Origin of the sequence: Halomonas alkalisoli (assembly GCF_021412585.1) — a bacterium.
GTDB lineage: Bacteria > Pseudomonadota > Gammaproteobacteria > Pseudomonadales > Halomonadaceae > Halomonas > Halomonas alkalisoli.
This window is the reverse complement of record NZ_JAKCMI010000031.1, coordinates 1-43,715: the sequence shown is the minus strand read 5'-3', so window position 1 is coordinate 43,715 and position 43,715 is coordinate 1. Positions and strand designations below refer to the sequence as shown.

47 protein-coding genes are annotated in these 43,715 nt (G+C 61.2%); 13 read left to right on the top strand and 34 right to left on the bottom strand.

Annotation, left to right across the window (positions count from 1 at the left end):
- Window positions 1-210: 210 nt before the first annotated feature.
- The 6 genes from LY622_RS15370 to LY622_RS15345 form a co-directional block, all read right to left on the bottom strand.
- On the bottom strand, window positions 211-738 hold the full coding sequence (locus LY622_RS15370) for a hypothetical protein (protein WP_234291712.1): 528 nt from the start codon (window positions 736-738) through the stop codon (window positions 211-213).
- Between the two features lie 202 nt (window positions 739-940).
- Window positions 941-1,798, bottom strand: a complete 858-nt coding sequence (locus tag LY622_RS15365) for a hypothetical protein (RefSeq protein ID WP_234291711.1) — start codon at window positions 1,796-1,798, stop codon at window positions 941-943.
- Between the two features lie 94 nt (window positions 1,799-1,892).
- The gene (locus LY622_RS15360) at window positions 1,893-2,732 is read right to left on the bottom strand and encodes a putative phage abortive infection protein (protein ID WP_234291710.1); all 840 of its coding nucleotides are present in this window, start codon (window positions 2,730-2,732) and stop codon (window positions 1,893-1,895) included.
- Between the two features lie 256 nt (window positions 2,733-2,988).
- On the bottom strand, window positions 2,989-3,603 hold the full coding sequence (locus tag LY622_RS15355; RefSeq protein WP_234291709.1) for a DUF1294 domain-containing protein: 615 nt from the start codon (window positions 3,601-3,603) through the stop codon (window positions 2,989-2,991).
- Between the two features lie 672 nt (window positions 3,604-4,275).
- Entirely contained in the window at window positions 4,276-6,477 is a 2,202-nt protein-coding gene (katG, locus tag LY622_RS15350) for a catalase/peroxidase HPI (protein WP_234291708.1), read from the bottom strand.
- 223 nt (window positions 6,478-6,700) lie between these two features.
- Complete coding sequence (locus LY622_RS15345) at window positions 6,701-7,345, bottom strand: TetR/AcrR family transcriptional regulator (protein WP_234291707.1); 645 nt, start codon at window positions 7,343-7,345, stop codon at window positions 6,701-6,703.
- Between the two features lie 88 nt (window positions 7,346-7,433).
- On the opposite strand from LY622_RS15345, the gene fabF reads away from it, so the two are divergent.
- Window positions 7,434-8,699, top strand: coding sequence for a beta-ketoacyl-ACP synthase II (gene fabF / locus LY622_RS15340; protein WP_234291706.1), 1,266 nt, complete (start codon window positions 7,434-7,436; stop codon window positions 8,697-8,699).
- A 265-nt stretch (window positions 8,700-8,964) separates the two neighbouring features.
- Here fabF and LY622_RS15335 read toward each other — a convergent pair whose 3' ends face one another.
- The 12 genes from LY622_RS15335 to LY622_RS15285 all read right to left on the bottom strand — a co-directional run bounded on the left by LY622_RS15335 (window position 8,965) and on the right by LY622_RS15285 (window position 17,765).
- On the bottom strand, window positions 8,965-9,516 hold the full coding sequence (locus LY622_RS15335) for a YdeI/OmpD-associated family protein (protein WP_234291705.1): 552 nt from the start codon (window positions 9,514-9,516) through the stop codon (window positions 8,965-8,967).
- 71 nt (window positions 9,517-9,587) lie between these two features.
- On the bottom strand, window positions 9,588-10,955 hold the full coding sequence (locus LY622_RS15330) for a diguanylate cyclase domain-containing protein (RefSeq protein WP_234291704.1): 1,368 nt from the start codon (window positions 10,953-10,955) through the stop codon (window positions 9,588-9,590).
- A 309-nt stretch (window positions 10,956-11,264) separates the two neighbouring features.
- Window positions 11,265-11,585, bottom strand: coding sequence for a glutathione binding-like protein (locus LY622_RS15325; RefSeq protein ID WP_234291703.1), 321 nt, complete (start codon window positions 11,583-11,585; stop codon window positions 11,265-11,267).
- Between the two features lie 141 nt (window positions 11,586-11,726).
- Window positions 11,727-12,377 carry a dihydrofolate reductase family protein gene (locus LY622_RS15320; protein WP_234291702.1) on the bottom strand — a complete coding sequence of 217 codons (651 nt, stop codon included), beginning with the start codon at window positions 12,375-12,377 and terminating at the stop codon, window positions 11,727-11,729.
- An 85-nt stretch (window positions 12,378-12,462) separates the two neighbouring features.
- Window positions 12,463-12,591 (bottom strand): hypothetical protein, encoded by a 129-nt coding sequence (locus LY622_RS22495; RefSeq protein ID WP_255762603.1) that lies wholly within the window; start codon window positions 12,589-12,591, stop codon window positions 12,463-12,465.
- Complete coding sequence (locus tag LY622_RS15315) at window positions 12,588-13,070, bottom strand: DUF4188 domain-containing protein (protein WP_234291701.1); 483 nt, start codon at window positions 13,068-13,070, stop codon at window positions 12,588-12,590. Before LY622_RS15315 ends, LY622_RS22495 begins: the two co-directional genes overlap by 4 nt.
- A gap of 174 nt (window positions 13,071-13,244) precedes the next feature.
- The gene (locus LY622_RS15310; protein ID WP_234291700.1) at window positions 13,245-15,437 is read right to left on the bottom strand and encodes an OsmC domain/YcaO domain-containing protein; all 2,193 of its coding nucleotides are present in this window, start codon (window positions 15,435-15,437) and stop codon (window positions 13,245-13,247) included.
- A gap of 133 nt (window positions 15,438-15,570) precedes the next feature.
- Window positions 15,571-16,107, bottom strand: coding sequence for an O-acetyl-ADP-ribose deacetylase (locus LY622_RS15305; RefSeq protein WP_234291699.1), 537 nt, complete (start codon window positions 16,105-16,107; stop codon window positions 15,571-15,573).
- Window positions 16,108-16,201: 94 nt separating this feature from the next.
- A complete protein-coding gene (locus tag LY622_RS15300; protein ID WP_234291698.1) occupies window positions 16,202-16,363 on the bottom strand; it encodes an SDR family NAD(P)-dependent oxidoreductase in 162 nt (53 codons plus the stop codon).
- Between the two features lie 8 nt (window positions 16,364-16,371).
- Complete coding sequence (locus LY622_RS15295; protein ID WP_234291697.1) at window positions 16,372-16,530, bottom strand: DUF3309 family protein; 159 nt, start codon at window positions 16,528-16,530, stop codon at window positions 16,372-16,374.
- Window positions 16,531-16,721: 191 nt separating this feature from the next.
- The gene (locus LY622_RS15290; protein WP_234291696.1) at window positions 16,722-17,090 is read right to left on the bottom strand and encodes a glyoxalase superfamily protein; all 369 of its coding nucleotides are present in this window, start codon (window positions 17,088-17,090) and stop codon (window positions 16,722-16,724) included.
- Window positions 17,091-17,195: 105 nt separating this feature from the next.
- Complete coding sequence (locus LY622_RS15285; protein ID WP_234291695.1) at window positions 17,196-17,765, bottom strand: hypothetical protein; 570 nt, start codon at window positions 17,763-17,765, stop codon at window positions 17,196-17,198.
- 148 nt (window positions 17,766-17,913) lie between these two features.
- Between LY622_RS15285 and LY622_RS15280 the strand changes: the two genes are divergently transcribed.
- Window positions 17,914-18,324, top strand: a complete 411-nt coding sequence (locus LY622_RS15280) for a DCC1-like thiol-disulfide oxidoreductase family protein (protein WP_234291694.1) — start codon at window positions 17,914-17,916, stop codon at window positions 18,322-18,324.
- Here the strand turns inward: LY622_RS15280 and LY622_RS15275 are convergent.
- Window positions 18,299-18,775, bottom strand: coding sequence for an AAC(3)-I family aminoglycoside N-acetyltransferase (locus LY622_RS15275; RefSeq protein ID WP_234291693.1), 477 nt, complete (start codon window positions 18,773-18,775; stop codon window positions 18,299-18,301). The two genes, LY622_RS15280 and LY622_RS15275, sit on opposite strands and share 26 nt — an antisense overlap.
- A 73-nt stretch (window positions 18,776-18,848) precedes the next feature.
- Window positions 18,849-19,241, bottom strand: a complete 393-nt coding sequence (locus tag LY622_RS15270) for a DUF1801 domain-containing protein (protein ID WP_234291692.1) — start codon at window positions 19,239-19,241, stop codon at window positions 18,849-18,851.
- A gap of 322 nt (window positions 19,242-19,563) precedes the next feature.
- On the opposite strand from LY622_RS15270, the gene LY622_RS15265 reads away from it, so the two are divergent.
- A complete protein-coding gene (locus LY622_RS15265; RefSeq protein ID WP_234291691.1) occupies window positions 19,564-20,250 on the top strand; it encodes a type 1 glutamine amidotransferase domain-containing protein in 687 nt (228 codons plus the stop codon).
- Window positions 20,251-20,309: 59 nt separating this feature from the next.
- Here the strand turns inward: LY622_RS15265 and LY622_RS15260 are convergent, their stop codons facing one another.
- Window positions 20,310-20,624: a YkgJ family cysteine cluster protein gene (locus LY622_RS15260; protein WP_255762602.1), complete on the bottom strand. Its 315-nt coding sequence runs from the start codon at window positions 20,622-20,624 to the stop codon at window positions 20,310-20,312.
- A 158-nt stretch (window positions 20,625-20,782) separates the two neighbouring features.
- Between LY622_RS15260 and LY622_RS15255 the strand changes: the two genes are divergently transcribed.
- A complete protein-coding gene (locus LY622_RS15255; protein ID WP_234291689.1) occupies window positions 20,783-21,373 on the top strand; it encodes a LysE family translocator in 591 nt (196 codons plus the stop codon).
- Here LY622_RS15255 and LY622_RS15250 read toward each other — a convergent pair.
- Window positions 21,359-22,210: an AraC family transcriptional regulator gene (locus tag LY622_RS15250; protein ID WP_234291688.1), complete on the bottom strand. Its 852-nt coding sequence runs from the start codon at window positions 22,208-22,210 to the stop codon at window positions 21,359-21,361. The genes LY622_RS15255 and LY622_RS15250 overlap by 15 nt on opposite strands.
- Window positions 22,211-22,436: 226 nt before the next feature.
- Between LY622_RS15250 and LY622_RS15245 the strand changes: the two genes are divergently transcribed.
- Entirely contained in the window at window positions 22,437-23,966 is a 1,530-nt protein-coding gene (locus tag LY622_RS15245; protein WP_234291687.1) for a sensor domain-containing diguanylate cyclase, read from the top strand.
- Between the two features lie 143 nt (window positions 23,967-24,109).
- On the opposite strand, the gene LY622_RS15240 is transcribed toward LY622_RS15245, so the two are convergent.
- Together LY622_RS15240 and LY622_RS15235 are read right to left on the bottom strand one after the other, a co-directional pair.
- On the bottom strand, window positions 24,110-24,913 hold the full coding sequence (locus LY622_RS15240; protein WP_234291686.1) for a class I SAM-dependent methyltransferase: 804 nt from the start codon (window positions 24,911-24,913) through the stop codon (window positions 24,110-24,112).
- 101 nt (window positions 24,914-25,014) lie between these two features.
- A complete protein-coding gene (locus LY622_RS15235) occupies window positions 25,015-26,730 on the bottom strand; it encodes a methyl-accepting chemotaxis protein (protein WP_234291685.1) in 1,716 nt (571 codons plus the stop codon).
- 225 nt (window positions 26,731-26,955) lie between these two features.
- On the opposite strand from LY622_RS15235, the gene LY622_RS15230 reads away from it, so the two are divergent.
- From LY622_RS15230 to LY622_RS15220, 3 genes are all read left to right on the top strand, one after another.
- Complete coding sequence (locus tag LY622_RS15230) at window positions 26,956-27,861, top strand: cation diffusion facilitator family transporter (protein ID WP_234291684.1); 906 nt, start codon at window positions 26,956-26,958, stop codon at window positions 27,859-27,861.
- 105 nt (window positions 27,862-27,966) lie between these two features.
- The gene (locus LY622_RS15225; protein WP_234291683.1) at window positions 27,967-28,599 is read left to right on the top strand and encodes an exopolysaccharide biosynthesis protein; all 633 of its coding nucleotides are present in this window, start codon (window positions 27,967-27,969) and stop codon (window positions 28,597-28,599) included.
- Window positions 28,600-28,761: 162 nt separating this feature from the next.
- Window positions 28,762-29,709 carry a threonine ammonia-lyase gene (locus LY622_RS15220; protein ID WP_234291682.1) on the top strand — a complete coding sequence of 316 codons (948 nt, stop codon included), beginning with the start codon at window positions 28,762-28,764 and terminating at the stop codon, window positions 29,707-29,709.
- Between the two features lie 2 nt (window positions 29,710-29,711).
- Here the strand turns inward: LY622_RS15220 and LY622_RS15215 are convergent, their stop codons facing one another.
- A complete protein-coding gene (locus LY622_RS15215) occupies window positions 29,712-30,314 on the bottom strand; it encodes a LysE family translocator (protein ID WP_234279429.1) in 603 nt (200 codons plus the stop codon).
- Window positions 30,315-30,410: 96 nt separating this feature from the next.
- On the opposite strand from LY622_RS15215, the gene LY622_RS15210 reads away from it, so the two are divergent.
- On the top strand, window positions 30,411-31,805 hold the full coding sequence (locus LY622_RS15210) for an aminotransferase-like domain-containing protein (protein WP_234291681.1): 1,395 nt from the start codon (window positions 30,411-30,413) through the stop codon (window positions 31,803-31,805).
- Between the two features lie 6 nt (window positions 31,806-31,811).
- Here the strand turns inward: LY622_RS15210 and LY622_RS15205 are convergent, their stop codons facing one another.
- From LY622_RS15205 to LY622_RS15185, 5 genes are all read right to left on the bottom strand, one after another.
- On the bottom strand, window positions 31,812-32,612 hold the full coding sequence (locus tag LY622_RS15205) for a DUF2182 domain-containing protein (RefSeq protein ID WP_234291680.1): 801 nt from the start codon (window positions 32,610-32,612) through the stop codon (window positions 31,812-31,814).
- Window positions 32,609-33,238 carry a DUF1326 domain-containing protein gene (locus LY622_RS15200; RefSeq protein ID WP_234291679.1) on the bottom strand — a complete coding sequence of 210 codons (630 nt, stop codon included), beginning with the start codon at window positions 33,236-33,238 and terminating at the stop codon, window positions 32,609-32,611. The genes LY622_RS15205 and LY622_RS15200 overlap by 4 nt, the downstream gene beginning before the upstream one ends.
- A gap of 144 nt (window positions 33,239-33,382) precedes the next feature.
- Window positions 33,383-33,961: a TetR/AcrR family transcriptional regulator gene (locus tag LY622_RS15195; RefSeq protein ID WP_234291678.1), complete on the bottom strand. Its 579-nt coding sequence runs from the start codon at window positions 33,959-33,961 to the stop codon at window positions 33,383-33,385.
- 129 nt (window positions 33,962-34,090) lie between these two features.
- Window positions 34,091-35,305, bottom strand: coding sequence for an acetate/propionate family kinase (locus LY622_RS15190; protein ID WP_234291677.1), 1,215 nt, complete (start codon window positions 35,303-35,305; stop codon window positions 34,091-34,093).
- Window positions 35,305-36,705: a bifunctional enoyl-CoA hydratase/phosphate acetyltransferase gene (locus LY622_RS15185; RefSeq protein WP_234291676.1), complete on the bottom strand. Its 1,401-nt coding sequence runs from the start codon at window positions 36,703-36,705 to the stop codon at window positions 35,305-35,307. The genes LY622_RS15190 and LY622_RS15185 overlap by 1 nt, the downstream gene beginning before the upstream one ends.
- Window positions 36,706-36,879: 174 nt before the next feature.
- On the opposite strand from LY622_RS15185, the gene LY622_RS15180 reads away from it, so the two are divergent.
- From LY622_RS15180 to LY622_RS15165, 4 genes are all read left to right on the top strand, one after another.
- Complete coding sequence (locus tag LY622_RS15180; protein ID WP_234291675.1) at window positions 36,880-37,296, top strand: RidA family protein; 417 nt, start codon at window positions 36,880-36,882, stop codon at window positions 37,294-37,296.
- A gap of 253 nt (window positions 37,297-37,549) precedes the next feature.
- Window positions 37,550-38,626 (top strand): ABC transporter substrate-binding protein, encoded by a 1,077-nt coding sequence (locus LY622_RS15175; protein WP_234291674.1) that lies wholly within the window; start codon window positions 37,550-37,552, stop codon window positions 38,624-38,626.
- Complete coding sequence (locus LY622_RS15170; RefSeq protein WP_234291673.1) at window positions 38,616-39,686, top strand: FecCD family ABC transporter permease; 1,071 nt, start codon at window positions 38,616-38,618, stop codon at window positions 39,684-39,686. The genes LY622_RS15175 and LY622_RS15170 overlap by 11 nt, the downstream gene beginning before the upstream one ends.
- Window positions 39,680-40,429 carry an ABC transporter ATP-binding protein gene (locus LY622_RS15165; protein ID WP_234291672.1) on the top strand — a complete coding sequence of 250 codons (750 nt, stop codon included), beginning with the start codon at window positions 39,680-39,682 and terminating at the stop codon, window positions 40,427-40,429. The genes LY622_RS15170 and LY622_RS15165 overlap by 7 nt, the downstream gene beginning before the upstream one ends.
- 28 nt (window positions 40,430-40,457) lie before the next feature.
- Here LY622_RS15165 and gntR read toward each other — a convergent pair whose 3' ends face one another.
- The 4 genes from gntR to LY622_RS15145 all read right to left on the bottom strand — a co-directional run.
- A complete protein-coding gene (gene gntR / locus LY622_RS15160) occupies window positions 40,458-41,453 on the bottom strand; it encodes a gluconate operon transcriptional repressor GntR (protein ID WP_234291671.1) in 996 nt (331 codons plus the stop codon).
- 98 nt (window positions 41,454-41,551) lie between these two features.
- A complete protein-coding gene (locus LY622_RS15155; RefSeq protein WP_234291670.1) occupies window positions 41,552-42,073 on the bottom strand; it encodes a gluconokinase in 522 nt (173 codons plus the stop codon).
- Between the two features lie 13 nt (window positions 42,074-42,086).
- Window positions 42,087-43,370 (bottom strand): TRAP transporter large permease, encoded by a 1,284-nt coding sequence (locus LY622_RS15150; protein WP_234290517.1) that lies wholly within the window; start codon window positions 43,368-43,370, stop codon window positions 42,087-42,089.
- A gap of 3 nt (window positions 43,371-43,373) precedes the next feature.
- Window positions 43,374-43,715 (bottom strand): TRAP transporter small permease (locus LY622_RS15145; protein ID WP_234291669.1); only part of this gene is annotated, 342 nt, incomplete at its 5' end.

Genomic DNA, 43,715 nt, shown 5'->3' with positions numbered 1-43,715 from the left:
CCGCTTTGACTTTGAACTCGGTGCTATAGCGTTGCGTTTTCTTCCCCGTGATCATCTCGGGCATCGGTTCTCTCCTGCTGGGGAGTTATCGATGCTTGTCCACTGGGGTGGGGGAAGTCCAACGCCGGCTCGATGCAGTTGTTAGGCGGCGGCACGATGCGCTTCATGCTGATCTTCTCCTGTTGCAGTCCGAAGCGGAAGTCGACCGTCTCAGTTGCACTTCCCGAGAAACGTGACTGTAGTACTCAGAGCTGAGAATCGTTGACTATTCTCCTGCCCCGTAACGCTCAACGCGATTTTCCAACCCTCCTCAAGCATAGTTTGGTTAGCGAGATAGACGACCACTACTGCGTTCGACAATCTCTCACCAGTTTCTGCATACGTGCTTGTATACCGGTTAGTATCGACCTCGATCACGTCCGCCTCGTACCGAGTGCGGTACTCGTCAAGTGCATCCGCAAATGTCATCAGAGACTGGCCGCTTGGAGAAAACCACATATCCTTGAGCACTCCATTAGTTTCGCAGAACCGAAACGACAGAAACTCAACATTGCCGCCGCGCCGCCGCGTGACGGAGCATGCATTCGTTACAACGCAGTTCTGAGTATATTCGTACCCAAGCTGATCTAGACGCGAAACCACTTGTGATGCTGACATACCCTGACTGTAGCCAAGGTGCTGCCATCCGCCCTGCGCTTGGGCCGAAGATGTCAGCAACAACAGAATCAACAAAAGCATTAGCCTTCTCATCAGACTATCACTCCTATTGGTTTGTGAAGGCTTCTTCAGTCGGTGACTCCCGCAAGTTCTTCTGGTTCAGCAACCGTCGGATCTGGTCGAAAGCGGCTACTCGGCCCAAAACCTAGCATGAGCCTCCGGTGCCGCCTAACGCCGCAAATAACCGGACGCGAAAAGCGCATAGTGATTTTTAAGGTCCGAGTTAATTTGCATTGTTAGAGGCCATCACTTGTTGAAGTGTATTTCTGTCAGTGAACTCTCTGACAATCACCGCACCTACAGAGTGCGCAAGTGAGTAACCCTCCCAAAGCCTTTGGAAGGTGATATCTTGCTCTTTGTAGCGCTCATGTACTTCCGGAAATACTGATAGAAGTTGCCTTATCCTTTCCCAGTCATCCAGCCCTGATACTTCGATAAACCTGTCTAGCCCTTTATTCAGGTTGTGACCAATAGCCCTTGCCTCACTTTGTGTAAGACCGTTTTTCAACGCAATGTATGTCTTAAAGAATATTTCAAGTGCCATTCTGCAGTTAAGAATTGCACGAGGATCTGGACGATGTTGGGAAAGTATAGATGTGGCAGCTCTTAGTTCTTGATCCGCTGACATGAGAAACTGATAGCCAAACTCATCTAGACCTTGCGTTTTTCGTAGATCATCTATGCCCATTCCGTAATCTAAACAGTCAGCCCAATAGATAGTGTACTCCCAAGCCTCCCTATGATCTGCCATCATCTCTTGCTTGATGACATCTGGCATTTCATGAAGACAATCGAGGGCATTCAACTGCACCGTGCCATACATGATTGGGATTGATACAACCCAAAATTGGCAATCATAGAAATATACGGCTTCATACTGGTTACCGACTTGGTGCACACCTGGTTTTGAATGGTCCTCAAACCATTTAAAAATCGTCTTGGCGACGTCAGAGGAAATATCTACTGCAGTATTGAACTCATCGGAATAACGACGAATTGCCTCCCACGGGCGACGACGTTGATCTATGCCTGCATCGCGGAACTCTTTGTTTAGGTTCGCAATCCAATCTTCAGACACCATTTCTGCTTCTTTTCCCCTCTAACGATCAAGCTGTGCGGCGCAAACGAAACACAGCGTAGTTTGTGTCCAAACGAGCGCCTTGTTAGCCATTTGCCTAGCCCATGAATAGATCAATGTGTTCACCAAATGCTTCAGCCTCGTAGAATTTGAAATCCTCATCCTTTCGCGCAAGCTGTTTTGGCTCGAGGTTTTCGAATAGTGCATACTTTTCCGCGAGAGGTTTTAATTTATCTCCCCTCACGGTAATTCCGTTATAGAATAACAACGCCAGCTCTGGATTGGATAACTGAGCACGAAGAATCCCTGAGTATTCCGATTTTCTTGGGACGTCACTTTCCTCTATAAACTTCAGTATCCGATAAATATTCCTAAAATAGTGACCTAATTCATGCGCGTGCTTTTCATAAAAGTTTGCATATCCAGAAAGAAGGCCATCTTTGTAATTTAAATTATCGCCCCTCAACGCTGGCGCGAATTCTTTTACTAATCTTTCGTAGAAAACTCTTAAGCAGTCTCGGCCAGACGATTTTACTTCGCCTTTAACTCTAAGATCTATTCCATTGACTATTTCGTGGTGCAGAGAAATCATATTGAAAAATCTGTTCTCGAAACTTTGCAACTTAATGGATTTATTCTGCTCTGATAGCGCTTCTGCCGATCTTCGCAATTCTGCAGACGATACTCGCAACTCCCTGCTTTGAATCCATAAGGTTAATAACAAAGCAATAAGACCAAAGAAGGCGAATATAGAACCAACCACACCGCCGACATAATCCCCGAACTCGGCCCACTGCGCGTGCTCTCCCGAGAGTGAGCCGCCGAACTGTTGCCTGTACAAAATTACTGTTATGCCCCCAACTATAAGAGCAATGACGCCAATGCCGAGGAGAACTGCTCCTAAATTCCTCAGGATCGGCGAATCATTTTGTGACATGTCATCATCCATTGGCTAACAGTGGTTGAACTGCATGCACTGATATGGGATGAACGCGCTAGCACTTCCAACAATATTATCTAGCGCCCCATTCTATCTATAATTTATTGATTTTTCTGACTTCTAAATTTAGCTCGGCCACCTTTGCAGAATTCGCACGCATGCGCGTTTTGCCGGAACCAATATACTGTATGCGTATTTACTAACATATTGGGGTGCAGAATAAGGTCATAATGCGCCACAGCCCTGGTTACTGTTAACCGAACCCCAAACTAACCAAAATTCTTGCTTTCTCTCCTTCACCAACAAGCCACCCAAGCACCCCACAATTCACCAGCACCCCACACCAAAAAATGGCCTGAAACGGGTGCTTTCTGGTTTTGTGCCGAAATAGCTGCTGCGCCACCAGTGCGCCTGGCCAGCCGCCGATCAAGCCTGCTAAGAGCAGCGTGGCTTCCGGTGTGCGCCTTCTGCCCTTCCCTGCTGCGGCTTTGTCGATGCCGTACATGGCGAAGGTGATCACGCTCAGCAGCGCATATGCTGCCAGGAGCAGCATTGGCACGTGCCCGGCAGCGCTCAGGGCTGCCAGGAGTGCGAAGAAGGCAGCGGCTAGGCCGCATGCCAGTATCAGCCCTCTGGAGCGCGGGGATGCATGGAGTGCCGCTTTCAGGTAGCCCACCTTCTGTGCCTTCGGTCTGTTCTGGCTATCTCGGGTCAGGAGGTAGCTGATCGGTTCGTTGACTTTTGGCCGGCGCCCACCGCGGGGAAAGGCGCTGATATGGACGAATACGCGCGGGCCGCCTTCGGCTGGCGTGATGAATCCGAAGCCCTTGTCGTCGTTCCACTGTGTGAGCTTGCCGTCATGCCGCATCTGGTTCTCTCAGGTCAAGCAATGGATTAACTGACCGTCTACGCGGCCAAGTCAACTTCCGGTTAAATATATCGCTGGGTTGTAGGTATGACTGGTTTTGTCAGGCGGGGAGATTGGGAATCGGGGCACGCTACCGCCCCTGCTGGCAGAATTGATGATAATTCGCATCATCATTAGTGCGGCAGTCCCTGCGAATTTTTGGTTATCTAAGCCGTCTACTGCAGCTTTTTACCTACCGTAACCAAGCATTACGCTGAGGGCAACGCCAACGAAAGCATGAGTAGAAATAAAAAGTCTCATCGCAGACTGGCGTGAAATGACAAGGGAAGTCATGGCCGCGCTGTCGGAGCATCTTCAGTCCGGTCCGACTCATCGGCGACTGGAGGCTGCAAGCCTCCCGGCGGAGTTGGAAATATTGCGGTTATCGCCGTGACGGCGGCCTCCGCCGAGGCGCCTATCGGCGCCAGTCGCGATGGAAACCAGCGCTCCAACAGCTGCTCTCTCCACCAACGGTGCCACGCCGCTGTCGTCGAGCCCCCTTCCGCAATGCAGCCTATGCAGAGCAGGTCCACGCCAAAATGTGAAGAACCAATAAAAAACCCGGAGACTGATCGCTCAGCCTCCGGGGTTCGTTTTCACGCCAGGTCCGCATTACCGCCGCGGACCTGTCATTCAGCGGTGCAGGTCGAAGCGGTCGTTCTCCATGACCTTGACCCACCCTTTCACGAAGCGGTCGATCATGCGCTCCTCGCCGCCGTTGGCGGCGTACTCCTCGGCAATGGCGCGTAGCTGCGAATTGGAGCCGTAGACGAGGTCGACGCGGGTGGCGGTCCACTTCTTCTCGCCCGTCTTGCGGTGGCGGCCTTCGAAGCGTTCCTCTTCCTCGTCGAGCGGCTCCCAGACGGTGCCCATGTCGACGAGGTTGACGAAGAAGTCGTTCGTCAGCTGACCGGGGCGGTCGGTGAAGATGCCATCATTGCTGTTGTCACCGACGTTGACGCCGATGGCCCGCATGCCGCCGAGCAGCGCCGTCATCTGCGGTACGCTGAGGTTCAGCATGAAGGCGCGGTCGATCATCAGGTGCTCGGCCGGGATGGAGGTCGCCTGGGGCTGCATGTAGTTGCGGAAGGCATCGTGCCTTGGTTCGAGGTAGGCATGTGCATCGATCTCGGTCATCTCCTGGCTCGCGTCGGTGCGGCCCGGGGAGAACGGAACCGTGATGTGGTGCCCGGCCGCCTTCGCCGCCATCTCGACACCCACGTTACCGCCCAGCACGATCATGTCCGCCAGCGAGATGTTAGTGCCGGAGGCATCCTTGATCTGCTGGAGCCGGTCGAGCACCTCGGGCACGCCGGAACGTACGTTGACGTCCCAACCAATCTGCGGCTGGAGACGGATGCGCGCGCCGTTGACGCCGCCGCGGTGGTCGGTCTGGCGATAGGTGCAGGCCGCGGCCCAGGCGGTTCCCACCAGCTGCTTGGCGGTCAGGCCGGAGTCGGCGATCTGCTGCTTGAGCGTGGCGATCTGCTGCTCGTTGACCAGCGGCCCCTGGTGCTTGGGTACCGGGTCCTGCCAGACGAGGTCTTCGTTGGGCACCTGCGGGCCGAGGTAGCGGGCTTGCGGGCCCATGTCACGGTGCAGCAGCTTGTACCAGGCACGGGCGAACTCGTCGGCGAGCACGTCCGGGTTCTGGTGAAACTCCTTGGCGATCTCGAGGTAGGCAGGATCGGTGATCATCGCCATGTCGGCGGTATTCATCACCGGTGGGTTCTTCTTGCCTTCGACGTGGGCATCGGGAACCCAGAACCCCTCCTTCACCTCGACCGGCTCCCACTGATTCGCACCCGCGGGCGACTTCTTGACCTCCCACTGGTGGGCGAAGATGGTGTTGAGGTAGGCGTTGTCCCACTTGGTCGGCGTCGGGGTCCAGGCGCCTTCGAGGCCGGAGGTGACCGTGTACTCACCAAGGCCGGTCTCGTTCTTGTTGGCCCAGCCGATCCCCTGCTGGTGGATCTTCGCGGCCTCTGGCGCGTCGCCGACGGCGTCGGGCGAGCCGTTGCCGTGCATCTTGCCGAAGGTGTGGCCGCCCACGGTCAGCGCGACGGTCTCGCGGTCGTTCATCCCCATGCGGGCGAAGGTTTCGCGTACGTCCTGGGCGGACTTCATCGCGTCCGGCACGCCGTTGGGGCCCTCCGGGTTGACGTAGATCAGCCCCATCTGGACCGCGGCGAGCGGGTTATCCAGGGTGCGGCTGCCGTCTTCCCAGGTGCCGGTGTAGCGATCGTCGTTGGTCGAGAGCCACTCGGTCTCGGGGCCCCAGTAGATGTCGTCCTCCGGTGCCCAGATGTCGGAGCGACCGAAGCCGAAGCCGAAGGTGCGAAAGCCCATCGTCTCCAGCGCACGGTTGCCGGCGAGAACCAGCAGGTCGGCCCAGGAGATCTTCTCGCCGTACTTCTGCTTGATCGGCCACAGCAGCCGGCGTGCCTTGTCCAGGTTGCCGTTGTCGGGCCAGCTGTTGAGCGGTGCGAAGCGCTGGGCGCCGGTGCCGCCGCCACCGCGGCCGTCGACCGCGCGGTAGGTGCCGGCGGCGTGCCACGACATGCGAATGAAGAACGGCCCGTAGTGGCCCCAGTCGGCGGGCCACCACTCCTGCGAGTCGGTCATCAAGGCATCGAGATCGGCGCACAGTTCGTCGACGTCGAGCTGCGAAAACGCCTCGGCATAACTGAAGTCGGCACCGAACGGGCTGGCATCGGGGTGTTTCTGGTGCAATACATTGAGGTTGAGCTGGTCGGGCCACCAGTGCTCGTTGCCCTGCAGACTGGGCGTGGTGCGTGCCCCCCACTCCCGGCGTGTAGACTTTTGTTCAGACACGGTCTTCTCCTCGACTGGATGGTGGCCTACAGGAGATTTGAGCCGACGTCGTCGCATCGCCTCATTTTTTGTAAACACCTACCGGCCCTGTGCCGAAGGCATTGAGAGTTCCTATAAGCCGTCAGTATCAGTGAAGGATTCAGGACCGAAGCCGTCAAGGCGAAGGGAGGCTTTCGCCTCGATAGGGGCAGGCTATGAGAGCGGCTCAGGCCGGAGGCTGCTCCTACCCCGTGGCATCCAGCATGCTTTCCAGCTCGCTCTCGTTGACGCCGAGCATCTGCAGGATGTTGCGCTGGGCGGCGTTGAGGATGTGCTGGCGCTCCTGCTCGCCGGGCAGGCTCTTGGCGATGGCCACGGCGCCCACCAGGGAGGCGAGAATGGCGCGGGACTTGTCGGCGATGACCTCGCGGTCAGGTTCGAAGGGCAGTTTCTTCAGGCGGCTCAGGGCGATGAGCCGGTTTTCCAGCATCTTCTTCACGCTCAGGTAGGAGGCTTCGAACAGGGTGCGGACCTCGGCGTTCTCGTTGCCGATCTCATTGAACAACACCGACTCGGGCCCCGGCTTGTGCTTGCGTTCCAGTTCCTGGAGGTTCCAGCAGTTGGCGACCAGGTCCGTCAGGTGCTTAACCGAGAGCGGTCCCTTGACCAGCCTGGCCGCGCGGCTGCCCTCCAGGGTTTCCCGCACCGAGGCATGGTAGAGCGCTTCCTTCGAGGAGAAGTGCGCGTAGAAGGCGCCATGGGTCATCTTGGCCAGCTTCATGATCTGGCCAATGGAGACCTTCTCGAAGCCTTTGCGGCTGAACAGCTCGATAGCGGATTTAAGGATGCGTTCCCGCGATTTGGCCTTGTGGTTCGTCGAGTAGGGCATGGCAACCTCACACTCCGCTGAATATTACCTTGATCATATCAAGCCCAGTGTTAGCGTGGCACAACCCCCAGCTGTTCAGGACATAACCATGCAATCACCGCTCGTCATCACCGGCATGGGCATGATCAGCCCCCTCGGTTCCGGCGTCAAGGCAGGCTGGGAGCGCCTTCTTGCCGGCCGCTCCGGTATCTCTCCGATCAATCGCTTCGATACCGGCGAGCTGCCGATCAAGGTCGCGGGTTCGGTGCCCGACATCGCCGACGACCCGGAAGCCGGCTTCGATCCGGACCGCGTAGCCGACGCCAAGGAGCGTCGCAAGATCGAGCTGTTCAGCCTCTACGCCATGGCCGCCGCCGAAGAGGCCCTGACCCAGGCCAACTGGTTCCCCTCGAGCGAGGCGGACCAACTGGCCACGGCCACCATCGTGGGCTCCGGCATCGGCGGCTTCCCCACCATCACCCAGGCGCAGAACACCCTGTCGACGCGCGGCCACCGCCGGCTCTCCCCGTTCACCGTGCCGGCCTTCCTGGCCAACCTGGCGGCGGGCAATGTGTCGATTCGCTATGGCTTCCGCGGGCCGCTGGGCTGCCCGGTAACGGCCTGTGCAGCCGGCGTACAGGCCATCGGCGACGGCATGCGCATGATCCGCAGCGGCGAAGCCGACGTGGCCCTGGTGGGCGGTGCCGAGGCCTGTATCGACCCGCTGTCGCTGGCCAGCTTCCACGCCATGAAGGCACTCTCCACCGAGCAGGACGATCCCGCCAGGGCGTCGCGGCCCTTCGACCAGGCCCGCAACGGCTTCGTCATGGGCGAAGGCGCGGGGCTGCTGGTGATCGAAACCCTGGCCCACGCCGAGGCCCGCGGGGCAACACCGCTTGCCATCCTCAGCGGCTATGGCACCAGTGCCGACGCCCACCACATCACCGCCGGCCCGGAAGACGGCGCGGGTGCTGCGGCGGCCATCCGGTCAGCACTGAGAATGGCGGGGCTTTCACCCGAGGCGATCGACCACATCAATGCCCACGCCACCTCGACGCCGGTCGGCGACCGGGCCGAGATCGCATCGCTGCGCAACGCCTTCGGCGACGCCCTCGCCGGCATCCCGATCTCCGCCACCAAGTCGGCCACCGGCCACCTGCTCGGCGCCGCCGGCGGCGTGGAGAGCATCTTTTCCGCCCTGTCTGTCATGCACGACCGCCTGCCCCCGACCCTGAACCTGGAGAACCGCGACGAGGACCTGCAGGACCTGGACATCGTCACGGGCTCGGCACGTGAGCATCGCACGCAGCACGTGCTGTGCAACGGCTTCGGTTTTGGCGGGGTGAATGCGGCGCTGATCGTGAGCAAGGTGTAGAGACTGGCCCGATGACTCGAGAATGTTCGCATCACTAAACAGGTCAGTCATCACTTGATCTCCTTGGCGCGATACCGGCCCCGGCCAGGCTGTCGACCTGGCAACGCAGGTTCCAGTTCAGCGTGCCGTGGCCTGCCTCGAGTGGCGCCGGAGCGATCTGACCTTCCCAAGCGCCCAGATCTCCGGCTGAGGGTGGTGCTGATAACAGCTGGCGCCGTGATCGTTGATCGGCAATATGGACATGAGGAATCCTGGATAGATGGCCCTATTCCGCCGCTTTGGGGGCGCTTAACGCTTTACTGTAATAGCCAGATGGATCGAAACAGCAGACTCGCCGCTTACCAGAAGCCAGCATGTCGCATGCATCACTGATTCGTTTCGCTCGCGTTTTCGCCTGTTTGGCTGACGTGATCCAATGGATCCAGTCCAGACGCGCGATGGTGGTTGTCTCGTCCCAGACGACACGCGCCTGAGGGGCCGCTGCCAGGGCCTCTTCCAGGTCAGAAGGGACCTCAGGCTCTGGCTCCTCCGCCACCGACATGATCTTAAACGTGGCAGTGTCACCGATGTTTGCGTCTATGGCGTCGAGTAGTTCCTGGGTTACCCGCAGCCAATGGCTGAGTTGACCGTCCGGCTCAAGGGTGGCTCGGAAGTCATGATCGTTGATAGTGCCCTCTACCGTCGTTCTTCCTCGCCTTGGAAGCTTTTCGCTCGCGCTTTTGGGCAGAATCACGAAAGCCCATGGTGTATCGCTGGCCGGCTTGGCCGGGCGAAGCAACTCAGCCTTGAACTCTGAGCTTGTATCGTTTGTTGCCATTACGAATCGCCCCAAAAATGTGGGTTAATTGAGGCGAGATGGGAAACATCTTGGCCACTAGGTAGCATAGCTCAGGCCGGACATGTGTCGGCATGATCGGACGGGTTGAAAAAGCACACCCGGTTCGTCTCGGATTTTTTGGCTTTATACATTGCCCGATCCGCAGCTTCCAGCAGAGCGACAGGAGCGGATGCGTCCTGGGGGTAGAACGTTATTCCAATGCTGACGGAAATCTGAACAAGGTGTTGGCCAATGTTGAAGGGCATCGAGATGGCATTAATAATATTCTGAGCCACAATCCCAGCACCATTCCGCTGTCCAGCACCGGTGAGAATGACGGTGAATTCATCGCCACCCAGACGGGCAACCGTATCGGCCTCACGGACACAATCAGTGATACGGTCTGCCACCTCGGACAGCAAGCGATCCCCTACTTCATGACCAAACGAATCGTTGACCGCCTTGAAACCATCAAGATCCATGAACAGTACGGCAAGAGAAAGAGTACTGCGCTTTGCATGCTTGACCTCCTGTTCCAGGCGATCCAGAAAAAGACGTCGATTCGGTAGCCCGGTCAGAAGGTCATGGTGGGCGTTGTACCAGATTTTATCCTCGGCAATCGCTCGTTCAGTAATATCCCGAGATATGCACACAGCCGCTTCGGTTCTTAGATTTTCGTCCAGCACTGGCGCAAGCAGATATTCGAACTGCTCACCCTGTTCAGAAGAAAAAACGTGGGCGAACTTTCCACGAAAAGTCGACTGATCAGAAATTACCTTATCCAGATTTCGCTGAAAGTCCGTGGCGAACGAAAACCCGAGATCAAAGGCTGTTTTTCCGATGATAGTCTCGTATTTCATAGCAAAAAGATCGGCAGTAGCCTTGTTTGCGTAAACAATTCTGCCGTCGAGATCGAGCACGTAAATAGGGTCTGGAGACGCAACCAAAATAGCCCCGAACAGCCGGGTTTCCATTTCTTTTACGGTCGCATACTGTTCCAGCGATTCAGCGACCGCCTGGTCTATTGCTTCATGGAACCTGGTGAGGCTTTCAAGCTGTTTCTCAGCCGTGGTTGGATGGGCTTTGGTCCAATGAGACACCACGCTCGCACGCAGGGCCCGAAACTCGGATACCGTCTCAATGACGCTGAAGCCACTGGTCTGTCGATCGCCACCGTGCACTTCCGCCCAGGACTCCGCACCATCTGTCGGCTCATCCGCCTGCCGACGGCCTTTCGAGCTGGCAGCCAGCTCGGATTCACTTTGGTGTGAATCGAGATCATCGGCAATCTCCAGAAGCATGTCCCTGGCGTGGTTGCGCAGCCCAGCCTTGTCCATATGCCTGGCACTAAATATACCTTTGGCAAATTCCTCCCAGTCCTGAAGAATGTGCTCTATTTCCGCCCGAATAAAATCCGACAATTGCATATCCATCTGCATGACGCTCCTTACAACAAGGGCAGAAATAACCAAAACAGGGATCTATTTTACACGACTTTTGCTCACCACCTCAGTCATAACCTTGTCCCTGGTGTAAATCTTACTTCGGATATTTGAACTTGTTAGCCCCCGAATAATTATTCGGCGTCTGACTTTTCTTATAAACCAAGCATCTTCATATCATCAACATTACTTCACAGTGGGGCACACTACAGTACAAGCCCAGAGAAACCGAAGGCCTTGTCAGAAAAGTATCTGCGCCTGGCCATGCGGCGTCTAACATCAGCCGCCTTGGCTTCATGACTGTTCTCAAGCAGATTGGTCTGCCGCAGCGAAATGCGCAATCTGGTCCGCATGCGCCTTCACGAAACACGGCCGAGCCGTGGCGCGCATGACATAGCCACGACAGGCCGGGTAGCCCGCCAAGCCATCGAGCCGGTCGACAAGGCGCAGCACATCCGCCATGGCGATGTCGGCGATGGAAAAGCTGCCGGCCAGCCATTCTTTTTCCGCCAAGACTGTCTCCATGTGCTGAAGCCGGGATGCCAGGAAACTGTTCAGGCTTTTCCGAGCAGGTGTCTCTTCGGTATCGCCTGTGAACTTGAAGACGGACCAGGGCAGGGTCGCCATCTCGACGGAGTTGAGCGCCGCGAAAAGCCATACGATAGGGTAATCCGGCCTCTTCCATCGCCCAGCTCAGGCGTAAATCGCGGACAAACCCCGTGGCGTTTCGGGAACCCAATCGAAGGTGGTCAGGATCATTTCAGTCATTCAGCTTCCCCTCTTGAGGACGACATGGGTAACCCGATCGCTAGTCACCCTCTCCACACATTGATAGCCGAGGGCGCGCATGTCGATGCCGGTGAACAAGTGCTCCCCAGCACCGAGCAGCACCGGCGTGATGGCAAGATGGAGTTCATCCACCAGCTGCGCTTGAAGGTACTGTTGAATCGTAGCCACGCCGCCGCCGAGGCGCACATCCTTGCCGTTGGCGGCTTCACGGGCGCGCCCCAGGGCCACATGGATGCCTTCCGTGACGAAGTGGAATGTGGTACCGCCTGCCATCTCGATGGGATCGCGAGCATGCTGCGTCAGCACGAAGACAGGCGTGTGAAACGGAGGGTTATCCCCCCACCACCCTTTCCAGCTGTCGTCCCGCCAGGGGCCGCGAACCGGACCGAACATGTTACGGCCCATGACCCACGCCCCGATGTTCTCGAAGCCGCGGGCCACGAAGGCGTCGTCTACACCGGTTTCGCCGCCTCCCTCGCCCAGAACGCTTCGCCGGAACGTCTCGGTCCGGAACATCCAGTCATGGATCTCCAGGCCACCGATGCCAGTCGGGTTCTCCAGGCTCCGCTCAGGGCCGGCGGCAAACCCATCGAGCGACAGGCTGAAGCAGGATACGTGCAGCTGACTCATCGTGACCTCCAGGAAGCGCGCAACACATGATCAGTCGTCGAACGACCCTTGAGGGTTTCGACATATCGGCTACGCCGCTCCCCTGTCAGTCCGCAACGATCTGGTCTCGCCCATTCTGCTTGGCAAGGTAGAGCAGCTGATCCGCCTTCTCGATCAGCCGCTTTCCGATGCAGGCGACATCGTGAGCATAGCGGTTCTGCATCTGGTTTTTCATGCGTCGGCGCGCTTCTCTGTCGTTAAGCGCCCCCGAGCCGTCTCTTGGGCTCCGGTAGCAGGCAAGAGCCTGCCGGCACTGCCTAGGCCAAACAGGGGCATGCCGCTGTAGACGGCCTCGTATTCACCGGCCCTCACCTGATACGTCTCGTGCCAGATTCCTACGTCGCCGCGGCTTTTTCCCACTGAATCATTGAAAGCCTTCCATGCCGGAAGATGCATGCTGTCTTTACTGCGCGCATAGGCTTCAAGATGGTCGAATGATTTCCAATACTGAACCATGAGCTTCGTACCCGAAATATAACCCAGCATCCCGAGCTCTGGATTTTGTTCAAGCTCCTTTATCATTCTTGACATGGCAGAGAATACTGGCCACCACTTATGTATCTTCCATGGCTTGTTTATTTTCATGCCAATCAAGAATACGACGAAATCCCCCTCAATTTTCGCCATCATCCGCTCACTGTATAGCTTGTTCATTCTGGCACTCCACGCAACCTGGTGGATTCGTTTTCTGGAGGGACTTTGTAGATTAGTCTGCCGCAGCGAAATGCGCTATCTGGTGGGCGTGCGCCTAGATAAAGGGTGGAAACGCCCCGAGCCAATGAACTGGCCCGGGGCGTATGCGTATTACCAACGTGGCGCCTATCAGGCTTACAGCGCTACCCCCGCCCTTGCGGCGCGGTGAGCGTGCAGCTTCTTGTAGCTTTCGATCAGGCGCTGGTGCTTCTCCAGGCCTTCCAGCGCCATGCTGGTGGGTGTGAGGCCGTGGAAGCGAACCTCGCCCATCACCGAGCCGACCACGGTCGCCATGGTCTCTTCGCCGAACATACGCTGAAGGTTGTGGAGGAAGTCGCCCAGTTCCAGCTCGTCGTCGAGGAGAATCTCCAGCACCGCATTCACCGCACGGTAGAAGAGCCCGCGCTCCACGGTGTTGTCGTTGTACTGCAGGAACATCTCGACCCGCTCCAGCGCTTCTTCATGCTGCTGCAGGGCCAGGTTGATCAACAGTTTCAGCTCGAGGACGGTGAGCTGCCCCCAGTCGGTGTTCTCGTCGAACTCGATGCCGATCAGGGTGATGATGTCCATGTGGTCGTCGAGCTGGCTCTCTTCCAGCCGTTCCAGCAGGTCGGCCAGCTGCTCGTCCTTCAAGGCGTGGAGGTTGAGGATGTCCTCGCGGTAGTCCAGGGCCATGTTGGTGTTGTCCCAGATCAGGTCGTCCACCGGGTACACCTCGGAGTAGCCCGGCACCAGGATCCGGCACACCGGCGCGCCCAGGTCCTCGTGCACGGCCATGTACACTTCCTTGCCCATCTCTTCCAGGATACCGAACAGGGTGGCCGCTTCCTCCTCGTTGCTGCCGGAGAAGCCCCAATCGCAGAACTCGTACTCCGACCTGGCACTGAAGAAGCGCCAGGAAAGCAGCCCCGAGGAGTCGATGAAGTGCTCGACGAAGTTGTTCGGCTCGGTCACGGCCATGGTATTGAAAGTCGGCGGCATGAAATCGTTCAGGCCCTCGAAGCTACGGCCTTGCAGCAGCTCGGTGAGGCTGCGCTCCAGCGCCACCTCGAAGCTGGGGTGCGCACCGAAGGAGGCGAAGACGCCGCCGGTGCGCGGGTTCATCAGGGTCACGCACATGACAGGGAACTGGCCGCCCAGGGAGGCGTCCTTGACCAGCACCGGGAAGCCCTGTGCCTCCAGTGCCTGGATGCCTTCGAGTATGGCGGGATACCTGGCCAGCACCTGCTGGGGGACGTCGGGCAGGGCGATCTCCTCCTCGATGATCTGCTTCTTCACCGCCCGCTCGAAGATCTCCGAGAGGCACTGCACCTGCGCCTCCTGCAGCGTGTTGCCGGCACTCATGCCGTTGCTGAGGTAGAGATTCTCGATCAGGTTCGAGGGGAAGTAGACCGTCTCGCCATCCGATCGACGCACGAAGGGCAAGGCGACGATGCCGCGCTCTACCTTGCCGGAGTTGGTGTCGATCAGGTTAGAGCCGCCCAGCTCGCCCTCCGGATTGTAGATCGCGAGGCAATAGTCATCGAGGATGCCTTCGGGCAGCTCGTCGTTCGGCCCGGGCTGGAACCACTTCTCGTTCGGGTAGTGAACGAACTCGCTGTTCGCGATCTCTTCACCGAAGAACTGGTCGTTGTAGAAGAAGTTGCAGCTCAGGCGTTCGATGAACTCGCCAAGCGCCGAACAGAGTGCGCTCTCCTTGGTGGCGCCCTTGCCGTTGGTGAAGCACATGGGGGATGCGGCATCGCGGATGTGCAGCGACCACACGTGGGGCACGATGTTGCGCCAGGAGGCGATCTCGATCTTCATGCCCAGGTCCGCCAGCATGGCCGACATGTTGGCGATGGTCTGCTCCAGCGGCAGGTCCTTGCCCTCGATCCAGGTGTAGGCAGCCTCGTCGGGCTTGGCCATCAACAGGGCCTGGGCGTCCTCGTCCAGGTTCTCCACCGTCTCGATCTGGAACTCGGGGCCGGTCTGCACCACCTTCTTGACGGTGCAGCGGTCGATGGAGCGCAGGATGCCTTCGCGGTCCTTCTCGGAGATGTCTTCCGGCAGCTCGACCTGGATCTTGAAGATCTGGTTGTAGCGGTTCTCGGGGTCGACGATGTTGTTCTGCGAGAGCCGGATGTTCTCGGTGGGGATGTCGCGCGCCAGGCAGTAGACCCGAACGAAGTAGGCCGCGCACAGCGCCGAGGACGCCAGGAAGTAATCAAAGGGGCTTGGCGCCGAGCCGTCGCCCTTGTAGCGAATGGGCTGGTCGGTGATGACGGTGAAATCGTCAAACTTGGCTTCAAGCCTGAGATTTTCGAGAAAATTGACTTTGATTTCCATGACTGGCTACCGGTGTGAAAGTGTCGCTGGCGCAGGCCGAGGCGCGCAGTCTACCACACGGGCCCGGCCCTTTCGGCAACCGACCGCGCGTCAAGGTGACACTCCGTTTTGGCCCGAACACGCCATGTCACGGCTACCCCTCCTGCATGACCGATTCAAAGGCCTTGGTATCCTTATCGCTGAAGAAGCACAGGGTCACGTCCAGCTCGTGGCGTGGCAACTCTTCGGCCAGCACGTCGAGCACCACCCGCGCCGCTTCGTCGAACGGATAGCCATAAACGCCGGTGGAAATCGCAGGGAAGGCAATGCTGCGACAGCCGTGCTTGTCGGCCAGCGCCAGGGCGTTACGGTAGCAGTTGGCCAGCAGGTGCGACTTGTCCTTGGTCTTGGCGTAGACCGGGCCCACGGTGTGGATCACGTAGCGTGCCGGCAGATTGAAGCCGTCGGTCAGTGCGACCTCGCCGTCCGGCAGCCCGTCGGGCCAGTCGGTGTCGCGCAGGCGCTGGCAGGCCTGCTTGAGCTCGGGGCCGGCGGCGCGGTGAATGGCGCCGTCTACGCCCCCGCCGCCCATCAGCGAGTGGTTGGCGGCGTTAACGATGGCATCCACCTCAAGCTGGGTGATGTCACCGGTGATCACGCTGACCCGGCGTGCGAACAGGTCCTTGGCCATCGTTCCTCCTGGGCGTTGCCTGAAGAATGCCTGAACTCATCCCTGAGCGTAGCAGCCGCGAAATGGCCGGGACCGGGTCTTTTGACACTCTCGCTTATGGCCCGCCGACACGGGTGATCTCTTCGACCACCGCCATTGCAGCGGCTTCGTTGTGATGATACTTGACGCATACGGCGTAGCCGCTGGCGGCACCCAGGCGCGCGGTGGCCGCACCGATGCCACGGCTGCCGCCGGTAATCACCAGAACCTTTTTCAATGTGCCCCCTATAACCTACCCATCAAAACCAGAATGAGCAGGATTACCAACACCAGCCCGAGCCCCCCGCTGGGGCCGTATCCCCATCCCCTGCTGTGGGGCCAGGCAGGTATCACGCCAATCAGAAGCAGAATCACAATTATCAGTAGAATTGTTCCTATTGACATGTCATCTCTCCCAGCAGTGAGTGGGGACCGTATTTCTTCCGGCATGTTTGGCCGAGTCCTTTATTGACACTAGACCATAGGAAGACGGTCGTCTTTACGCCTGTGCCGTAAATGACCCATGGACCCCAACTTTTGAGATAATTGTCCTTGGCGCGACTGGAAGCGGTGTAGTACTGGGTCTTCATGTGCATTCAGGTACTGATCGCGTTGGTGAAGGTTAGCCGGTTGCCGAACGGATCGGCTATCGTCATGTCCTGGCTCCCCCACGGCATCCCCTGCAGCCTCGGCTTGGCGTACATGTAACCAGCGGCATGCAGTTGGCGATGAAACGCCTCGAGCTCATCGGTCTCGATCCGCAGCGCCGCACCCGGGCAGCAGTCGCCGTGATGCTCGGAGAGATGCAGCATGCAGCCATCCTTGGAGACCTGCATGTACAGGGGCATGCCTTCTGCGAAGCGATGTTCCCAATCCACCTGGAAGCCCAGGAAGCCTATATAGAACTCCCGGGCCTTCGCTTCATCGAAGATCCGCAGTATCGGTGTTGTCTTGCCGAAGCCCATCTTAGTGATTCCTATTCAACGACAATGCCGCCATCATTCAACTTTAGATCAGCCTGAGGCTGGCTACCTCCTCAGGTTTCGCATGGGGGCTGCTGGACGCCTTGATTAGAACCAATTCACCACCATCAGGATGAAGACGGCCGGATACCCCACGATGGCGGGCATCATGGTCAGGACCATGCCAAGCGCACGACCCTCGGCACCCCGCCGATAGCCGCGCAGGAACAGTACGCGTCCGACCACGAAGAATGCCACGCTGACGGGAATCAGCGAGAGCCACGCCCCCGCAACCAGAGTGGCGAAGGCAAAGTAGAACCCAACGGCCAATACCGCTTGCTCCAGGGTGTTCTGGAGGAAGGCCACGTAAATGGCGAGCCTTTCGCTCGGTGGGCCAGCGGCAGAACCACCGATATCCTCCGGTGAGAACCGGCGGAAGGAAGACACCATACCGACGGCAACGAGCACGCAGAACAGCACCACGGCGCTGGCACGGGCGGCAAAGGCCAGGCGCTCGGCAAGATCGACGGGAAAGCCAATGAACGCAGGTAACGACAGGTAGGCCACGCCCGCCGCTGCAACAAAAAGCACAAAGCCGAGCGTTCCCGCAAAGCGGATCTTGCGCTCGGCTCGCTGCATATCGACCTGATCCGGTGGTGTCTTGTAGCCTTGGGTCATCCTTGGTCTCCCATGACACGGGTCTCGTGGCAATGTGGCCATCCACCAGGAAATGGTAACTCTGCCTGGCCACGGCCCCCTGCAGTCGTCATGCTGGCATTGACTGTTGCCAGAGAACACGCCACACGCACTCAGGGAATGCGACGACATGCCCAATGACACGGCCTCCTCAGGCCGCCAGCTTCGCCTGGTCTATGACGGCGAATGCCCGATGTGCCGCCATTACGTGCGCAGGCAACGCATTCGCCAGGAAGTCGGCGAACTCGAGCTGATCGATGCCAGGCAGGACAAAGAAGCACGCCAGGAACTCAGCGCCATGGGCATCGACCTGGATCAGGGCTTCGCCCTCCAGATCGGCGAGCGCTGGTACCACGGCAGCGAAGCCCTGCATCGCCTTACCCTGCTCGGCACCCGTAGCGGCGTGTTCAACCGGCTGACGTACCGGCTGTTTGCCAGCCAAAGGCGCACGGCAAGGCTCTATCCGCTTCTGAAAGCGTGCCGGAATAGGATGCTGAGGGCGCTGGGGAAAACGCCTATCGGAAACCACTATCAGGATTAACCGGTATGTCAAAGTGCAGGACATCTTCGCGCGTGCCTAGCTTGGTGTATAAGGCAATTGCCGGCTCATCCTCAACGTTCGTGTCAGCCTGAACGAATATCGTATAGGCGCCACGTTGAGCGGCTATCTCTTTCAACTTCCCGATCAATGCTGTAGCGATGCCTTCTCGACGATGCCCGGAACGAACAGCGAGATCGTATATATAAATCTCGCTGCGCTCTTGCTCAAATTTTTTCAGCTCGTAGGCGGCGAGCCCCCCGACGACATCGCCATTTTTCAATGCAGCTAGCGCAATAAAAGTATCGCCGGACAATAGATCCTGCAAGTATGCCGCACCAGGTCGATTCCCGGTGTAGGTCTCCGGCTCATCGAAAACTTCCCCAAACATTGTCAACAGGGCATCGAGAAGCGGAATATCATCTGGGGCAAGGTGGTGAATATTTCCATGCATCTTTCACTTCCTCCCTACTTCATCCTATAGCATGCCATATCATCAATCCGGCTTCCGCGGACGAGCCATCGGCTTATCTCAGCCTCTCCAACCGGCCTTTACGCCGAGTTATATTCTTGTAGTCCCACTGAATTTCCTTTGCCTTTTCCAGCCACCGCTGCAGCTCAGCCTTGTTGATCTCTGAGACGTCATTATAGAAAACGGATGCATCCTTGAATTTCTTTCCTACTACATTCAGCCCGGGCTCCTCAAAATCTGCCCCACTCCAGAACATCAATCGTATGCCTGGTTTTTGCTTGCTATATCCGACCGTGGGGTTGCCTTCCAAAAACCAGACTGGATGGGCATGCCATATCTTGTTTTCAGCGTCAGGCAGGCATCGGTCGATTTCCTGGGCAAGCATATCGCAAACTTCCTTGTGACGATGCTCTTGCTGCGCATTGTACTTCAGCGTCTCGGGATTCATAGTCTGTCTCCGGCTGCCTAACCACTCTGTCACGAAAGCCATACTCAGCTTGCAACAGCGCCGCTTGCAACCCGTGTCAGTCATCCTGCGCCTTGTCCAGCGAGCACCTTGCTCTTGCCGTCGGCGAGCTGTGCCGGCATTCCCTGTGGTTGCGATGGGCGGGTTCTGCACCGTGCTTACCGCCGCCGAGGCGCTACGCTTCTCATAGAGCAGATGACAAGAACGTATCGAGAATCACTGGTTCTCAAATACTAGTCGCTCCACTAGGCTGATGACCAACGCCATTCACTCCCTGCCACAGGCAGCGACACAGGAGAGCTCCATGAGCCAACGTATTCTAATGGTCCTTACCTCCCACGACCGCCTCGGCGATACCGGCGAGCCCACCGGCTTCTGGCTGGAAGAGCTGGCGGCACCCTACTATGCCTGTCTGGACGCCGGCGCCGAGGTGGTGCTTGCCTCCCCCAAGGGCGGCCAACCGCCGCTGGACCCCAAGAGCGATGCCGAGGAGAGCCAGACCGACGCAACCCTTCGTTTCAAGAAGGATACAAAGGCGCAGCAAGCACTGGCCAACACCCACCGCTTGAGCGAGGTCAGTGCCGATGATTTCGACGCCATCTTCTACCCCGGCGGCCATGGCCCGCTATGGGATCTGGTTGACGATGCGGACTCCATCCGCCTGATCGAAACCTTCTGGGCGCAGAAGAAGCCGGTGGCTGCCGTTTGCCACGCCCCTATCGTGCTCATCCATGCCCGCGACACCGAGGGGCAACCGATCATTCGCGGCCGCCAGGTCACCGGCTTCACCAACGAAGAAGAGGACGCAGTGGGCCTCACAGAGGTCGTGCCGCATCTGGTGGAGAACGCGCTCAAGGAAGGTGGAGCCCACTACTCTAAGGCCGACGTCTTCACTCCGTACACCCGTCGAGACGGCCAGTTGATCACCGGCCAGAACCCACCCTCCTCCGAGCCGGTCGCAAAGGTACTGCTGGAGGCACTCGGCCAGTAGGTGTCAGCGATCTACGAACTAAAGGACTACCGGCCTCCAGCAGGCCGGTAGTGAGAGTCTCACCCGAGAGAGTTGTTCTGGTATTTATCCAGTTCTTGTCTTTCTACAAGACACTCATACGAGCCCACTTCGAACTCTCGGCAAATCCAGGGACGTTGTTCGTAAATCGTGCACATGAAGGTCTCGCGATCCAGGGCCGAGCACCAGCCATCCTCCAGGCGTCGCATGGTTTCACCGCCCCACTCATCGTAGGCAATATGCTTTTCGGGCACCCCCGTATCTGTAATTATCATGACTTCCAACCGACAGCAGCAAGCCTGACAATTTGAGCAACTGACCTCTGGTGCGGATGTTTCTTTAAAAAATACAGTCATCTATCGGCACTACCCGCTAAATTTCGCAACGATACCCCAATTCGACAAGCCCGGCCACGGTACCGACAACTGCTACGCACACGCCACATCAATTTCATTCAATACCGCCTCCATGTCTCCGCGGCACACTTCGGCCATTGCCAGCCAGGAGAATGACGATGAGCCTAGCCATGATTCTGCCGATGTCGGCGTTTGCCCTTGCGGCGTCCATTTCACCGGGGCCGGTGAATCTGGTATGCCTGAGCAGCGGCACGCGCTACCCCCTCTCTCAGGGCCTGGTGTTCGTGACCGGGGCGACGCTGGGGTTTATCGTGCTGTTCATCGCCGTGGGGCTGGGGCTCTATTCGCTGCTGGCGGTGGTGCCGGGCTTGACCGAGGCGCTACGCTGGGCCGGTGTGGGGTTTCTACTCTACCTGAGCTGGCGGCTGTTTCGTGACGATGGCCGCCTGCCGGATGGGGATGCCCACCGGGCGCCGGGCTTCATGGCAGGAGCGCTGATGCAATGGCTCAACCCCAAGGCGTGGCTGGCATCCGCGTCGGGCATCGGCGCCTATACCAGCGGCGACCTTCACCAGGTGATGCTCTTCGCCGCGCTCTACTTGCCGATCTGCTGGCTATCGCTGGGCAGTTGGGTCTATGCCGGGGCCTTCCTGCGCCGCCACGTTCACCGGCCGGCCGTGCTGGTGGCGGTGAACCGCACGCTGGCGATGCTGCTGGCCGGCAGTTGCCTGTTCCTACTTTTCGAGTGAGAGCTGCTTTTCGAGTGAGGGTTGCCGGTACTGGTTGGGCGTGGCGGCCACCAGACGCTTGAAGGTGCGCTGGAAGTGCGGTTGGTCGGAGAAGCCGGCGTTCAGGGCCGCTTCGGCAATCGGTGTACCGCTCTTCAGTTCGCGCTGGCCCAGTTGGATACGGCGATTGATCAGATAGGCATGGGGCGTGAAGCCGAAGTGCTGCTTGAAGGCGCGAATCAGATGGCCGGCGCTGTAACCGCTACGCTCGCACAGATCGTCCAGCGATATTTCCTCGGCCGCGTGCTCGTCCAGGTAGGTTGCCAACGTCCTGAGAGTGGCCGGCGCCTGGGCAGCCGTCTGAGTGGGCTGGCCGTCAAGTTCGTGCATCAAGGCGGAGAGGTATTCGACCACGACCGTCTGCTTGTCGAGCAGGTCGCGGTTCGGGTCCAGCAGGCAAGCCGCCATTTGACAGTAGCCGGCATACCACTGGTGCTCGCGAATTACGGCGGTGGCAATATCCTGCCAGCGCCGTGCCTCCAATAGCCCCGCCTGATGGCGCAGATCGCTCAGCCAAGCGGTATCCACGTACAGCATCAGGTAGCCCCAGGGCCGGTCATCGATGGCGCTGCAGGCATGCACCCAGTTGGGGTTCATCATCACCAGGGTGCCGGCACTCACGTGATAGCGCTCCTCCCGATAGCGAAAGGTGCTCTCCCCCACGGTTATGGCGCCCAGCGACCAATGAACGTGACTGTGCGGTGCGTAGCAGACCTTGCGCCCGTCATCGACCTTGCGCAGCTCCACGTGGGGCATGCGCGCATCGCGCCAGAACAGGGGCTTGGTATGAGACGTCATGGTCGATTCGCTCCGAGAAAGGCAGTCGCTGCGATCAGCAGATGGACTAGGCTTGGTGTAATGATGGCAGCATCAGCCTGATTTTACATGGCAATGGCTCACTGCTACGCCAAGGCAAGGGAGTGTATTTTTCCTCGATAGGCGAAACGCGTAAGCTGACCCGACTAATGACCGAGAACCAACGTAGCCTTGCCTGCATAGGCATAGACAGGAGATTCTGGCAGGCATGCTAGAGACCAAGTCACCTCCACCTCGGGCGCAGCCTTCCCTGAAGCGCCCTCACCGTCTCGCCCTGGCGACGCTGGCCCCGCGCACCTTCGCCTTCTGTCATACCTTCGGGCTCACTGTATGGATCGCTCTAGCTGAGGGCAGCGGCTGGTCGCTGATGCTGCCGGGCCTGATCCTGCTCTTGTGGCCGGCGGTGGCGTACGGCCATGCTTCTTTGGCGCAGGACTCGAAGCGCGCCGAGTTCAGGAACCTCTATTTCGACAGCCTGCTGTTTGGCGTCTGGTGCGGCGTGCTGGATTATTACCTCTGGGCCACGCTGTTCATCGCCCTTGCCTGCTTCATGAATAACATGGTCGTTGGCGGCCCACGCCGGATGGCCATCTCGGCTGCCCTGTTCACCGCCGGCGCCCTGGGCTGGGGTGCTTTGACGGGATTTCATTTTCGGCCGTATGTCAGCATCGGACTGGACATCTACCAGGTTGCCGGTGCCGTGGTCTACTTCCTCGCGATTGCCCACGTGATGTATGGCCAGAACCGCAAGATCGGACGCAGCATCATTGAAATCAAATACAAGAACCGGGTCTTTCACGCCCTGCTCGACCTCGGTGTCGTCGCCAACCGCGCCTCCAACATCAATACCCTGCTGGATGACTCCTTGAAGCATCTGCATGCCGATTTCCCGGAATATGGCTTTGCCGTATTCCTCCAGGAGCGGCAGCGCCCCGAGGTGACACGCTATGCGGCGGTTGCCGGGCTTCGTCTTGGACCCGAGGATGAACGCCGCTTGGGCAGCCTGCTGGGCGCGGTGCATGAGCATCATGAAGGCGCCATCAGGCTCAGCGAAACATCCGATGTGGAGCAGTTGTACGCCACTTCCATGGCGGGGCGCCTCAGCCTTTACGACGGCTGGCTGGTGGTACGTGCGCCCAAGCTGGACGGTGCCCTGGAACGAATGCTGACCCTGTTCGTCGACCAGCTGGCGGCTGCCACTGAAAACAAGCTGCTTCACCTGGCACTGCAGAAAACGGCGGAGCGAGACGGGCTGACCGGGCTTTACAACCGCGGCTTCTTCGAGTCGGCACTGCAGCAAAGTATCCAGGGCAAGGCACAGCCACCGGGCCTGGATTTTGCCGTGCTGATGATGGATGTCGACGGACTCAAGGAAGTGAACGACCGGCACGGGCACGTGGTGGGCGACCAGCTCATCTTCACGGTCGCCGAGCGCCTGATGATGCAGTGCCGGGAAGACGACATCCTTGCGCGCTATGGCGGTGACGAATTCGTCATTCTCTTTCCTTCCGCCGACCTGTCGGCACCGACACGCATGGCCGAACTGATAAGGACACATCTGGAAGGACAGCGCTGCGCTCTCACTTCCGCCCACGGCGAGCGAGTGGAGGTGACGCTTCGCTTGAGCCTGGGATGCGCCAGCTCGAGCGAAACGCCCGCCCAGGAGGTGCTGACCCTGGCGGATAACCGCATGTACGACGACAAGACTCAGCGCCGCAAGAGCAGGGTTCCTGGCTGAGACGATGGCGTCGGGTACCTTTTACCTAGACGATCAGCGCCCAGGCATTCGCCGCAAGACTCTTCAAACGCGTGATATGTGGGTTTGGCGTGCGTGAGCCGGCAATGCCGAAAGCTCTGGAAATTGCAGAAGCCGCGCAGCCCTCAGGCGCGCACGCCAACGGTCAGGTAGTAGGTATTCTCGACAATGGCCGTGCCGTCGGAAGCGCGGTTGTAGCGCTCGAATACCTGGTTCAGGTCCTGCCGCAGGGCCTCCTTGTCGCTCTTCTCGGAAGCACGAATAGCCGGGCCGAAATAGGCCAGGAACAGGCCCACGGCATGGTCCACGGAGCGGTAGTACTGCCAGGCTGTACGCTTCTCACTCTGGATTGAGCGCGTGTCTTGCCCGAGCAATTCCTCCAGCCCATTATCGGTCCCCCAGCGCAACGGCGGATTGAGCCCCGGGGGCGGTGGCATGTGCTTGGCGTTGGTGGCAAAAAAATCGCCGCTCCAGCCTTCTGGGATGGGCGTCGCCAGACCGATCCTGCCGCCCGGCCGCAACACGCGCAGCATCTCCTGTGCCGCCCTCTCCTGGTCGGGTGCGAACTGCACGCCGTAGATCGAAAGCACCACGTCGAAGCTATCATCGGGGTACGGCAGGGCCTGTGCATCCCCCACGTCGAACTCGACCTCGAGATCGTCGGCCTTGGCACGCTGTCTGGCGCGTTCGATCAACTCAGGTACGTAGTCGATCCCGGTCACCTCGCAGTATCGCCGCGCGGCCACCAGCGCCGCCGTGCCGCTACCGCAAGCGATGTCCAGCACCCGTTCGCCAGGGTGAGGGTCCACGACGTCGCAAAGGGCTTCGGCCATGCAGACGTTCTGTCGGGCGATCTGGTGAAAATCGCCAGTCGCCCACGTGCCCTGCTGTACCGCGGTTATGGTCTCGTAATCAATCGAGTCGCTCATCTCGCTCCACCCCGGGGGCCTTCACCCTGTGCCTTTAATGCCGGTGCCCCCTAGTCTAGCAGTCAGTGTTGGCGTCGGCTTTCCGGGGGTTGTGGAGAGCGTCAGAACTCGCTCCATTCCTCTTCCACCGTTGATTGCTGGCGGGAACCCGACGGCTTGGGGTCAGCCAGCCGAGCGAGCTGAGGTTGGCCAGGTTTTTCCTTCGCCTTGCCGCCTTGCTGTTCCCCCAGGGCGTTGGCCTGGTGTGCGAACCGCGCCGCTGTTGGAGCGGCTTTCTCGTCAACGCGGAAGGTGGCAATCAGGCCGGTCAGCCTCTTGGCCTGCTCTTCAAGAGAGGCGGCGGCGGCACTGGTCTGCTGCACCAGGGAGGCATTCTGCTGAGTCACCGAGTCCATCTCGGTCAGTGCGCTATTGATCTGTTCGATGCCGCTGTTCTGTTCCTGCGTGGCGGTGGAGATTTCGCCCATCAAGGTGGTGACCTGGCGTATGGAGTCAACGGTCTCGTTGATCGTCTGGCCACTGCGCTCGGCCTGCTCGGCGCCGCTGGCGATCCGCGTCGTGGTCTCCTCGATCAAGGCGCGGATCTCCTTGGCCGATTCCGCACTGCGGCTGGCCAGCGAGCGAACTTCGCTGGCCACCACGGCGAAGCCGCGGCCCTGCTCTCCTGCCCGGGCCGCCTCGACCGAGGCGTTGAGTGCCAGGATGTTGGTCTGGAAGGCGATGGAATCGATGACCCCGATGATGTCGTCGATGCGCCGCGCACTCTCGGCGATCTCGCGCATCAGTGTCACGGTGCGCTCCACCTCCTGGCCCCCGGCCTCGGCCGTCTTGGAGGCCGTGGCGGAAAGTCGGTCGGCCTCGAGGGAGGTCTCGGTGTTCTTGCTGACGGTGGCGGCCATCTCCTCCATGCTGGAGGCGGTTTCCTGCAGCGCCGCGGCCTGCTCTTCGGTCCGCGACGAGAGATCCTGGCTGCCCGAGGCGATTTCGCCTGCGCCGATGAACACGCTGTCGCTGCTGCTGCGCAGAGAGAACACCAGCGTCTTGAGCTTCTCCTGCATGCGCCCCAGGGCACTGTAGAGCTGACCGATTTCATTGCGGCCGCGATCCTCGATACGCGCGGTCAGATCGCCGTCGGCAATCCGTTCGAAGTGGTCGATGGCTTTCCGCAGTGGCGTCACCACCACACGCATCATCGCGAAACGAATGAGGATCGCCGCGCCGAGTGCCAGCACCAGCAGGCCAATGGCAATCATCATCACGCTCTGGTCCAGTCTTTCGACACGGGCGATGGCGGCATCGCCACGCTGCTCGCTGTAGGCGATGAAGCGTTCCATGGCGGCATCGAGCTCCGCCCCCAGTTCGGCCAGGTCGTCCTGCCGACGCTGCACCAGGAAGGGTGCGGCGTCCAGCAAGGGGACCAGACCTTCGGTGACGAACGCTTCGTAGGCTTCGGTGATGGCCTCGACATAGGGTGCCCGGGGATCTGCCGCGTGGATCGGCACCTGCTGGAACTCGGCAAAGCGCTGCTGTGCATCTCCCACGGCTACCACCGCCATCTCCTGGTTTTCACGCCCCTTGTCGGGGTTGCCCTGGGCGCTGTGGCTGGCAAAGCGATCAAGAAAGGTCTGCGCTCGCAGCACGTTCACCTGGGTGCGGTTGGCCAGGTTCGAGAGCTTGACGTTGGTCTCCGCCAGGTCATGCAGCGCCGCTTCGCTCGTGGCGTTGGAGTAGAACCCCAGGCCGCTGATCAGGCCGATCATCAGTACCAGTGCCGCCAGTGCTGCCGTCAGGCTCCACTTGATGGATAGATGTTTCATTGACTGCCCCCATGCGCTAGCAGCGCCCCGCCAGGACGCCTGTTACTTTTCTATCGGCACGGATGGCAAATAATTGAGGGGGCGAGAACACGCGAGGCGCCGTTTTGTATCATCGCCGGGATGATATCGGGCACCCCCTCCTGGGTGATGTTTACCTCCGTACCCACAGAGACCGCCTTGCCATCCTGCGTTAGAATGGACGGTTTTCCGTATCAGAGAACCATCATGCAAGCCTCCCTCGAGCAACGCGCGCTCAAGATTTCCATTTTCATGACCCTGCTGGTTTCAGCCATGGGGGTGACCTTCGGCCTGCTGGCCGGGTCGCAGTCGATCCTGTTTGATGGCGTCTTCTCGACTATCGATGCGGCGATGTCGGCACTGGCCCTGGTGGTCGCCCGACTGGCCATGCGCGAGGCCAGCCAGCGCTTCCAGCACGGCTACTGGCACCTGGAGCCGCTGGTCGCCGCACTCAACGGCAGCATCCTGATGCTGCTGTGCTTCTATGCCTTTCTCAACGCCGCTCAGGGCGTAATGGAGGGAGGCCGCGAACTCGCCTTCGACGTCGCCATCGTCTATGCCGTGGTGGTGGCCATCGCCTGTTTCGTGATGTACGGCTATCAGCGACGCATCAACCGCCGTGCGGATTCGGAGTTCGTGAGAATCGACATGCAGGGTTGGCTGATGGCGGCACTGATCACCACCTCGCTGCTGGTGGCCTTCACCATCGCGCTGGGGCTAGAGCGAACGGCGTACGCCCACCTCACGCCCTACGTGGACTCGATGCTGCTGATGGTACTCACCGTCTGCTTCATACCGGTGCCCATCGGCATCGTGCGTCGCGCCTTCAAGGAGATCTTCCTGATCGCCCCCAGCCATATCGATCGTGAAGTGCACGCGGCCATGGAGCCGGTCATGCAGCGCGAGGGCCTACTGCAGTATTTCAGCCATGTGGCCAAGGCCGGCCGCGGCCACTACATCGAGATCCATATCGTCACCGCTCCCGATTTCGCCAGCGACCGCGGCGTTGCCATGCTCGACGACATTCGCGAACAGATCGCCGCCGGGCTCAGCATTCCCCCCGAGCGGCGCTGGTTCACCGTGGCGTTCACCGCCGACCCGCGCTGGGCGTAGGCTGTCTCTGCGCGTCGGCGCTACAGACACAGCCAGGCTGGGGATTCCGCCCATAGCCCTGGAATGGCTATGCTGAACCTAGAATCGGTCCTGACAGGAGTCATAATGGAAAAAGAAAAGGAAGAGGAAAAGGAAGAGGAAGAGGAAGAGGAATTCAGGGAGCCCCGCAATCTGGCCGAGCTGATCGAAGTGATCGAGGCGATCGAGTCGCCTTCGGGTCGAATCAGCTTCGACGAAGTGCTGGAGGCCGCTGGGCGACGCTCCTTCGGCCCCCTGCTGCTGCTGGCAGGCGTGGTGACCTTGATGCCCATCATCAGTGGCATTCCGGGTGTGCCTTCGCTGATGGGCCTTTTCACTCTGCTGGTCTGCGTACAACTGCTCATCGGGCGTCGCACCTTCTGGCTGCCAGGCTGGCTGCGCAACCGGACATTAGCTAGCGACAAGGTCCGCAAGGGGCTGAAATGGATGCACAAGCCGGCACGCCTCGTCGACCGCATGCTGTATCGTCGCCTCTCCTTCATGGTGGGCAAGTCGAGCATGCAGTTGATCGCGGTGGTCTGTTTGCTGCTCGCCCTGGCCATGCCGCCGATGGAATTCGTGCCCTTCACCGTAAACATAGCGGGGGTGGCGCTCACGCTTTTCGGGCTCGCACTGATTGCCCGAGATGGCCTGTTGGCACTCATTGCCTTCCTGATCTCCGGAACGACCCTGGCAGGAATCATTCATTATCTGATGTAGCTTTCTTTGTCCAACGACCTTCCTTTGTCCAACGACCTTTCTCTGTCTGACTGCCGATCTCTATCTGACTCACTTTCACTGCCTGGCGGAACCTCATATTTCTGGCGAAACTTGAGTTATCCAGCCCAGCTTTCTTTATCAGCATAGGGGTAGGCGCTCGATATGATTCACTTGAAGCAAGTCCAGCAGGCAAGGGCCTCCATTGCTCCGATGCTATCTCCCACGCCCTTGCTGCTCGACCACGCCCTGTCCGACCGCTTCGGTCGACGCGTCTTGCTCAAGGGTGAACTCTTCCAGCGCACCGGCTCCTTCAAGGCGCGTGGCGGGCTCTACTGGGTGCGCACGGCATCTCGGGCCGAGCTAGCTGGTGGCCTGGGTGCCGTCTCCGCCGGCAACCACGCGCTGGGCCTGGCCTGGGCAGCCCGCAAGGCGGGTGTCCCGGTCACCATCGTGATGCCCGAGAACGCCAGTCGCTTCAAGGTAACGGGCAGCCGCGAGCTGGGGGCCGAGGTGATCCTGCATGGCGACATCAACGCGGCCTGGACGCTGATGCATCAGCTGGTCGAGGAGCGCGGGCTGACGCTTGTGCACCCCTACGACAACGAGCGCATCATCGCCGGTCAGGGCACGGTCGGGTTGGAGATTCTCGAACAGGCGCCCAAGGCATCGGTCATAGTCTGCCCCGTTGGCGGCGGCGGACTGATTTCGGGAATCGGGGTCGTCACGGCGGCAATGCGCCCTGAACTCGCGCTGGTCGGGGTCGAGCCGAGCGGGGCTGCCAGCATGGCCCATGCCTGGGCGAGCGGCGCACCGGCCCCGCTGTCACAGGTGGCCACCTGCGCCAAGAGCCTGGCCGCCGCCGTGGTCGGCGATTACACCTACCCGCTGTGCCTGGCCAATACCCAGGAGCTGGCAAGCGTAGGGGAACGTGCCATCCGCCGCGCCATGACACACCTGATCTATCAGACCAAGCTGCTGGCCGAGCCCGGCGCCGCGGTGGGTGTTGCCGCCCTACTCGAGAACGCAGTGGAACTGCCGCCCCGCGGGGATATCGTGGTGGTGATCACCGGAGGCAATATGAGCGGCGAGGAGCTGAGCGAGTTTCTTTAAGCTCAGCCCAGGATGAAGTAGACGCAGGCGGCGGTAAGCCCACCCATCACGCCATTGAATATGCGCCACGCCCGCGGCGTGTGCAGCCAGCGGCCGATGGCCGTGCCGAACCCTGCCCACAGCGCGATGCAGGGAAGCGCCACCAGCTCGGCGAAGCCCGCCAGCATCAAGGCGTTCATGACCGTATCGCCGCCCTGGGGAAGGAAGCCCGCCATCAGTGCCAGACCCATGACCCAGGCCTTGGGGTTGGCGAACTGGAAGGCCGCCGCCTGCCAGAAGCTCAGTGGCCGCCCTTCTCCACGGCGGCGCAGGTCGGGTGGCGGCGCCGTGGCGATCTTCCAGGCCAGATAGAGCAGGTAGCCGCTGCCCACGATACGCAGGATCGTCTGGACCAGCGGGTAGCGCTCGAAGACCAGCCCCAGCCCCAGGGCGATACCGGCGAAGAGCAGGAAACAGCCCCCCAGAATGCCGAAGATATGCGGCAGGGTGCGCATGAAGCCGTAGTTGGCCCCCGAGGCCGTCAGCATGACGTTGTTCGGCCCAGGGGTGATGGTCATGGAAATCATGTAGAGGGCCGCCGGCCCCAGTAACGCCAAAGCTTCCATTATTGTATCCCTACAATTTTGCCTCGATTGGTTGGATTTGCGCGCACTTCCCAGCATAATGGGCACAATTTTGGCGTCAAAGGTTTTATTGTCACCATGACAATATGGCACCCCACCATCACGACCCAGGGGCCCCGCTACCGTGGCATCGCCGATGCCATTGCCCGGGCGATACAGGCCGGTGAACTGGCGCCGGGCCAGCGCCTGCCACCCCAGCGGCGGCTGGCCGACTCGCTCGGCGTCACCGTGGGAACGGTGACCCGCGGCTATGCCGAGGCCGAACGCCAGGGCTGGGTCACCGCTCGGATAGGCAGTGGCACCTATGTGCGCAATGGCGACACCTCGCCAATGACACCCTTGCGGCACAGCCACCCCATGGATGCCGGCACGATCGACCTCAGCCTCAGCCTGCCGCCGCCGCACCCGCTGCGTGCCGCCGCCCTGGGCAGGGCGCTGGAAGGCATCGCCATGGACGACGACGTGCTTCAGCGCGCCGTGGCGTTCCAGTCCGAGCGCGGCATCCCTGCCCACCGCGAGCAGCTGGCAGCCTGGATGACAAACCTGGGCATGCCTGTCGAAGCCGAACAGCTGCTGATCACCCAGGGCGGGCAGCACGGCATCAGCCTGGCACTGCAGGCCCTGACGCGACCGGGCGAACGCATCGCCGCCGATGTGCTTACCTACCCGGGACTCATCGATGCCGCCCAGCAGTCGCACCTCAAGGTGATGGGGGTACCCATGGACGACGAAGGCATGGACATGGACGCCCTGGCCCGGCTCTGCGCCCAACAGCCGCCCCGACTGATCTATCTGACGCCGGACCAGAACAATCCCACCGGCACGGTACTCAGCCAGAATCGCCGCGAGCGCCTGGTCGAGCTGGCCCGCCGGCATGATGTCCTGATCCTGGAGGACGGCGTTCAATACCTGCCGGAGCAGGAGCGCGGTACGCCGCTGCATCGGCTGGCACCGGAACGAACCCTGTTCATCTTCAGTACCGCCAAGGTGCTGGCCGGCGGGCTACGCATCGGGACCCTGCTGGCCCCGCCCGCACTACGCGAGCGCCTCGCCGCGGCACTGCGTGCCCAGAGCTGGATGGTGCCCTCGTTGATGGTCGAGGCCGTGTGTCGCTGGGTGGCGAGCGAGGATGACAGAACACTGCTTGCCTGGCAGACGCGGGAACTGGGAGAGCGTCAGCGCCTGGCCCGGGAGAAACTGGCCGGCTTCGCCCTCGGCGGCCGCCCGCATGGCGCCAACCTGTGGCTACCGCTGCCGGAAGGGCTGCGCAGCGCAGTGCTCCAGGAGGCACTGGCACGACGCGACGTGCTGGTCACCAGCGCCGAACCCTTCTGCGTCGGCAGCGAGCCCGCTCCCCAGGCGCTGCGCCTGTGTCTCAGTGCCGCCCCATCACGGGAGGCACTGGCCAAGGCGCTGGATATCCTGGTGGAACTGCTGCACGAGCCCCCTGCCGCGCCTTGGCGCACGGTATGACGTCCCTCAATGCGCGTGCATCGGCGCCGCCGTGGGCACCAGGCTCGGCAGCCAGGCCGGATCCATCATCACCAACAGGCCAAGCAGCATCAGCACGGCTCCGATGGGCCTGACGATACGCTTGCCGTGGCGCGCAACCTTCTCGACGAGCATCAGCGCGGCAAGAGGAGCCATCCAGGCCAGGTTGGCGATGCCCACCACGAACATCACCAACATCAGCGCCCAGCAGCAGCCAAGACAGAACAGACCATGGCGCACCCCCAGGGCAAAGCCACCGGCCATGCCCTGCCGATAGTGGTTGAGCAGGAAGGCACGCGGCTGACGGCACTTGTCCAGGCAGCGCTCCTTGAGTGAGGAGAACTGGAAGCCGCCGGCGAGGATCAGCACGGCACCGGCCAACCACGCTGGCAACAGCCAGTGCCAGTACAGCATGGCCTGAGTCAGCAGCGCATCGCCGAGCAGCGCCGCGATGCCGAACAGGGTCCACACCGCCAGGTAGCCACCCAGGAATCCGATCCGGGCCAGCCCCGGATGACGCTGACCTGCGGAGGCACGATTGAAGAGGCCAACCATGGGTAGCGTCGACGGCAGCATCATGGCAGCGATATGCACCTGCCAGGCCACCAGGAAGAGGGCCAGGCTGGCCCAGACGGCGACGTCGTCGACCAGCAGCCGATGATGATGGACCCAAGACACCTGGCCGGTCAGCTCGGCCGCGATGGCCAGCAACCAGGCAAGGCCGATCACCACCATCAGGACGGGAGCGCCCCGCCAGGCGGAGCCCCCCGTCACTACGACCACGTTCACGGCTGATGCTCCATCTTCCAGGCGGTCTGGATGGCGTTGCGCCCGTTGAAGGACCAGCTCATGTCGTATTGCGGCAGGTCGACCCGGTAGCGCCGCGACTTGCCGAGATAGGCCGGGGCCCCTTTCACCGTGGTGAAGGCGCTGTCATGCAGCGTCGCCGTGGTGCCATCCGGAGAGGACTGGATCGGTGCGAACTCCGCCTCAAGCATGCCCTGGGCCTGTAAGCGCCCCTCTGCCTGCTGCGCCTCGTGCACGATGGGGACCCGCTCGACGGCCACCAGCTCACCCACCAGGCTGGCCAGGTCGGCCAGCGGCCCCCCAAGCTTGCCACCAAAGGCATCCAGCAGGGCTTCGTACTGCGCGTCGCTGGCCTCGCTATCGATCAGCAGGACCGAACGCCACTCCCCGGCCAGGGCGTTGCCGGGAATATGGGCGACATTCACCAGGGTCAGGCCGGAGACGTCTACGCCGCGGGCCTCTCCATGCTCCAGGTTGAAGGCGATGACCCCGAAGCATTCGTTGCCATCCGGGTCCTCGCCGATAAAACAGGGGCAGGAAACGGCACAGGAGCAGATCTCCAGCATGGTGCCTTCCAGGCGATAGCCCGGCTCCGTTGCGATATTCATCTTCCACCTCCGTTAGCGTCAGGATGGGTTGTCCCTGCGTCGCGGCATGAACGACATCGATGCCGCCCGCGCGCCATGGGACTCTCGCTCCACAGGCCGCCTTCGGCGGCCACATCCCTGGCAACCCGGCTGTGTCGGTCAGCGTCAGCCTCGGGTCGCCGCCAAGAAATAGAAATCCAGCATCTGGTCCAGGGGGGTCGGGTCGCGCCACAGCCGACTTCGCAACGCCGCCCCCTCCCAGCAGTTGAGCAGCAGGTTGGCCAGTTCCCTGGGGTCGGAATCCAGTGGAATGTCACCCCGCTGGCGCGCTTCCTCCAGGCAGGCGGAGAGGCGCTGTGTCAGCTCGCCGAAGCAGCCCTCGATCTTCTCCGCAAAGGTCGGGTTGATGCCGGACAGCTCCTGGCCCAGCCCACCCAGCATGCAGCCCAGGTAGCCGTCGCGACGGTATTTCTCCCGCGACAGCTCGAAAAAGCGTCGCGCTCGGTCCAGCGGCGGCAGCGACTGGTCGCCCAGCGCGGCATCGAGCCCCTGGTGCACCTCGTCCATGTAGCGGTCGATCACCTGCAAGGCAAAATCCTCCTTGCTGCGGAAGTAGTGATAGAAAGAGCCCTTCGGCGTTCCGGTGGCCTGCAGCAACGCCTGGATACCCAGGTCGTTGTAGCCGTGCTGAAGCAGCATCTCGAGTCCCGCATCGAGCAGACGTTCGCGTGTCGTATGTGCCATCCAAACCTCACTAGACTGACCGGTCTATTCTTAACATAGGCCAAGAAATGCCCTCGTCAAGGAGCGCCCTTTCCGAAGGCATTCGACTTTAGGATTATGATGAAGAGGTGGATGGTGGAGTCTGGCTCGTTACAGCGTTCTGGCGGTATGCCAGGCGATCATGCGCTCCTCGTCGGTGGGAATCACCCACAGGCCCACCCGGCTGTTCACCGCCGCGATGTCGGTGGCATCGGCCTGATTGGAAGCCGGATCGAGGGCTGCCCCCAGCCATTGGCAACCTTCCACCACCGCAGCACGTACCGGGGCGGCCCGTTCGCCGATCCCGGCGGTGAACACCAGGTGGTCGAGCCCACCGAGGGCGGCGGCGAGGCTGCCGATCTCGCTGACGATACGGTAGACGAACAGCTCGATAGCCTCGGCGGCGGCTGGTGCATCGCTCTGCAACAGTTCCCGCATGTCGCCGCTGATGCCGGAGACACCCAGCAGGCCGGACTCCTTGTAGAGCAGCCGCTCGACGGCTTCCGGCGACATGCCCTCCTGCCTGATCAGGTGCAGTACCAGACCCGGGTCCAGGCTGCCGCTGCGGGTACCCATCATCAGCCCTTCCACGGCGGTGAAACCCATGGTGGAGGCGATACTCTTGCCGCCGCGGATGGCGCAGAGGCTGGCGCCATTGCCCAGGTGCGCGACGATCACCCTACCCGCCTTTGCTTCGCCGCCATGCGTCGGCTGTATCCGGTCGTTCAGCGTACGGTTGATGTAGTCGTAGGAGAGCCCATGGAAGCCGTAGCGGATCACCCCGGCGTCGCGATACCGCCGCGGCAAGGGAAAGGTCCGAGCCACGCTGGGCTGTTCGGCATGAAAGGCGGTGTCGAAGCAGGCCACCTGGGGCAGGTCGGGCCGAAGTGCCGCCAGGGCACGAATCGGCGCCAGGCCGTAGGGCTGGTGCAGGGGGGCCAGCGGCACCAGGGCCTCGAGAGCATCCAGCGCGTCGGCATCGAGGCGAATTGGTTCGACGTGGTCGCGGCCGCCATGCACGATGCGATGCCCCACCGCGCCGATATTGCCAAGATCCGGGTGCGCCTCGATCCAGGCCAACAGCTTGGACAGCGCCCCATCGTGGTCGAGATCGGCCGGCACCTCACTCAGTGCAGGGCCGGCCAAGCCAGGGTCCAGCGAGCGGCCCTCCCCATCCTTGAGGCTCAGCCGGGCCTGGCTGCCGAGCCCGGCAAAGTGGCCGCGATAGCGCAACTGCAGGTCCTTCGGTTCGCCCCCCGGCGAGGCGCCGAACAGGGCGAACTTGATGCTGGAGGAGCCACTGTTGATGACCAGAATCTCGCGCATCAAACACGCTCCCGCTTCTGGTGCTCGGCCACCAGCAGCGCCAGGGCGCAGGAGGCCATGCGAGTGATGGCGTCGTCGGCGCGGCTGGTGAGCACGATGGGCACCCGCGCTCCCACCACCAGGCCGGCGCCGGTGGCATCGGCCAGGTAGGTCAGCTGCTTCATCAGCATGTTGGCCGACTCCAGGTCGGGCGCCACCAGGATATCCGCCCGACCCGCCACCGGCGAGACGATCCCCTTGGCGGCGGCCGCAGCCTCGGAAACGGCATTGTCGAAGGCCAGCGGACCGTCGATCGTGCCGCCACGTATCTGCCCCCGCTCGGCCATCTTGCACAGCGCCGCGGCCTCGAGGGTCGAGGCGATCTTGGGATTGACGGTTTCCACCGCCGAGAGGATCGCCACATTGGGGTTGGCGTTACCCAGGGCGTGGGCCAGGTCGATGGCGTTCTGCACGATATCCATCTTGTTGGCCAGCGTAGGGTAGATATTGATCGCGGCATCGGTGATGAACAGTGGCCGCGGATAGGTCGGCACGTCGAAGGCCATCACATGGCTCAAGCAGCGCTCGGTCCGCAGCCCCGTGTCGCGCTTGACCACCTCGTGCAGCAGTTCCTCGGTATGCAGCGCTCCCTTCATGAGCGCCCCTACCCTGCCGGAACGGGTCATGGCGACCGCTTCGGCGGCTGCCGCATGACTGTGGGGGACGTCGACCAGCTCGAACTCGGCGATGTCGATGCCGGCCGCTTCGGCGGCGGCACGGACCTTTCTCTCGGGCCCCACCAGCACCGGCCGGATCAGCCCTTGGCGAGCCGATTCGGCGGCGCCCAGGATCGAGACCTCATCCACCGGATGCACCACCGCCATATCGACCGGCTCGGGGTGCTCCGCCGCCGCCAGCATCTCATGCAGTCGCGCCCGCTCGGCCATGCGAATCCGCGGCAACACGGTGCGAGTGCGACGAATCTTCTCGGTGGGCGCCTGTACCTCTGCCTCGCCTTCGATCACCGTATCGCCATTCTGGTTGGTGCAGAGACAGTCGAAGACGATACGCTTGCGCTGCTCATCCTTGCTGCGCGCCCGGACACTGACCCGGAGCACGTCGCCGAGCCTGACAGGCTTGAGAAAGCGCAGGGTCTGGCCCAGGTAGATCGTGCCTGGCCCCGGCAGCTCGGTGCCGAGCACGGTGGAGATCAAGGCTCCACCCCACATGCCGTGGGCGACCACTTCCTGAAACCGGGTGCTCTTGGCGAAGTCGTCGTCGAGGTGGGCCGGGTTGATATCCCCCGACATGACGGCAAACAGCTTGATGTCATCCAGCGTGAGCCGTTTCTCGATCGAGGCACTGTCGCCTGCCTGGATCTCGTCGAACGTCCGATTCTCGATCTGGTCACTGCTGTCCATTGGCCCATCATCCTCCGTAAGTCCCGTCAGCCCAGCATACTGCGACGCAACAAAGGCTGTCAGTGTTTATCCATCAATACCTGATCGGTATCAAGGGTGTCATGGTCGGCTTGCGCGGGGCCGCGACCGGCCAACTATAGTGAGACAGGTACGCAAACCATGGGGGAGCGCTACATGCATCAGTATCTCAACGACCCCACTCTCGCCGTACCCGTGTTTCCCGGCAGCCATATCGTCATCGACGGCGACTACATCTTCCTCTCGGGACTGACGGTCACCGATATTCAGGGGGGCGAATCCGTGGTCGGCGACATTGCCGAAGAGACCCGCTGGGTCATGCGCCGCCTGGCACGCATGCTGGAGTTCGCCGGTGCGAGCCTGGTCGACACCGTACGGGTGGACGTGCACCTGACCAACCTGGATACGATACATACCATGGACGCGGCCTATGCCGAGTTCTTCGACGACCACCGCTACCCGGCCCGGACCTGCACCGAGTCACCACGGCTCAGCGGTTCCTCGAACGTGGAGATCACCCTCGTCGCCCGCCGGCCTGCAGCTGCGAATGCCAATGCCGGCACCGAGGCATGACGCAAACGTCACCGCTTACCCATCTCGACAAACGCAGGGCGGTGTACCATACTGGCCTCGAATTACGAATGCGAGTCATGATCATTAGCGATTTTATTAACCTTCCATGGCGAGCCTCTACGCCAAATGCCGGGCAAAGCCCATGCTGCCTTCGGCATTGCGCGCTCGCCTCTCACAGAGTGATGAATCCCAGAACATGGACAGTTACCTTCCGAAGGTTTTCTGCTGCACGGCGCTGGCTTTCAGCTGCGTCATGGCACAAGCCGAAGAAATCACGATTACCGATATTGCCGGCCGTCAGGTCACCGTGGACGTTCCCGTGGAGCGCGCCATCCTCGGCGAGGGGAGACAGATCTATCTGCTCGGCGCACTGCAGCCGAATACCCCCTTTGCCAGCGTAGTAGGTTGGCGCGACGATTTCTCACAAGCCGACCCGGACAGTTACGCGCGCTACGCCGCCGAGTTTCCGGAGCTCGAGGCATTGCCCACGTTCGGTGGCTTCAAGGACGGCACCTTCGATGTGGAACTCGCCGCCTCTCTCCAGCCGGATGTCGTGCTGATGAACCTCGAGGCCCGGGCAGCCACCGAGGATGCCGCCTATGACGACAAGCTGGCGGAGCTCGGCATTCCCGTGGTCTACGTGGACTTCCGCGAGGACCCGCTGGAGAACACCACCCCTTCCATGCGCCTCCTCGGTCAACTGCTGGGCAAGGAAGAAGCCGCCGAAGCTTTCATCGAATTCTCCGAGAGCCAGATGGCCAGGGTCACTCGGGTCATAGAAGCCGAGGTCGAGGACCACGAGCGACCCCGCGTATTCGTCGACCGTGCCGGTGGCTACTCGGAGGAGTGCTGCATGAGTTTCGGCCCCGGCAATTTTGGCGAGTACGTCGAGATCGCCGGCGGTAGCAACATCGCAAGGGATATCATTCCTGCCACTTTCGGTACGCTGAGCCCCGAACAGATCATCACTGCCAATCCCGAACAGGTGGTCGTCACCGGTGGCAACTGGGATGCCTATGTACCCAATGGCGCCTGGGTCGGCGTCGGGCCGGGAGCCGACCTGGACCGCGCCCGAGCGAAGCTCGAGGCGCTGACCGGGCGCACGGCCATGACCGGTATCGAAGCCGTCGAGACGGGCAACTTCCACGCCATCTGGCATCAGTTCTACAACAATCCCTACTATTTCGTCGCCATCCAGCAGTTGGCCAAGTGGTTCCACCCGGTGCTGTTCACCGACCTTGACCCCGAAGCAACGATGCAGGAGTTGCATGAGCGCTTCCTGCCCGTGGCCTATGAGCCCGGTTATTGGGTGACACTCGATGAACGGTGAGCTGGCTCAGCACACCGCCAAGGCCGAGGGGCGCAGCTATTACAGCACCCTCGTACTACGGCGTCAGCTCATCCTGTTGGCGCTATTGCTTGGGCTGGCGCTGAGCTTCTGTGTCGACCTGGCGCTGGGCCCTGCCCGCTTCAGCCTCGGTGAGGTCGTGGCCGCGCTGGCGACACCGGATGCCGTGAGCCAGCAGGCCCGGGTCATCCTGTGGGAGATACGCATGCCGGTGGCGCTGATGGCGCTGGTCGTCGGCGCCAGCCTGTCGATTGCCGGCGCCCAGATGCAGACCATCCTCAGCAACCCCTTGGCCAGCCCCTTCACCCTGGGCATCTCGGCGGGCGCCAGTTTCGGTGCAGCCCTGGCACTGGCCTTTGGCGTGGTGATCATCCCGGCGGCGGTGGAATACGTGGTACCGATCAATGCCTTCATCATGGCCATGGTGACCGCGTTGCTCATCCATGCGATGAGCCTGCGGCGCGGCGTCACGATCGAGACCATCGTGCTGCTGGGCATTGCCATGGTGTTCATCTTCAATTCGCTGATGGCGCTGATCCAGTTCTTTTCCAGCCAGCAGGCCGTGGCGGCGGTGGTCTTCTGGACCATGGGCAGCCTGACCAAGGCCACCTGGCCCAAGTTCTGGATTTCGTTCGGCGTCCTCGTTGCGGTGCTGCCACTGCTGGCCCGTCACGGCTGGGCACTGACCGCCATGCGCCTGGGTGACACCAAGGCCGAGAGCATGGGGGTGAACCCGCGCGCACTGCGCCTGGAGGTAATGGTGCTGGTCTCACTGCTGGCCGCCATTGCCGTGGCCTTCGTCGGCACCATCGGTTTCATCGGCCTGGTCGGGCCGCATATCGCGCGCATGCTGGTGGGCGAGGATCAGCGCTTCTTTCTTCCCGGCTCGGCGCTGTGTGGCGCCCTGATACTCTCCATCGGCTCCGTACTGTCGAAGGTCATCCTGCCCGGCACCATCATCCCCATCGGGATCATTACCTCGCTGGTGGGCATCCCCTTCTTCCTGTTCCTCATCCTCAACCACAAGAAGACCTCATGGTAACGCTCCAACTCGATCGCCTGTCGGCCAGCTATGGCCGCCGCCAGATCCTGGCGGAAGTCACCACACCCCGCTTCGAAGGTGGTCAGGTGGTGGCACTGCTGGGGCCCAACGCCGCCGGTAAATCCACCCTCTTTCGGCGCATCTTCGGCCTGCTCAAGGGCGGTGGAGAGGTGCGGATCAGCGGCGCCACCTCGAAGCGGCCCGTGGCCTACATGCCTCAAGACAGCGGCGTGAATGCCGTGCTGACGGTCTATGAATCGGTGCTGCTGGCGCGGATGCAGGGTCGCAGCCTGAAGGTGCAGGAGGAAGACCTGGCACGGGTCGAACGCGCCCTGGAAGCGCTGGACATCATCAACCTTGGCAAACGGCATATCGGCGATATCAGCGGCGGCCAGCGACAGCTGGTGAGCGCTGCCCAGGCACTGGTACAGGAGCCCGAGATCCTGCTGCTCGACGAACCCACCTCGGCGCTGGACCTCAACCGCCAGATTGGCCTGCTGACCATCCTGCGGCGGCTTGCCCGAGAGCGTGGGATGCTGATCCTGGTGGCGCTTCACGACCTGGGGCACGCCCTGCGCTTCACCGACCAAGCGATGGTGCTCGAGAACGGCCGCATGATCGCCTGCGGACCGACGGCCGAGGTGGTCACACCCGAGCTGCTACGCCGCGTCTATCGCGTCGCTGCACGCATCGAACCCTGCTCCAGGGGCCAACCACAGCTTATCGTCGAAGCGGACGTTTGAGGCCAGGTTGAGGGACCGAGCGGGTCTTCTATAGCGTTCCCCCGGGCTCGATTCGATAGTTCAGATCGATGATACGCTCCTCCATGGCCTCTCCCTGAATGCGTTGCAGCAATTCAGTGGCGGCCCTGCGTCCGATAGCCTGGCGTGGGGTGATGACACTGGCCAGCCGGGGTGACATCACCTGCCCCACGTCGTGGCCATGGAAGCCGGCGATGGCCATCTGCTCCGGCACCCGAATGCCGCGGCGCAGGCATTCGAAATAGGCGCCGACGGCCACGTCGTCATTGGTACAGAAGAGCGCATCGGTCCGTGGATACTGGTCGAGCACCTCGCCGAGCAGCGCCGCCCCCACGCTATATGACGAGCGCTGGCTCCGCTGCAGGGTGATGGGTTGCAGGCCATGCTCCTCCACTGCCTGACGGTAGCCCTGCTCACGCTGTCGGGTCCGCTCGTCCAGCCGCACGGCAAGGTAGACGATATGTCGCCGACCACGTCGCACCATCTCGCTGACCATGTCATAGCCGGCCCGAACGTTGTCGAAGCCCACCGCCTGGTGCAGCGGCGGTGTCAGCGAATCCATGATCTCCACGATGGGTATGCCGGCGGTCTCCAGCATGCGGCAGGTACGGGTGGTATGCAGGCTGTCGGAGAGGATCACCCCGTCGACATTGTAGGAGAGCAGCGATGCCAGGCTGCGCTCCTCGAGCTCCTGACTGTAGCCGTAGTGGGAAAGCATCAGATGGTAGCCGAGGGGCTCGGTGACCTCCTCGATGCCCACCAGCACATCGGCAAACACCTGGTTGGTCAACGACGGCACCAGCACGCCAATGGAGTGGCTCGTCGCCCGGGAGAGCAGGTCGGGAGCACGATTGGGGATATAGCCGACCTGCTCCGCCGCGGCGAAGATGCGCTCGCACAGCCCTTCCGAGACGGTGGTCGGGTCGCGCAGGGCGCGGCTGACGGTCATCTTCGTGGCGCCGACTCGGTCGGCGATATCCTGAAGTGTTGGGCGTTTTTTCTTCACGGCGTCCCGGCCTGCTGGTGAGAATCCTGAGCAAGGGGTCGGCTCAGGGCCGAATACCTTAAACCATTCATGCCCCGACAGCATTGCCCGGCCTGGCGTCACGGCATTTCATGCTGCCTCAGCCAGAGCGCGAACTCACCGGCAATCGTCTCCGGCGGCAGCGAGATGTCCAACCCCAGAGCCTCGTCATCATCGGGCGGCTCCAGGTCGGCCAGCTGGCTATCCAGCATGCTGTCGCCCTTGAAGAAGTGGCCCCGCCGCGTAGACAGACGCTCAAGCAGCAGATCGCGGCCACCCCGCAGGTAGAGAATGGCCAGCGCCGGGTCCCCCTGGCGCAACATGTCCCGATATCGGGCCTTCAGCGCGGAACAAGCGATCACCACCGATTCGTCACGCCGTCGATGCTCGTCCAACAGGCCGGCCAGGGTATCGAGCCACACCTGACGATCGGCATCGGTGAGGGGCACGCCACGGCCCATCTTGTCGATGTTCCCGGGCGAGTGATAGCCGTCACCGTCGATGAAATCGACCCCCAGACTCTCGGCCAGCAGTCGCCCGATGTGCGACTTGCCAGAGCCGGAGACACCCATGACCAGGATGCGATACGAAGTTGCCATCACGGAAGCCTCCCGGTCAGTTGCCGCGCACGGCGGTGATGTCGGGCAGCCAGGTGACGATGCCGGGGAAGGCGATCAGGATCACCAGCACCACCAGCAGCGCCGCGTAATACGGCAGCATGGCCTTGACCAGCGACTCCATCGAGACCTTGCCCACCCCGCAGCCCACATAGAGGCAGGTGCCCACCGGCGGCGTCAGCAGCCCGATGCCGAGGATGAAGGCCATCAGCACCCCGAAGTAGGCCGGATCGACGCCCACCGTGGTGACGATCGGCGTCAGCATCGGCGCCATGATCACCATGGCCGGGGTCAGGTCCATCACGAAGCCCACCAGCAGCAGCAGCGCGGCCACGATCATCAGCAGCCAGAACGGGTCCTGGGTGATCGCCTGCACCTGGCGCACCAGGGTCTGGGGCACCATGTTGATGGTCAGGAACCAGGCGATCACCGTGGCGAAGGCCAGCAGCAGCAGGACCATGCCGGTCAGGCGAGCGGTGCGGATCAGCATGCCCCACAGGGCGCGCGGGTGGAACTCGCGATAGAAGACCAGCGAGATGAACAGCGAGTAGAGCAGCGCGGCTACCGCCGCCTCGGTGGCGGTGAACACCCCGCCGATGATGCCGCCGATCACGATCACCGGAAGCACCAGGGCCAGCCAGGCGGCCTTGAAGGCCTGCCACAGCAGGTCGAGGCGGAACTTGCGGGTCTTCCCGGCGTGTTCCAGGGTCGCCATGATGAAGGTGGTGACCATCAGCCCGAAGCCGATCAGCAGGCCCGGCACGATGCCGGCGATGAACAGACGGCTGATCGAGGTCTCGGTGACGATGCCGAACAGGATCAGCGGAATCGAGGGGGGGATGATGATGCCGATGACGGAGGAGACCGTGTTGATCGCCGTGGCATGCGGGGCGGAGTAACCCTGCTGCTTCATCGAGGGGATCATCATCGAGCCGGTGGCGGCGGTGTCCGCCACCGCCGAGCCGCTGATGCCGCCGAAGAACATCGAGCCGGTGATCGCCACCTGGCCCAGGCCGCCGCGCACGAAACCGACCAGCGCACCGGCCAGCTCCATCAGCCGCCGGGCGATGCCGCCGGCGCTCATCACTTCACCCACCAGGATGAAGAAGGGAATCGCCAGCAGCGGGAAGTTGTTGACCCCGCGCACCGACTGCTCGATCAGGATCGACAGGGGAATGTCGGACATCACCGCCAGCACCACCGCGGCCACGCCGAGGCCGAAGGCGATCGGCAGGCCCAGGGCGATGGAGGCGAACAGGATGCCAAGAAAGATCCACAGCATGGGCTACGCCTCCTGGCCGGTGCGAATGAGGGTGATACTGCGCCAGGCGCGCCAGATGGCCACGGCGCCGATAAAGGTCGCGCAGAGCACCAGCGAGACATTGATCAGGTTCCAGGGCACGCCGAGGATGGCGGTACGCCCGGTGGAACGGGAGATCACGACGTAGCCGCCCCAGATCAGCACGCCCATCAGGCCGGTGATGATCAGGTGCTGGATCAGGTAGAGCACATGGGCGGCGCGGGGCTTGAGGCGGCGCACCAGGAAGTCCACGGCGATGTGTTCATAGCGGGCGAAGGCCGCCGCGGCGCCGATGAAGATCAGCCAGATGAACAGCATGCGGGCCAG

Excerpts from the sequence above, each read along its gene's own strand:
- LY622_RS15370 (WP_234291712.1), bottom strand. The coding sequence starts at position 738 with ATGCTTTTGTTGATTCTGTTGTTGCTGACATCTTCGGCCCAAGCGCAG.
- LY622_RS15365 (WP_234291711.1), bottom strand. The coding sequence starts at position 1,798 with ATGGTGTCTGAAGATTGGATTGCGAACCTAAACAAAGAGTTCCGCGAT.
- LY622_RS15360 (WP_234291710.1), bottom strand. The coding sequence starts at position 2,732 with ATGTCACAAAATGATTCGCCGATCCTGAGGAATTTAGGAGCAGTTCTC.
- LY622_RS15355 (WP_234291709.1), bottom strand. The coding sequence starts at position 3,603 with ATGCGGCATGACGGCAAGCTCACACAGTGGAACGACGACAAGGGCTTC.
- LY622_RS15345 (WP_234291707.1), bottom strand. The coding sequence starts at position 7,345 with ATGCCCTACTCGACGAACCACAAGGCCAAATCGCGGGAACGCATCCTT.
- fabF (WP_234291706.1), top strand. The coding sequence starts at position 7,434 with ATGCAATCACCGCTCGTCATCACCGGCATGGGCATGATCAGCCCCCTC.
- LY622_RS15335 (WP_234291705.1), bottom strand. The coding sequence starts at position 9,516 with ATGGCAACAAACGATACAAGCTCAGAGTTCAAGGCTGAGTTGCTTCGC.
- LY622_RS15330 (WP_234291704.1), bottom strand. The coding sequence starts at position 10,955 with ATGCAGATGGATATGCAATTGTCGGATTTTATTCGGGCGGAAATAGAG.
- LY622_RS15325 (WP_234291703.1), bottom strand. The coding sequence starts at position 11,585 with ATGGCGACCCTGCCCTGGTCCGTCTTCAAGTTCACAGGCGATACCGAA.
- LY622_RS15320 (WP_234291702.1), bottom strand. The coding sequence starts at position 12,377 with ATGAGTCAGCTGCACGTATCCTGCTTCAGCCTGTCGCTCGATGGGTTT.
- LY622_RS22495 (WP_255762603.1), bottom strand. The coding sequence starts at position 12,591 with ATGAAAAACCAGATGCAGAACCGCTATGCTCACGATGTCGCCTGCATC.
- LY622_RS15315 (WP_234291701.1), bottom strand. The coding sequence starts at position 13,070 with ATGAACAAGCTATACAGTGAGCGGATGATGGCGAAAATTGAGGGGGAT.
- LY622_RS15310 (WP_234291700.1), bottom strand. The coding sequence starts at position 15,437 with ATGGAAATCAAAGTCAATTTTCTCGAAAATCTCAGGCTTGAAGCCAAG.
- LY622_RS15305 (WP_234291699.1), bottom strand. The coding sequence starts at position 16,107 with ATGGCCAAGGACCTGTTCGCACGCCGGGTCAGCGTGATCACCGGTGAC.
- LY622_RS15295 (WP_234291697.1), bottom strand. The coding sequence starts at position 16,530 with ATGTCAATAGGAACAATTCTACTGATAATTGTGATTCTGCTTCTGATT.
- LY622_RS15290 (WP_234291696.1), bottom strand. The coding sequence starts at position 17,090 with ATGGGCTTCGGCAAGACAACACCGATACTGCGGATCTTCGATGAAGCG.
- LY622_RS15285 (WP_234291695.1), bottom strand. The coding sequence starts at position 17,765 with ATGACCCAAGGCTACAAGACACCACCGGATCAGGTCGATATGCAGCGA.
- LY622_RS15280 (WP_234291694.1), top strand. The coding sequence starts at position 17,914 with ATGCCCAATGACACGGCCTCCTCAGGCCGCCAGCTTCGCCTGGTCTAT.
- LY622_RS15275 (WP_234291693.1), bottom strand. The coding sequence starts at position 18,775 with ATGCATGGAAATATTCACCACCTTGCCCCAGATGATATTCCGCTTCTC.
- LY622_RS15270 (WP_234291692.1), bottom strand. The coding sequence starts at position 19,241 with ATGAATCCCGAGACGCTGAAGTACAATGCGCAGCAAGAGCATCGTCAC.
- LY622_RS15265 (WP_234291691.1), top strand. The coding sequence starts at position 19,564 with ATGAGCCAACGTATTCTAATGGTCCTTACCTCCCACGACCGCCTCGGC.
- LY622_RS15260 (WP_255762602.1), bottom strand. The coding sequence starts at position 20,624 with ATGACTGTATTTTTTAAAGAAACATCCGCACCAGAGGTCAGTTGCTCA.
- LY622_RS15255 (WP_234291689.1), top strand. The coding sequence starts at position 20,783 with ATGAGCCTAGCCATGATTCTGCCGATGTCGGCGTTTGCCCTTGCGGCG.
- LY622_RS15250 (WP_234291688.1), bottom strand. The coding sequence starts at position 22,210 with ATGACGTCTCATACCAAGCCCCTGTTCTGGCGCGATGCGCGCATGCCC.
- LY622_RS15245 (WP_234291687.1), top strand. The coding sequence starts at position 22,437 with ATGCTAGAGACCAAGTCACCTCCACCTCGGGCGCAGCCTTCCCTGAAG.
- LY622_RS15240 (WP_234291686.1), bottom strand. The coding sequence starts at position 24,913 with ATGAGCGACTCGATTGATTACGAGACCATAACCGCGGTACAGCAGGGC.
- LY622_RS15235 (WP_234291685.1), bottom strand. The coding sequence starts at position 26,730 with ATGAAACATCTATCCATCAAGTGGAGCCTGACGGCAGCACTGGCGGCA.
- LY622_RS15230 (WP_234291684.1), top strand. The coding sequence starts at position 26,956 with ATGCAAGCCTCCCTCGAGCAACGCGCGCTCAAGATTTCCATTTTCATG.
- LY622_RS15225 (WP_234291683.1), top strand. The coding sequence starts at position 27,967 with ATGGAAAAAGAAAAGGAAGAGGAAAAGGAAGAGGAAGAGGAAGAGGAA.
- LY622_RS15220 (WP_234291682.1), top strand. The coding sequence starts at position 28,762 with ATGATTCACTTGAAGCAAGTCCAGCAGGCAAGGGCCTCCATTGCTCCG.
- LY622_RS15215 (WP_234279429.1), bottom strand. The coding sequence starts at position 30,314 with ATGGAAGCTTTGGCGTTACTGGGGCCGGCGGCCCTCTACATGATTTCC.
- LY622_RS15210 (WP_234291681.1), top strand. The coding sequence starts at position 30,411 with ATGACAATATGGCACCCCACCATCACGACCCAGGGGCCCCGCTACCGT.
- LY622_RS15200 (WP_234291679.1), bottom strand. The coding sequence starts at position 33,238 with ATGAATATCGCAACGGAGCCGGGCTATCGCCTGGAAGGCACCATGCTG.
- LY622_RS15195 (WP_234291678.1), bottom strand. The coding sequence starts at position 33,961 with ATGGCACATACGACACGCGAACGTCTGCTCGATGCGGGACTCGAGATG.
- LY622_RS15190 (WP_234291677.1), bottom strand. The coding sequence starts at position 35,305 with ATGCGCGAGATTCTGGTCATCAACAGTGGCTCCTCCAGCATCAAGTTC.
- LY622_RS15185 (WP_234291676.1), bottom strand. The coding sequence starts at position 36,705 with ATGGACAGCAGTGACCAGATCGAGAATCGGACGTTCGACGAGATCCAG.
- LY622_RS15180 (WP_234291675.1), top strand. The coding sequence starts at position 36,880 with ATGCATCAGTATCTCAACGACCCCACTCTCGCCGTACCCGTGTTTCCC.
- LY622_RS15175 (WP_234291674.1), top strand. The coding sequence starts at position 37,550 with ATGGCACAAGCCGAAGAAATCACGATTACCGATATTGCCGGCCGTCAG.
- LY622_RS15170 (WP_234291673.1), top strand. The coding sequence starts at position 38,616 with ATGAACGGTGAGCTGGCTCAGCACACCGCCAAGGCCGAGGGGCGCAGC.
- LY622_RS15165 (WP_234291672.1), top strand. The coding sequence starts at position 39,680 with ATGGTAACGCTCCAACTCGATCGCCTGTCGGCCAGCTATGGCCGCCGC.
- LY622_RS15150 (WP_234290517.1), bottom strand. The coding sequence starts at position 43,370 with ATGCTGTGGATCTTTCTTGGCATCCTGTTCGCCTCCATCGCCCTGGGC.